Source organism: Novosphingobium fuchskuhlense, assembly GCF_001519075.1.
GTDB classification, from domain to species: Bacteria; Pseudomonadota; Alphaproteobacteria; order Sphingomonadales; family Sphingomonadaceae; genus Novosphingobium; species Novosphingobium fuchskuhlense.
The window spans coordinates 564783-622453 of the sequence record NZ_KQ954244.1; the positions used below are offsets into that span (position 1 = coordinate 564783).

At 66.2% G+C, this 57671-nt stretch carries 43 protein-coding genes (2 of these 43 cut by a window edge); 22 read left to right on the forward strand and 21 right to left on the reverse strand.

The window, feature by feature from the left end; genetic code table 11:
* Positions 1 to 104: the 5' portion of an RrF2 family transcriptional regulator gene (locus AQZ52_RS02515; RefSeq protein WP_067906357.1), read on the reverse strand. Its footprint begins 349 nt before the window's first position; only the first 104 of its 453 coding nucleotides appear in the window; its start codon is at positions 102 to 104; its stop codon lies beyond the left edge, outside the window.
* Between the two features lie 462 nt (positions 105 to 566).
* On the opposite strand from AQZ52_RS02515, the gene AQZ52_RS02520 reads away from it, so the two are divergent.
* The 3 genes from AQZ52_RS02520 (at position 567) to AQZ52_RS02530 (ending at position 5300) form a co-directional block, all read left to right on the forward strand.
* Positions 567 to 1598: a quinone-dependent dihydroorotate dehydrogenase gene (locus tag AQZ52_RS02520; RefSeq protein ID WP_067906358.1), complete on the forward strand. Its 1032-nt coding sequence runs from the start codon at positions 567 to 569 to the stop codon at positions 1596 to 1598.
* 10 nt (positions 1599 to 1608) lie between these two features.
* Entirely contained in the window at positions 1609 to 3363 is a 1755-nt protein-coding gene (gene ggt / locus AQZ52_RS02525; RefSeq protein WP_067906359.1) for a gamma-glutamyltransferase, read from the forward strand.
* A gap of 92 nt (positions 3364 to 3455) precedes the next feature.
* Positions 3456 to 5300, forward strand: a complete 1845-nt coding sequence (locus tag AQZ52_RS02530) for an AMP-dependent synthetase/ligase (RefSeq protein ID WP_067906360.1) — start codon at positions 3456 to 3458, stop codon at positions 5298 to 5300.
* A gap of 33 nt (positions 5301 to 5333) precedes the next feature.
* Here the strand turns inward: AQZ52_RS02530 and AQZ52_RS02535 are convergent, their stop codons facing one another.
* Together AQZ52_RS02535 and AQZ52_RS02540 are read right to left on the reverse strand one after the other, a co-directional pair.
* Positions 5334 to 6971, reverse strand: a complete 1638-nt coding sequence (locus AQZ52_RS02535; protein WP_067906361.1) for a glycoside hydrolase family 13 protein — start codon at positions 6969 to 6971, stop codon at positions 5334 to 5336.
* 91 nt (positions 6972 to 7062) lie between these two features.
* The gene (locus AQZ52_RS02540) at positions 7063 to 9051 is read right to left on the reverse strand and encodes an alkyl/aryl-sulfatase (RefSeq protein WP_067906362.1); all 1989 of its coding nucleotides are present in this window, start codon (positions 9049 to 9051) and stop codon (positions 7063 to 7065) included.
* Positions 9052 to 9257: 206 nt separating this feature from the next.
* On the opposite strand from AQZ52_RS02540, the gene AQZ52_RS02545 reads away from it, so the two are divergent.
* A complete protein-coding gene (locus tag AQZ52_RS02545; RefSeq protein WP_067906363.1) occupies positions 9258 to 10994 on the forward strand; it encodes a DEAD/DEAH box helicase in 1737 nt (578 codons plus the stop codon).
* A 47-nt stretch (positions 10995 to 11041) separates the two neighbouring features.
* Here the strand turns inward: AQZ52_RS02545 and AQZ52_RS02550 are convergent, their stop codons facing one another.
* The 3 genes from AQZ52_RS02550 to AQZ52_RS02560 form a co-directional block, all read right to left on the reverse strand.
* Entirely contained in the window at positions 11042 to 11590 is a 549-nt protein-coding gene (locus AQZ52_RS02550) for a hypothetical protein (RefSeq protein ID WP_067906364.1), read from the reverse strand.
* A gap of 176 nt (positions 11591 to 11766) precedes the next feature.
* Positions 11767 to 12495 (reverse strand): tRNA (guanine(46)-N(7))-methyltransferase TrmB, encoded by a 729-nt coding sequence (trmB, locus tag AQZ52_RS02555; protein WP_067906365.1) that lies wholly within the window; start codon positions 12493 to 12495, stop codon positions 11767 to 11769.
* A gap of 45 nt (positions 12496 to 12540) precedes the next feature.
* Positions 12541 to 14868, reverse strand: a complete 2328-nt coding sequence (locus AQZ52_RS02560; RefSeq protein ID WP_067906366.1) for a TonB-dependent receptor — start codon at positions 14866 to 14868, stop codon at positions 12541 to 12543.
* A 94-nt stretch (positions 14869 to 14962) separates the two neighbouring features.
* Here AQZ52_RS02560 and AQZ52_RS02565 point away from each other — a divergent pair, with 94 nt between their 5' ends.
* A complete protein-coding gene (locus AQZ52_RS02565; protein WP_082697676.1) occupies positions 14963 to 15808 on the forward strand; it encodes a helix-turn-helix domain-containing protein in 846 nt (281 codons plus the stop codon).
* Positions 15809 to 15888: 80 nt separating this feature from the next.
* Here AQZ52_RS02565 and ctrA read toward each other — a convergent pair whose 3' ends face one another.
* Positions 15889 to 16590, reverse strand: a complete 702-nt coding sequence (gene ctrA, locus AQZ52_RS02570) for a response regulator transcription factor CtrA (protein WP_067906367.1) — start codon at positions 16588 to 16590, stop codon at positions 15889 to 15891.
* 265 nt (positions 16591 to 16855) lie between these two features.
* On the reverse strand, positions 16856 to 17905 hold the full coding sequence (locus tag AQZ52_RS02575; RefSeq protein ID WP_067906368.1) for a tetratricopeptide repeat protein: 1050 nt from the start codon (positions 17903 to 17905) through the stop codon (positions 16856 to 16858).
* A 320-nt stretch (positions 17906 to 18225) separates the two neighbouring features.
* Between AQZ52_RS02575 and AQZ52_RS02580 the strand changes: the two genes are divergently transcribed.
* From AQZ52_RS02580 to AQZ52_RS02595, 4 genes are read left to right on the forward strand one after another with little or no spacing between them, the layout of a single operon-like run.
* Positions 18226 to 20754 (forward strand): cyclic nucleotide-binding domain-containing protein, encoded by a 2529-nt coding sequence (locus AQZ52_RS02580; RefSeq protein WP_067909270.1) that lies wholly within the window; start codon positions 18226 to 18228, stop codon positions 20752 to 20754.
* A gap of 3 nt (positions 20755 to 20757) precedes the next feature.
* Complete coding sequence (locus AQZ52_RS02585; RefSeq protein ID WP_067906369.1) at positions 20758 to 21663, forward strand: hypothetical protein; 906 nt, start codon at positions 20758 to 20760, stop codon at positions 21661 to 21663.
* Positions 21664 to 21671: 8 nt separating this feature from the next.
* Positions 21672 to 23567 carry a cytochrome c3 family protein gene (locus AQZ52_RS02590; RefSeq protein WP_067909273.1) on the forward strand — a complete coding sequence of 632 codons (1896 nt, stop codon included), beginning with the start codon at positions 21672 to 21674 and terminating at the stop codon, positions 23565 to 23567.
* Between the two features lie 25 nt (positions 23568 to 23592).
* The gene (locus AQZ52_RS02595) at positions 23593 to 24456 is read left to right on the forward strand and encodes a phosphodiesterase (protein WP_067906370.1); all 864 of its coding nucleotides are present in this window, start codon (positions 23593 to 23595) and stop codon (positions 24454 to 24456) included.
* A gap of 18 nt (positions 24457 to 24474) precedes the next feature.
* Here the strand turns inward: AQZ52_RS02595 and AQZ52_RS02600 are convergent, their stop codons facing one another.
* The 3 genes from AQZ52_RS02600 to lptB all read right to left on the reverse strand — a co-directional run bounded on the left by AQZ52_RS02600 (position 24475) and on the right by lptB (position 28903).
* Entirely contained in the window at positions 24475 to 26499 is a 2025-nt protein-coding gene (locus tag AQZ52_RS02600) for an amidohydrolase family protein (protein ID WP_067906371.1), read from the reverse strand.
* 62 nt (positions 26500 to 26561) lie between these two features.
* Positions 26562 to 28091, reverse strand: coding sequence for an RNA polymerase factor sigma-54 (rpoN, locus tag AQZ52_RS02605; RefSeq protein ID WP_067906372.1), 1530 nt, complete (start codon positions 28089 to 28091; stop codon positions 26562 to 26564).
* Between the two features lie 44 nt (positions 28092 to 28135).
* Positions 28136 to 28903, reverse strand: a complete 768-nt coding sequence (lptB, locus tag AQZ52_RS02610; protein WP_067906373.1) for an LPS export ABC transporter ATP-binding protein — start codon at positions 28901 to 28903, stop codon at positions 28136 to 28138.
* A 205-nt stretch (positions 28904 to 29108) separates the two neighbouring features.
* Here lptB and AQZ52_RS02615 point away from each other — a divergent pair, with 205 nt between their 5' ends.
* Both AQZ52_RS02615 and AQZ52_RS02620 read left to right on the forward strand, forming a co-directional pair.
* A complete protein-coding gene (locus AQZ52_RS02615) occupies positions 29109 to 29492 on the forward strand; it encodes a hypothetical protein (RefSeq protein WP_240481416.1) in 384 nt (127 codons plus the stop codon).
* Between the two features lie 104 nt (positions 29493 to 29596).
* Positions 29597 to 30943 carry a TldD/PmbA family protein gene (locus AQZ52_RS02620; RefSeq protein WP_067906374.1) on the forward strand — a complete coding sequence of 449 codons (1347 nt, stop codon included), beginning with the start codon at positions 29597 to 29599 and terminating at the stop codon, positions 30941 to 30943.
* Between the two features lie 79 nt (positions 30944 to 31022).
* On the opposite strand, the gene ppa is transcribed toward AQZ52_RS02620, so the two are convergent.
* The 3 genes from ppa to AQZ52_RS02635 form a co-directional block, all read right to left on the reverse strand.
* Positions 31023 to 31556 (reverse strand): inorganic diphosphatase, encoded by a 534-nt coding sequence (ppa, locus tag AQZ52_RS02625; RefSeq protein ID WP_067906375.1) that lies wholly within the window; start codon positions 31554 to 31556, stop codon positions 31023 to 31025.
* A gap of 95 nt (positions 31557 to 31651) precedes the next feature.
* Entirely contained in the window at positions 31652 to 32338 is a 687-nt protein-coding gene (locus AQZ52_RS02630) for a DUF1345 domain-containing protein (RefSeq protein ID WP_067906376.1), read from the reverse strand.
* A complete protein-coding gene (locus AQZ52_RS02635) occupies positions 32339 to 34333 on the reverse strand; it encodes a M61 family metallopeptidase (RefSeq protein ID WP_240481417.1) in 1995 nt (664 codons plus the stop codon).
* A gap of 119 nt (positions 34334 to 34452) precedes the next feature.
* Here AQZ52_RS02635 and hisS point away from each other — a divergent pair, with 119 nt between their 5' ends.
* The 6 genes from hisS (at position 34453) to metK (ending at position 41696) form a co-directional block, all read left to right on the forward strand.
* Complete coding sequence (gene hisS, locus AQZ52_RS02640; protein WP_067906377.1) at positions 34453 to 35748, forward strand: histidine--tRNA ligase; 1296 nt, start codon at positions 34453 to 34455, stop codon at positions 35746 to 35748.
* Entirely contained in the window at positions 35749 to 36819 is a 1071-nt protein-coding gene (prfA, locus tag AQZ52_RS02645) for a peptide chain release factor 1 (protein WP_067906378.1), read from the forward strand.
* Between the two features lie 31 nt (positions 36820 to 36850).
* A complete protein-coding gene (gene prmC / locus AQZ52_RS02650) occupies positions 36851 to 37681 on the forward strand; it encodes a peptide chain release factor N(5)-glutamine methyltransferase (protein ID WP_067906379.1) in 831 nt (276 codons plus the stop codon).
* Between the two features lie 288 nt (positions 37682 to 37969).
* Entirely contained in the window at positions 37970 to 38842 is an 873-nt protein-coding gene (locus AQZ52_RS02655; protein WP_240481418.1) for a DUF4167 domain-containing protein, read from the forward strand.
* Between the two features lie 69 nt (positions 38843 to 38911).
* Positions 38912 to 40447 (forward strand): apolipoprotein N-acyltransferase, encoded by a 1536-nt coding sequence (gene lnt, locus AQZ52_RS02660; protein ID WP_067906381.1) that lies wholly within the window; start codon positions 38912 to 38914, stop codon positions 40445 to 40447.
* Between the two features lie 43 nt (positions 40448 to 40490).
* Positions 40491 to 41696 (forward strand): methionine adenosyltransferase, encoded by a 1206-nt coding sequence (gene metK / locus AQZ52_RS02665; RefSeq protein WP_067906382.1) that lies wholly within the window; start codon positions 40491 to 40493, stop codon positions 41694 to 41696.
* An 85-nt stretch (positions 41697 to 41781) separates the two neighbouring features.
* Here the strand turns inward: metK and AQZ52_RS02670 are convergent, their stop codons facing one another.
* Both AQZ52_RS02670 and AQZ52_RS02675 read right to left on the reverse strand, forming a co-directional pair.
* On the reverse strand, positions 41782 to 43083 hold the full coding sequence (locus AQZ52_RS02670) for an acyl-CoA dehydrogenase family protein (RefSeq protein ID WP_067906383.1): 1302 nt from the start codon (positions 43081 to 43083) through the stop codon (positions 41782 to 41784).
* Positions 43080 to 44429, reverse strand: coding sequence for a phosphotransferase (locus tag AQZ52_RS02675; RefSeq protein ID WP_067906384.1), 1350 nt, complete (start codon positions 44427 to 44429; stop codon positions 43080 to 43082). Before AQZ52_RS02675 ends, AQZ52_RS02670 begins: the two co-directional genes overlap by 4 nt.
* A 209-nt stretch (positions 44430 to 44638) precedes the next feature.
* On the opposite strand from AQZ52_RS02675, the gene bla reads away from it, so the two are divergent.
* Complete coding sequence (gene bla / locus AQZ52_RS02680; RefSeq protein WP_067906385.1) at positions 44639 to 45616, forward strand: class A beta-lactamase; 978 nt, start codon at positions 44639 to 44641, stop codon at positions 45614 to 45616.
* Between the two features lie 127 nt (positions 45617 to 45743).
* Here bla and AQZ52_RS02685 read toward each other — a convergent pair whose 3' ends face one another.
* The gene (locus tag AQZ52_RS02685; protein ID WP_067906386.1) at positions 45744 to 45938 is read right to left on the reverse strand and encodes a hypothetical protein; all 195 of its coding nucleotides are present in this window, start codon (positions 45936 to 45938) and stop codon (positions 45744 to 45746) included.
* A gap of 288 nt (positions 45939 to 46226) precedes the next feature.
* Here AQZ52_RS02685 and polA point away from each other — a divergent pair, with 288 nt between their 5' ends.
* Positions 46227 to 49088 carry a DNA polymerase I gene (gene polA / locus AQZ52_RS02690; RefSeq protein ID WP_067906387.1) on the forward strand — a complete coding sequence of 954 codons (2862 nt, stop codon included), beginning with the start codon at positions 46227 to 46229 and terminating at the stop codon, positions 49086 to 49088.
* Here the strand turns inward: polA and AQZ52_RS02695 are convergent.
* A complete protein-coding gene (locus AQZ52_RS02695; protein ID WP_240481419.1) occupies positions 49085 to 49813 on the reverse strand; it encodes a hypothetical protein in 729 nt (242 codons plus the stop codon). The genes polA and AQZ52_RS02695 overlap by 4 nt on opposite strands.
* 156 nt (positions 49814 to 49969) lie before the next feature.
* Between AQZ52_RS02695 and AQZ52_RS02700 the strand changes: the two genes are divergently transcribed.
* Positions 49970 to 51478, forward strand: a complete 1509-nt coding sequence (locus AQZ52_RS02700; RefSeq protein WP_067906388.1) for a YifB family Mg chelatase-like AAA ATPase — start codon at positions 49970 to 49972, stop codon at positions 51476 to 51478.
* A gap of 32 nt (positions 51479 to 51510) precedes the next feature.
* Here AQZ52_RS02700 and AQZ52_RS02705 read toward each other — a convergent pair whose 3' ends face one another.
* The 3 genes from AQZ52_RS02705 to AQZ52_RS02715 all read right to left on the reverse strand — a co-directional run bounded on the left by AQZ52_RS02705 (position 51511) and on the right by AQZ52_RS02715 (position 55903).
* On the reverse strand, positions 51511 to 52239 hold the full coding sequence (locus AQZ52_RS02705; RefSeq protein ID WP_067906389.1) for a LytR/AlgR family response regulator transcription factor: 729 nt from the start codon (positions 52237 to 52239) through the stop codon (positions 51511 to 51513).
* Positions 52240 to 52252: 13 nt separating this feature from the next.
* Positions 52253 to 54181 (reverse strand): histidine kinase, encoded by a 1929-nt coding sequence (locus AQZ52_RS19280; protein WP_420806441.1) that lies wholly within the window; start codon positions 54179 to 54181, stop codon positions 52253 to 52255.
* 198 nt (positions 54182 to 54379) lie between these two features.
* A complete protein-coding gene (locus AQZ52_RS02715) occupies positions 54380 to 55903 on the reverse strand; it encodes a fumarate hydratase (protein ID WP_067906390.1) in 1524 nt (507 codons plus the stop codon).
* A 219-nt stretch (positions 55904 to 56122) separates the two neighbouring features.
* Here AQZ52_RS02715 and AQZ52_RS02720 point away from each other — a divergent pair, with 219 nt between their 5' ends.
* Positions 56123 to 56728 carry a protein-L-isoaspartate O-methyltransferase family protein gene (locus AQZ52_RS02720; RefSeq protein WP_067906391.1) on the forward strand — a complete coding sequence of 202 codons (606 nt, stop codon included), beginning with the start codon at positions 56123 to 56125 and terminating at the stop codon, positions 56726 to 56728.
* 5 nt (positions 56729 to 56733) lie between these two features.
* Positions 56734 to 57671 carry the 5' portion of a TolC family outer membrane protein gene (locus AQZ52_RS02725; protein WP_067909285.1) on the forward strand. 523 nt of this gene lie beyond the right edge of the window, so the window shows 938 of its 1461 coding nt (coding positions 1–938); the start codon lies at positions 56734 to 56736; the stop codon falls past the right edge of the window.

The following is a 57671-nucleotide window of genomic DNA, read 5'->3' on the forward strand; positions in this document are numbered from 1 at the left end:
TGCTGCGCCGAAACCCGTGCGCCGCCAGCACCATGGCGACCGCAATGACGCGCGGCGGCGGTCATGGTCACCACGGCATAGTCGGCCATGCTCGAAAGTCGCATTGCAGCGGGTCCCGGAAAATAGATCCGACATAAAATCGGACTGATCTGTTCCAGTTATCTAGGCGATGGCCGCGATCAGTGCAAGCCGCACGCCTTGCCCCAAAATGCCACAACCTGCCCGAAGCGACGCAGGGTGGTGCCGCAACGCGTGCAACTTCGCGCGCCGCCTGCAAGCAGATAAAAAAAGGCGGCTTGTGCCAGGGCACAAGCCGCCATGAAGTCGAGAACTCGAATGCACTGATGCACCGAGCCCTTCGGGTCGCACGCCTTAGGTACGACACCGCCATGGCTATGAATTGTACGGATTCGACAAAATCGGTGGCACGCTTGCAACAAGCGCGCTAATTCAATGCTTAACAGACGGTTAACCAGCAATTTGGTTGCAATTGGCGCTTGGCGTCGATGCGCGGGGCGGCAATAGAATCACTGACCCGTAAGCGGGCCGGAGGGAAAAGCCCAAGCATGCTCTATTCGATTTGCCGTCCTTTGCTGTTTCGCATTCCCGCCGAATCTGCCCATCGCCTGACCATTGCCGCGCTTGCCCACGCACCGCGCACCGCCCGCACTGCGCCGCAGCCGCTGCTTTGCCAGCGAGTCGCTGGGCTGGTGTTCCCCAATCCCGTTGGCATCGCCGCCGGCTTCGACAAGAACGGCGAAGTGCCCGACGCGCTGCTCGGACTCGGTTTCGGCTTCGTCGAGGCCGGTACCGTCACCCCCCGCCCGCAAGAAGGTAACCCGAAGCCACGGCTGTTCCGCCTCGTCGAGGACAACGCGGTGATCAACCGAATGGGCTTCAACAACGCGGGCGCCGACGTCGTAGCCGCCCGGCTTGCGAATCGCCGCGGCCAGCCCGGCGTGGTCGGCGCGAACATCGGCGCCAACAAGGATTCACTCGACCGGATTGCCGACTACGCGAAGATGACGCGGATCATGGCCCCGCTCGCAAACTACCTCACGGTCAACATCTCGTCGCCCAACACGCCGGGCCTGCGTGCCCTGCAGGACCCGGCGGCGCTGGCGGACCTGCTCGATGCGGTGATCGAGGCGCGCGGCGATCTGCCCACCAAGCTGTTCCTCAAGCTGGCGCCGGACCTGACGTCGACCGACATCGACGCCATCTGCAGGATCGCGCTCGACAAGCGGCTCGACGCACTGATCATCACCAACACCACGATCACCCGCCCTTCTCTGCGCTCGCCGCTTGCAGGCGAGGCCGGGGGCCTTTCGGGCGAACCGCTGCGCCCGTTGGCGCTGAAAGTTCTGCGCGAATTCCGCAGCGCCACCGGCGGGGCCATTCCGCTGATCGGCGTGGGCGGAATTGCCAGCGTAGAGGACGCCTGGGCACGCATCCGCGCCGGGGCGAGCCTGATCCAGATCTACAGTGCGCTGGTCTATGAAGGCCCGGGCCTCGTCCGGCGAATCGTTGATGGCCTTGCCCGGCGTGTTAGCGCCGAAGGCATGAGCAGCATTGCCGAGGCGGTCGGCAGCGAATAACGCTGGCCGCATGGATCTTCGCATCGTCCGCTCGCTCGCGCCCGCCGCGCTCTTCGTAATGGCGCAGGCCTGCGCGCCGCTGCCCAACGCGGCACCGGCCAGCACCCTTGCACCCACGCCCGAAGCCGCGCCGCAGGATCCCGGCGTCGTCACGGCTGCCGACCCGCGCGCAGCGGCCGCCGGCGCGGAAATGCTGCGACTTGGCGGCTCGGCGACCGATGCGGCGATTGCCGTGATGCTCGCGCTGACAGTGGTCGAACCACAAAGCTCCGGCATCGGCGGAGGCGGCTTCCTCGTTACCGCCGATACCACCGGCACGGTCGAGACGTTCGATGGCCGCGAAAAGGCGCCCGCAGCAGCCACGCCCGACTGGTTCAAGGTTGATGGCAAAGTGCTCGATCACGCAGACGCTGTCCCGGGTGGACGCAGCGTTGGCGTGCCCGGCAATGTGCGCCTCGCCGCCATGGCGCACGCCCGCTTCGGCAAGCTGCCGTGGCGCGTGCTGTTCGGCCCGGCGATCCGCCTTGCCGGCGATGGTTTCGCGATCACTCCCCGCCTCGCCGCCACGCTGGCCATGGCGCCCGACATCGCCGGGCTCGACCCCGCCGGCCGCGCGCTATTCTTCGGTGCGGACGGCACCCCGCTTCCGGTCGGCACCGTGGTGCGCAACCCTGCCCTCGCCGCCACGTTCGAGAAGATCGCCGCGCTGGGTGCGGACAGCTTCTATCTGGGCGACAATGCAAAGGCGCTGGCCGCCAAGGTCGGCACTGCACCGCGCAATCCCGCACCGATGAGCACCGCCGATCTCGCCGCCTACCAGGCGAAGCCGCGGGATCCCGTCTGCGGCCGATACCGCGTCTGGCGCGTGTGCAGCATGGGCCCGCCCTCGGCCGGCGGCGTGACGGTCCTGCAAACGCTCGGCGCACTCGAACGCTTCGACCTCAAGGCCATGGGCCCCGCCTCGCCCACCGCATGGCACCTGATCGCCGAGGCCGAGCGGCTCGCCTTTGCCGACCGCGATGCGTATCTCGCCGATCCGGATTTCGCGCCCGTGCCGACTGTCGGCCTTATTGACCCGGGCTATCTCGCCGCACGCTCTGCGCTGATCTCGGAATCCGCGACGATCGGAACGGCAGCCCCAGGCAAGCCCGCCGGCGCAACGGACCGCTTTGCCATGGCCGGCCCGGTCCACGAGAACGGCACGACCCACTTCGCGGCCGTCGATCGCTGGGGCAATGCCGCCAGCTATACCTCCACGGTCGAAAGCGCGTTCGGCTCGGGGCTGATGGTCGGGGGATATTTCCTCAACAATGAACTGACCGACTTCAACCTCGACCCAGAGCGGAACGGCAAGCCGACCGCCAATCGCGTCGAGGCTGGCAAGCGGCCGCGCAGTTCGATGAGTCCGGTGGTGGTTTACGGCCCGGACGGCCATTTGCGCCTCATCGCGGGTGCGGCCGGCGGCTTCACTATTCCGCCGCAGGTGATCCGCGTGATCATCGGCACGCTCGATTGGAACCTCTCCGCGCGCGACGCCATCGCGCAGGGCATTGTGATGCCGGCCCCCGGTGCGCTGGCAGTCGAGGCCGGTACACCGCTGGCCGGCATGGTTCCCGCGCTGCAGGCCCTTGGCCACGACAAGGTCATCGCCGTGCCGATGCGCCTCAAGGCCAATGCCATCGAATGGGTTCCGGGCGAGAACGGCAAGAACCACTGGGTCGGTGCCGCCGATCACAGGAGCGAAGGCGCCACCGCCTCGCCTTGAGGCGCTATCCACAGCCCGCCTTGCCCTTCCGCTACGGCACTCCTAGTTTCCCGGCCAAACAGAACATCGTTGGGTCAGGGGATCATCGCACCGTGCAGCTTTCCGATTTCGCGTCCTATCCGAACCTCGTCGCCATGTTCCTCAACCGGGCCGAGTTCTTCGGGGATCGTCCGTTCCTCTGGGCCAAGCGTGGCGGGGCCTGGACTTCGCTGAGCTGGCGCGAAGCGGCTGCTCAGGTCTGTCTGCTTGCCGAATCCCTGCGCAGCCTCGGCCTTGATCCCGGCGACCGCGTGGTGCTCGTCTCGGAAAACCGCCCCGAATGGTGCATCGCCGATCTGGCCATCATGGCGGCGGGTCTGGTCACCGTGCCGGCCTACGTCACCAACACCGAGCGCGACCACCTCCACGTCCTTGAAAACTCCGGCGCGCGCGCGGTCATCGTCGCCAATGCGAAGCTGGCCCAGCCGCTGCTTGCCGCCTGCCTCAGCGCGCGCGGGGTGGGGCACGTGATCGGGATCGAGCCTTTGCGCCGCATCCAGTCCGACCGGCTGGCCTTTCATGACTGGTCCGCGCTCACCAGCGGCGATGCCGCCTCCGCCCGCCTTTCGGTTGCCGCGCGCATTGCCGCCATCGGGCGGGGCGAGACGGCCTGCATCATCTACACCAGCGGCACCGGCGGCGCCCCCCGCGGCGTGTGCCAGCACCACGGCGCGATCCTGTGCAACGTCGACGGCGCCGCGCATATCCTTGCCGAGGATTTCGGCTGGGACGCGGCTGGCAAGGAAACCGAGGTCTTCCTCTCGTTCCTGCCGCTCAGCCACGCCTACGAACACACCGGCGGTCAGTACCTACCCATCGGCATGGGCGCGCAGATCTACTACGCCGAAGGGCTCGAGAAGCTCGCCAGCAATATCGAAGAGACCCGGCCGACCCTCATGGTCGTCGTGCCCCGCCTGTTCGAGGTGCTGCGTGCGCGGATCATGAAGCAGGTCGAAAAGCAGGGCAAACTGCCGAACTATCTGATGGCCCGCGCTCTCGCGATCGGCGCGCGCAAGGCGGATGGCAGCGCCAGCAATATCCGCCGCATCATCGACGCACCGATGGATTTCTTCATCGAGCGCACCCTGCGGCCCAAGATTCGTCAGCGCTTCGGCGGACGATTGAAGGCCCTCGTTTCGGGCGGCGCGCCGCTCAATCCCGATGTCGGCCTGTTCTTCGATGCCATGGGTCTCACCATGCTGCAGGGCTACGGCCAGACCGAAAGCGGCCCGGTGATCAGCTGCAACCGCCCAAGTGTCGGCCTTGCGATGGACACTGTCGGCCCGCCGCTGCGCGGGGTCGAGGTCAAGATTGCCGACGACGGCGAGATACTCGTCCGCGGCGAACTCGTCATGCACGGCTACTGGCAGAATGATGCCGAAACGCGGCGCGCCATCCCGCGGGACGGGCCGCAGGCGGGCTGGCTCCACACCGGCGACATCGGCTACATCGACGAGAAGGGCCGGATCAAGATCACTGACCGCAAGAAGGACATGATCGTCAACGACAAGGGCGACAATGTCTCCCCCCAGCGGATCGAGGGCATGCTCACGCTCCAGTCCGAGATCGCGCAGGCGATGGTCTCGGGCGACAAGCGGCCCTACATCGTCGGCCTGATTGTCCCCGATGCCGAATGGGCGATGGAATGGTCCCGCGCGCAGGGCGAGAAGTTCGACATGGCGGCGCTGTCCGATCTCCCCGCCTTCCGCACCGCGGTCCGCGCTGCGGTCGACCGGGTCAACAAGGACCTCTCGGTGATCGAAAAGGTGCGCCAGATCGCTCTGGCGGACGAGCCTTTCACTATCGACAACGAGGAAATGACCCCCTCGATGAAGATCCGCCGCCACAAGATCAAGGAACGCTACGGCACCCGGATCGACGCGCTTTACAAGGGGTGAGGTCCGCTGCGAGGCGCGGCGAGGTAGCCGTCTTCAGTGGCCCTGCAACACCGCAAACGCGGCAAACGGCGCAAGCGTGTTGCCCGGCCGGGTCGAAACCGGCCGCCCTGTCAGCAGATCACGGCCCTCGACTGCTGGCATGGCGTCTACGGGTATAGCCATTTCCTGCGCCGCCATGTTGACGACGACGAGCAGGCACTCGCCGTCCAGTCTCCGCTCGTAGACAAACAGGCTGGCATGGTCCGGTTGCAGGAGCCGGAAATCGCCGTGGCGGATGATGGCGTGGTCGCGCCGCAGCGCGATCAGCCGGCGATAGTGCTGGAACACGCCATCCGGATCGGCGCGGTCGCTTTCGGCGTTGAGGCGGGGGAAGTTCGCGTTGACGGCGATCCAGGGTGTGCCTGCGCTAAACCCGGCTTGCGGCGCTGCAGACCACTGCATCGGCGTGCGCGCATTGTCACGGCTGTTGGCGCGCGCGCCGGCCAGGAAATCCGCTTCAACGATGCCTTCGGCCAGCTGGATGCGATGGAAGTTGAGCGTCTCGACATCGCGGTACTGGTCGATGCTGGCAAAGCCGGCATTGGTCATGCCGATTTCCTCGCCCTGATAGACATAGGGCGTGCCCTCCATCAGATGCAGCGCGGAGGCGAGCGCCTTGGCCGATGCAACACGGTGTTCGCCCTCATCACCATAACGGGATACAGCACGGGGCAGGTCGTGGTTGCCCCAAAACAGCGAATTCCAGCCCTTGCCGTGCAGCGCGTTCTGCCAGGTGGCGAACGTTGCTTTCAATGCGGGCCAGTCGATGGCCTTGGGTTTCCACTTGCCGAGCTTCTGGTCCCAAAACCGGGTGACGTGGCCAAACTGGAACACCATGGACACTTCACGCCGCTCTGGCGCGCTGTAGAGCGGCGCGTTGTCCGGCGTCGCGCTCCACGCTTCACCCACTGTCACCACATCGCGCCCGGCGTGCGTCGCCTCGTGCATTTCACGCAAGTAGTGATGAAGCATGGGACCATCGGCGACGATCCCCGCCTCGGGCTGCTTGCCGATCAGGTCGATCACATCCATGCGAAAGCCCGCGACGCCCTTGTCCAGCCACCAGTTCATCATGGCATGGACTTCGGCGCGCAGCGCGGGGTTTGCCCAGTTGAGGTCAGGCTGCTCCGGTGCGAAGAGGTGGAAGTACCAGTCACCACTCTGCGCATCGCGGCTCCACGCCGATCCGCCGAACGAGGCCTCGATATCGGCCGGAGAGCCCTTGGCGGGCGGTGCGTCACGCCAGATGTAGTAGTCGCGATAAGGAGACCGGCGATCAGCACGGGCAGCGCGGAACCACGGATGCTGGTCGGAGGTGTGGTTGACGACCAGATCCATCACGATCCCGATCCTGCGCGCCCGTGCCTCGGCAATCAGGCGGTCCATATCGGCCATAGTGCCGAAGACGGGATTGATCGCACGGTAGTCGGCGATGTCATACCCGTTGTCGACCATCGGCGAGGCATAGACCGGCGAAAGCCAGATGAATCCGATGCCGAGGTCGGCGAGGTAATCCAGCTTGCCAATGATGCCCGGAATATCCCCGATGCCATCGCCGTTGCTATCAGCGAAGCTGGCCGGATAGATCTGGTATCCCGTCGCGGATTGCCACCAGGACGTATCGGACTTCATATGTCCCTCACCTCTTACCCATCTTCAACAATCGATTGCATGACACAGCCAGCGCCGTTTCCAAGCGGAATTGCTATGCGCGCCCGCGCCCTCAGGGCTCTGCGATGTTGAACGCCCCCGGCATCGGATCGAGCGCGTCGAGCCACGCTTCCACCGCCGCACGGTCGCCATCGACCTTGAGCCCGGCCATTTCCAGCTTCGCCAGCGGCATTTTCAGAAACAGCAGGCCCAGCAGGAGGCGGCGCGGCGCGGTGAGCGTCGCGGTGGCGCCCGGTGCCGCATTCATCCGCGCCAGCATCGCGGTGCCGGTGAGTTCGATGCCCGCCGTCTCGCCGCGCTCGGGCATCACGAGGTTGATCGCCGTCTGCCGCCCCGCCAGCTTTGCCGGATCGATCCGCGTCGCCACGGCATCCAGCAGCAGCTGGGTGGGCACGGCCGCGATCATGTCCTGGCTCTGGCTCGATGTGGCGGAGCCGACCCGTCCATGCCTGAGCTCGCTCGCCGCGGCGAGGAACTGGTTGCGCCAGATCGCACTTTCCGCCTGATAGCCCTGCTGCTCATAGCTGTCCGCCAGTGCGGCGCGCGCCGCCTTGTTCGCCGGATCGGCAAAGACCGCCGCGCTGAGCAGCTCGGACGCCCAGCGATAATCCCCCGCCTTCATCGCGGCGCGCCCCTGCGCGATCACTTTGGCCGGCCCGCCAATCGCCCCGACCAGTCGCTTTGCGCGCTCCACCGGCGGCCACGGGTTGAGGTTTGCCGGCACCGCATCGTACCAGCCGAGGTAGAACTGGTAGACCGCTTTGGCGTTGTGGCTGTAGGTCCCGTAATAACCGTGGTTGAACCAGTCAGCCGCCAGCGCGGCGGGTTGCACCAGTGCTTCGGCGATCTCCGCCGGGGTCTCGCCCCGGTTCATCAGCCGCAGCGTCTGATCGTGGAGCACGCGGTAGTTGTCGCGCTGGCTCGCCAGCATCCGGCTCACTTCGGCCTGCCCGAAGCGCGGCCAGCAGTGGCTGGAAATCACCGCCTCGCTGCGCCCGCCGTAAAGCTGCAGCGCCTCGTCGAGATAGCCCGCCCAGGCGCGCGCATCCCGCACCTTCGCTCCGCGCGGGGTGAGGATGTTGTGGAGCGAGCAGGTGCTCATCTCCGCTGAGAGCAGGACCTTGGGCCCCGGCAGATAGACGTTGAGCTCGCTCGGTGCCTCGCTGCCCGATACGATCTGGAACTCCAGTGGCACGCCATCGACGACCCGCGTCTCGCCGGTCTTGCTGACGGTATCGGTCGGCGCGATCAGTGTGATCGTGCCGGAGGACACGCCGAGACCGATACCGCTGCCCATCTGCCCCTGCGCCCCCGGCGCCAGGCCCCCGCCAAACTGGTACTGCGCCCGCCGCCCCATTGCGGAGCCGGCGAGGATGTTCTCGCTCCCCGCCTCTTCCACGAAATGCGCCGGCGCGATGACCGGCACCCTGCCCGCCGTCACCTCCGCCTCGGCGACCACTCCGCGCACGCCGCCGAAGTGGTCGGCATGGCTGTGGCTGTAGATCACCGCGGAGACGGGCCTTGTCCCCAGCTGGGCGTTGACCAGCGCCAGCGCCGCCGCCGCCGTTTCGCTCGTCGTCAGCGGATCAACCAGCACCCAGCCGGTCATGCCGCGGATCACGGTCATGTTCGACACGTCGAAGCCGCGCACCTGCCAAACGCCATCCGCCACCCGGAACAGACCATGCTTTTTCAGCAGCCCCACTTCGCGCCATAGCGAAGGGTTGACGCTCGCCGGAGTAGCACCGTCGACCCAGTCATAGGCCCCAAGGTTCCACACGACCTTTCCGGCAGCATCGCGGATCAGCGGATCGGATGCGCTGGCGACAAATCCGCGCGCGGCAAACCCGGCGTCACGTCCGTCTTCCTGCGGCAGCGCCGCCGCCACGGCCTGCTGCGCCGCGGCGGTTGCCGCGCTCGCCGGCTTGGGCGCCAGCGCCGGATCCGCCGCCGGTGCGCTCTGCGCCAGAGCGGGCGCAGTCCATACCGCAACGGCCGCCAGAACCAGCCGGCTGACCCGACCTCGCATCATGGGGCGCATGTTTGTCCTCTCCTGTTTTTGTCTTCTGCGCCCAGCTTGTCCGCCTGCGCGCCACCTGACAAGAGGCGGGAAATCGCGAGGCCCCTGCAAACAACACAAGCCAAACCGCTCGAATTGCTCTATGGGACCCGCTTCTCCCGGCGTGGAGGCGGCGCGTTCCGCCCGCCACCGCGTGCCCGGCCAGCCGTTCTTCCCCCGAAAGCCCTATGCCCTTTTCCCAGCTCCCCCCCGCCCTCGGCTCCGCCGTGGCAGCTCGCGGCTATGCCGCGCCCACTCCGGTCCAGGCCGCCGTCCTCGAAGCGGAAGCACATGGCCGCGATCTCGTGGTCTCGGCCCAGACAGGCTCGGGCAAGACGGTCGCCTTCGGCCTTGCCATGGCCGCCGAACTCCTTGCCGGTGAAGACCGCATGGGCCCCGCCGGTGCGCCGCTCGCGCTGGTCATCGCCCCCACCCGCGAACTCGCGCTGCAGGTCAGCCGCGAGCTGGAATGGCTCTACGAACAGACCGGCGCGCGCATCGCCACCTGCGTCGGCGGCATGGATGCCTCGCGCGAACGCCGTGCGCTCGGCTACGGCACGCATATCGTTGTCGGCACCCCCGGGCGCCTGCGTGATCACCTCGAACGCGGCGCGCTCCAGCTCTCCGCACTGCGCGTCGCCGTGCTCGACGAGGCCGACGAAATGCTCGACATGGGCTTTCGCGAAGACCTTGAGGCCATTCTCGACGCAACGCCGGACGAGCGCCGCACGATGCTGTTCTCGGCAACGATGCCTGCGCCGATCGTCGCGCTGGCCCGCCGTTACCAGAACAACGCTCTGCGTATCTCGACCGTTTCCGAAGAGCGCGGCCACGGCGATATCGACTATCAGGCGATGGCTGTCGCGCCCGCCGATATCGAGCACGCCGTCGTCAACCTTCTGCGCTTCCACGAGGCGGAGACAGCGATGCTGTTCTGCGCCACGCGCGACAATGTGCGCCGCCTCCACGCCAGCCTGACCGAGCGCGGGTTTGCGGTTGTCGCCCTGTCAGGCGAACACAGCCAGAGCGAGCGCAACCATGCGCTGCAGGCCCTGCGCGATCGCCGTGCGCGGGTGTGCGTTGCCACCGACGTCGCCGCGCGCGGAATCGACCTGCCTTCCTTAAGCCTTGTCGTCCACGTTGAGATTCCGCGCGATGCCGAAACGCTGCAGCACCGTTCGGGCCGCACCGGGCGCGCGGGCAAGAAAGGCACAGCCGTGCTGATTGTGCCCTATCCGCGCCGCAAGCGCGTCGAGGCCATGCTACGCGGCGCGCGCATCCCGGCGCAGTGGGTGCCGGCACCGTCCGCGGCCGATATCCGCGCCGCCGACAATGACCGGATGATGGCGGCACTCCTCGCGCCTGTCGAAGCAAGCGAGGAAGACCGCGCGCTCGCCGCCCGGCTGCTGGCCGAACGCAGCCCCGAGGACATTGCTGCTGCGCTCGTGCAGGTCCACCGCGCCCGACTGCCCGAACCCGAAGATCTGCTGAGCGGTAACGATGCCGGCCCGCCCGCGCAGCGCGAGCCACGCGCCGGGTTTGAGCAGAGCACCTGGATGCGGCTCAACTTCGGGCGCAATCAGAACGCCGATCCGCGCTGGATCCTGCCGCTGCTGTGCCGCCGGGGCCATGTCAGCCGCAGCGAGATCGGCGCGATCCGCATCACGGCGCAGGAAACGCTGTTCGAAGTGCCCACCGCGATTGCGGCGCGCTTCATGGATGCCGTGCGCCGCACCGCCGAGGAAGCCGACGAGTTCGAGATCATGCCGATGGATGGTGCCGCGCGTGATGACGCACGCCGGCATCGCCGCGAAGGCAAGCCGAACCACGCGCCCAAGCCCTATCGTCAGACCGGGCGGCCGGAAGCGCCGAAGAAGCCGCACCGCAAGGGAACGTGGCGGGCCAAGCCGGACCGCGCGAAGTAGGGAACAGGACGAGCCATGGGACAGGGCGCCGAACGGCGCGCGGTCCCTCAGGCCGCGTCTTCAAGCTCAACGTATTCCGGGAAGAACCGCGGCGCGCGCATCGACCAGCCCGGCGCGGTAGCAGCGGCTTCGCTGATCGACTGCAGCAGTTCCTTGCGCCGTTCCGGGCGGATGTGCGGCAGCGCCGCCGCACCGCAGAACGCACCGGGCAGCCACGGGCGCACTTCGGCGCCGAGCAGGCGCTCATAAAGAAAGCGGTAGGCCGAGAAACTTTCGAGGCGCCCTTGCGCCAGATCGAACGTGGTAACCCGCAGCAGCGGACCCATCACTGTCTCGAGATCGTCGAGACCGGCGCGATCGACGCAGTCGGATTCATTCTTCAGCAGGCCGCGCAGCAGCTTCATGTCCTGATAGATCACGTACTGGGTGCGGATCGAGGCAGCTTCGTGTGGGCCCCGCGCCCAGCGGCGAAAGGCGTCATGGCGACCAAGGCCGACATCAAGACTGCGCCGGATATAACGCTGCTCGCATGGCGAAAAACCCGCAAACTCCCGCATCTCGGAAAAAATGGTCTGCGCCGTCTCGGTCGTGGCCATGGGCCCATGCTCCGCTCATCGTGCCGGACGACCCTGTTCCCGTCCGGCGGTCAGGCAGACGCTACGCCCGCTTGGTTAGGAAGAGGTTAACTGGTTAATGCGCAGCGGGGCGGGCGGCCCCGGCAAGGCATTGCAAAGCATGATCCGGCAGTGGCCGAGGCCTGGGGGCGTTGCCCTCAGCGGCGGCGATAACGGAAGTACCAGACCTCGTGCCCCTGCGCGCGGGCCTTGGCTTCGTAGCGCGTCTCGGGCCAGCCGCCCGGACGCTTCTGGAAATCGAGCGGCTTGTGCGCGAGCCATTCGAACTGATCGGCATGACGGCGCATGATCATCAGCGCGTGGCGCAGATAGACCGGATGGTCGGTGCCGAAGCGGAATTCGCCGCCGGGCTTCAACTTGCGCGCAATGAGATCGACCGGCCCGTCGTTCATCATCCGGCGCTTGGCGTGGCGCGCCTTGGGCCAGGGATCGGGATGCAGGAGATAGACAAACGACAGCGCGCCGTCCGGCACGCGGGCAAGAACCTCCAGCGCATCGCCGTGGTGGATGCGCACGTTGCGGATCGGCATGCCGGTGGCGCTGCCATCCGAACCCCGCCCGCCGTCGACATGGACAAGCGCCTGCGCCACGCCGTTGAGGAACGGTTCCGCACCGATGAAACCGTGATCGGGCAGCATGTCCGCGCGGCCCGCCATATGCTCGCCGCCACCGAAGCCGATCTCGAAGTGCAGTGCGCACGTCCGCCCGAACAGCGCCTCGGCCGTAACGGGGCCTTCTTCCGGCACTGCGATCTGCGGCAGCAGCGTATCGATCAGCGCCTGCTGGCCGGCACGCAGCGGCTTGCCCTTGGCACGGCCATAGAGACGGTTGATGGTGAGCGGATCGCCCGGCTTGTGCGCGGTCATGGTGCGGGCCTGTGGCAGCGTGCTCCTGCCGGGTCAACCGGGCAGTCAGAACCCGCGCTTGATCCCGATGGTCCAGCGGCGCGGCGCGCCCGGGCCCAGAAAGCGCGGCGACGCAGCACCCGGCGCCTCGGCCAGCGGCACACCCCCGATCTCGCCAAATGTGCCGAAGGTCGCGTATGCATGGCCAAGCAGGTTGCGCACTTCGGCGAACAGCACGAAATCGCGCACCAGTTCGATCCCTCCGCGCAGATCGATCAGCAGATAGCCCGGCAGAGGTGCCGCGCGGTTGGTATCGTCTCCCGCCAGCAACTGGCTCGACCGCGCTGAAAGCGTGATGCCAAGGCTGAACCGCCGCTTCGTGCCCGCATTTCCGGCATAGTCGATATTGAGGTTGGCGCTGTGCCGGGGCACGCCGGGCAACCGGTCGCTGGGGTGCACCGTGATCGCCCCATCCCCGTCAGCCGCCGGATTGCCCGGGCTGGCGATGCGCACCAGCGAACGGTTGGTCGCATCGGTGAAGGCGTAGGTGGCGCCCACAGACAGGCCGCCGCGATCGGCGGTCAACGAAAGCTCCACCCCCTGCCGCCGCGCATTGCCGAGGTTCTGAAAATAGGCCCGGCCCCGCACGCCCGAAGCGACGCGGCGGATTTCGTCCTGGCTCTCCGCGCGGTAGGCCGACGCGAGCCACGAAACCCGCCAGCCGTGCGCGCTCAGGTGTCCCGCCGCCCCCAGTTCCCAGGTCCGCGCGATGACCTGTCGCAAAGGCGGATCGGCGACGAAGAAGTTGGCAAGGCTGCATGGCGCTTCCGGATCGGCGCAGGACAGTTCGGCCGGGGTGGGCGCGCGGTTGGTCTCGGCGTAGCCGGCGCGGAGCGAGAGGCCAGGTGTGGCATTCCAATCGAGCTCCAGCCCGGGATTGAGCCGGGTGAAGAAATGCCGCCCGGTGAGCGCGGTGCCCAGCCGGTCGTCGAGCCGGATCGCGGCATAATTGTAGCGCATCCCCGCCTCAAGCTGCAGGTGCGGTCCCAGCGGCAGTGTTTCCGCCGCGAAAAATCCGGCGTAAAGATTGCGCGCGACGACCGAGGCTGGGGCGATGGCCTTGTCTGTTTGCGCGATGACCGGCCCGGCAGCCTGCACACCGCGCGTATCATCCAGCGTGCCAAGCGCGGTCGTGGCAACAAAGGAGCTGCGCCCGTAATCCAGGCTGGTGCCGAGCGTGAGCACATTGCCGCCGCCCAGCAACGGGCGTCGGTCCGTGATTTGTGCAAGCAGCCCGAACGCGCGCGACCGGAGCTCGCCGCGATTGAGCACGGCGTAGATCGGATCGCCCGTCAGTGCGTGGATCGGGCGGCCCAGTCGGTCGGTAAGGGCCTCGGCACGCTTCTCGCCTTCGCTGTCCGCTTCGAGGCAGAGCTGGCCGGGTTCGTCCTCGCAACGTTCAATATCGGCAGCATCGCCGTTGAGCATGCGGCTCGACTGCCACAGCGCATAGAACACCGCCTGGAACCGCGTGGTCGGGGCGAGATCGGCCCAGGGGTGAAGGCTCAGGCGCGCGAACCGATTTTCGGTGCGGTCGGGATGGGTGAACACCGCCGCGCGGCGAACCGCCAGCAGGTCCTCTGGCGCGGCGCCATTGCCGCTAAGCCCCGTGCTCGCCAGAATGAGCTTGGCGTGAAGCCCGGCCGCAGCCCCGTCATAGCCAAGGTCCGCATAGCCGCTGGCTAGGCGCGAGCTGCTGAAATCGCGCCAACCTGCCTCGCCGCGCGATTGCAAGGCAACGAATCCGCTAAAGTGGCCCGCCGTGCCGCCTGCCGCAAGGCTGGCGTCATGCGCACCGTAGGCGCCGAGCGATGCGCTGCCGGCCACGCCCGGCGCGCTGCGCCCGGTCGCGGTTTCGAGCACGAGCGCGCCGCCCAGCGCATTGAGGCCATAGACCGGGCTCGAATCGACGAGTTCCACCGAGCGGAGTGCCGCATCGGGCAGGAGATCGAGCGAGACGGTATCGCCGAACGGCAGATTGAATCGGGCGCCGTCAAGGTAGGCGGCAAGGCCCTGCGATTGCCCCTGCGCACCGGAGGCGGTCTGACCGCGATAGACCAGCACCGGCTGCCAGGGGTTGCCCTGCGCATCCTGCAGGGTGACCCCGGGAAGCTGGCGGGTCAGCGCGCCAATCAGATCAGGCCGGCCGTTGCGAGCAAGGTCTTCGCGCGAAAGACCCAGCGCATCATCGCTGTCCACCCCGGCGCCGGGGGCCGTTACGAGGATGGTCTGCTCCGGTGCCTCCGCGCGCGCGGCATGCGGCACACTGCCGGCCAGCACGGCAGCGAGAGCCATGCAGCCGCCGGAAACAGGCAGGGCGATAGGTCCTTTCATCGGTGAGGTCCGGTATTCACTCAAGGCACGCCGGACAAGAAATTTGGGATGGACGCCCGTCAGCCCTTGTGGTCACTGCGTGGCCATGTCGGCGATGGAACGTCTGAGCGGTGCAGCAGAGCAGGGGGCCGGTCCGCTTGCGGACACGCTGACCGTGCGCGAACTCGAAGTGCTGCAGCTGCTGGCCGAGGGGCATACGATCAAATCGATCGCGGCTCAGCTCGGCAGGACCGAGGCCTCAATCAACGAGCGGCTGCGCGATGCCCGGCGCAAGACCGGCGTGGGCAGCAGCCGCGAACTGGCGCGGCAGGTGGGTGCCCAGAAAATCTGGGACAACAATCCTGATCTGGCAATGCCTTCCTCCGCAGCAGAGGGACCGGTCCAGCCCGCACGGAGCGGGCTGCGAGGATCGAAAGGAAAGATTGCCATGCTGATCGCCATGCCCCTCATCGCCGCAGGTTCGCTGCTCATGTCGGTGGACGTGCCCTTCCATGCGGCGCGTCCGCAAGCCGCCCCAACCGCCACGGGCACGGCACGCGCCTCGCCGCTGGTCGGCCGCTGGGCACTGGACGTCGCCGGCGTGCCGCCTGCGGAGCGGCCGAAGAGCGTCACCATTGCTTTCAGCATCGCGCCCGATCAGCGCTGGACGACCAAGGTCGAGATCGTGAACCCGGATGGTGCCGCTCTGCACGCGGAATCGACGGCGGCGCTCGATGCCGCACCGGTTGCGGTCACCGGCAACTTGGCCTTCATCGACAGTGGCTCGCTGCGCCAGCCCGCACCGGGGACGCTGGTGATGACGCTCGGCAAGGACGGCCAGCCTGTCTCGACCCGCGTCTATACGGTCTCGCGCGATCGCAAATCCATGACCGAAACGATCATCTGGGCCGGTACCGCGATGCCCAAACTGGAAACGAATACGTTCCGCAGGATCGGCTGAGGCCCCCCAACGCAGACGGCCCGCCATTGCTGACGGGCCGCTGCGCACGGAGGCCGAGGACCGGGGGGATTGTCGGCCGATCAGGCCGCTTCGACGTCCAGCTTGTCATCCGGATCGCGCAGGACATAGCCGCGGCCCCAGACGGTTTCGATGTAGTTCTCGCCGTCGCAGGCATGCGCCAGCTTCTTGCGCAGCTTGCAGATGAACACGTCGATGATCTTGAGTTCGGGTTCGTCCATCCCGCCATAGAGATGGTTGAGGAACATTTCCTTGGTCAGCGTGGTGCCCTTGCGCAGCGAAAGCAGCTCGAGCATCGCGTATTCCTTGCCCGTCAGATGAACGCGGGCGCTGTCGACCTCGACCGTCTTGGCATCGAGATTGACCGAAAGTTTACCGGTGCGGATGACCGATTGCGAATGTCCCTTCGAACGGCGCACGACGGCGTGGATACGGGCGATGAGCTCTTCGCGGTGGAACGGCTTGGTGACGTAGTCGTCGGCACCGAAGCCGAACGAACGCACCTTGGAGTCCATCTCGGCAATGCCGGAGAGGATCAGCACCGGCGTCTGCACCTTGGCGACGCGCAGCTTCTTCAGCACGTCGTACCCGTGCATGTCGGGCAGGTTGAGGTCGAGCAGGATGATGTCGTAATCATACAGCTTGCCGAGATCGAGGCCTTCTTCCCCGAGATCGGTCCCATAGACATTGAAGCCTTCGGTCGTGAGCATAAGCTCAATCGCCTTGGCCGTGGTCGGCTCGTCCTCGATCAGCAGCACGCGCATGGATTAGCCCCTTGTTGCCATTCCCCGGTGGCGGTCCGGCCCCACTCATCAGGGCCTTCACCGTCATTAACCATATGACCAATGAACATGAAAGGTTAATTTATCGTAAGCGCAATCACCCGTAACGTGCATAGCCGGTGCGACTGCCGATCATCTGCATCGCGCCAGATTCTCTCTTCGAATCAGTGTTTAAAACCACTAACAAGCGATAACCATGATGCCCGGGAGCGTAGCTGCGCGAGAATTCTTTTTTAAGAGACGGGCCCTATCGCGCCGCTGAAGCACCCGGAACACCGATCGCGCTTGCCGCTTCCCGCAGCTTGCGCGTGGCCGAAAGATCGTTGCGGAAGGCCTTAAGCCCCCCTTCAAGCGCCTTGGCCGCCTTGCCCGGCTCGCCAAGTTGCATGCGGCTGCGCATCAGCATGATCCAGCCATCGGCGTTGCCAGGGTCCTTCGCGAGCTTGGCCTCCAGCCCGTCGACCATGCCGCGGATCATCGCTTCCTGCTGGCCTTTGGGCAGCGAAGTGGCGGCCTTGATCTCGGCCGAGGAGGGGCCGGGAATGGCACCTGCTGCCACGGCAGCACCATTCGTCGCCATGCCGCCGGCAGGAGGCGCGAACTGCGCGGCGGCGAGACGGTCCGCGTAGGGGACCTTGTAGCGATCACCCACGTTCCTGATAACCGTGCGGATATCCTCGGCATAGGGTGCGTCGGACGGCGTATCCTTGAGGAGCGCGAACCAGGCGTCGATCGCCTTGCGATGCTTGCCCGCCAGATCCATCGCGACCGCCCGGAAATAGCGCGCGCGCGCGTCCTTGGGATCGAGCTTCAGGGCCTTGCTGAAGGCAGCCTGCGCATCGACCGGAATCCGCCCCTCGGTCTTGCTGGCCAGCACCAGGGATTCGCCAAGGAACGAAAACGTCTCGGCATGGCTCGGATCGAGTTTGGTCGCTTCCTTGAGCGCGGTCGCCGCTTCGGCATAGCGCTGGGTCTGGAAATAGGACCAGCCAAGCATGCGCCAACCGTCGGCATCCTCGGGCTTTGCCTTGAGCCGGGCTTCCAGTTTGGCGATCACGTCGTCAACCGAAGGCGCCTGGCTCTCGGTGGGCGCGGGCGGCCGGGCGATGATCTCGGCATCGCGCTGGCCGCGCCAGACCGCAATGGCGCCGGCGGTAAGTGCCACGACGGCAGCCAGGACCAGCACCACCCGGCCACCCCGGCCAGAGGTGGATGAGCCGTTGGAACCGGCTGCAGAGGGCGGGACCTGAGACGGCCGTGCAGGGTCTGTGCTCGGCGTAGGTTCGGCCTCGGTCATCACATGCTCCCCGGCGCGCCGCGATCGGTGCTGCCACTCGGGGGGGCATATCCTCTGCCCCGGGTACCTTGCAAGCGGCGGCGCGATAGCGGGAGACCGTGCGCCAGGCGCACCAAAGCGGCACGACCCACAGCGCTGACCCCGCCAAATTGCGGCTGGCAAAGCACGGCGGTTCAGCTAAACTCGTTATCAAACGAGGTCGCAAATCGGAAAAACAAGGCGCAGGGCCTGCGGACAAGGGCTCACGCCAAGCATCGCGGGGGCATGCACCGGTGAGCGAAATCTATCAGGTTGCAGTCATCGGATCGGGCCCGGCGGGAATGAGCGCGGCGAGCCGGGCGGCAGAACTGAAGCTCGCCCACGTGCTGCTCGAGAAGACCGACCACCTCTCCGACACGATCTACAAGTACCAGAAGGGCAAGCACGTGATGGCAACGCCGTCACAGCTGGTCCTTCGATCTGATCAGGAGTTCGACGCAGGCAAGAAGGAAGACATCCTCGGCCGCTGGAACCGCCGCACGGCCGACCTCGGCGTCAACGTCAAGTACAACGCCGAGGTGAAGTCTATCAAAGGCACCGGCCCGGCGATTGAAGGTTCGATCCAGAAGATCGTCACCCGCGCGCGCGACGGATCGACCACCTCAACCGAACTCCAGCGCCATGCCCCGCCATATGCGATCACGCTGACCAGCGGCGAGGTCATCATGGCCGAGACGGTCGTGCTCGCCATCGGCACGCAGGGCAACCCGAACCTGATGCGCTGCCCGGGTGCGGACCTGCCGCACGTGACGTACCAGCTCGACGATCCCTATGCGGTGCTCGATGAGCATATCGTGGTGGTGGGCACCGGCGACGCTGGGATCGAGAACGCCCGCGGTCTTGCCGAGGATCCGGCACAGGGCAACGTCGTCACCGTGCTCAATCGCTCGCCCAAATCGGCAAACGTGCGTGAGAGCTTCGCCACCGCCAAGGAGCCCAACGCCAAGGCGCTGGTGGAAGACGACGCGGCCGGCAAGCTGACAATCCGCTACGAGACCGAGACCAAGGCGATCGAGCCTGGCTGGATCACGCTCAATACCCGCGACGGCGAGGAACGCATCCGCTGCGACCGCATCATCGCGCGCATCGGTTCGGCCCCGCCGCGCGGCTTCGTCGAAAGCTGCGGGATCGAGTTTGCGTCAGGCGACCGGCTCGCGTTCCCGACGCTGTCGCCGCAGTTCGAATCGACCGCGCCAGGCATTTTCGTGATCGGTGCACTGGCGGGCTATCCGCTGATCAAGCACTGCATGAACCAGGGCTACGACGTCATCGAGTTCATCAACGGCAACACCGCGCTGAAGCCCGCAGACGAGCCGCTGCTGGAAGCCAAGTTCGCCGGTCTGCCGGGGCGGCGCAGCGTGGCGGAATGGCTCGAATTGCTGCGCACCCATATCGCGATCCTGAATGGCATGACGACGCTGCAGCTGCGCGAGTTCATGCTCGATTCCGATGCGCGCTTCTACAAGGCGGGGGAGACGATCTTCGAGAAGAACGATCCGGGCTCCTCGCTGTTCGCGATTGCCGATGGCTCGGTCGCTGTGCGGATCGACGCCAACGATCCGAGCAAGGTGGTCACCATCCCCAGAGGCTCGATCTTCGGCGAAGTGGGCCTGATCTCCGGACGGCGGCGCGGTGCCACCGTTGTGGCGGGCAGTGACTGCATTTGTGTTGAGATCAGCCGCAATGCCGCGCTCAAGCTGCAGAGCCAGGTGCCGAGCGCACGCCGCGCGATCGAGCGCATCGGAATCGAGCGGCAATTGCTGCAGATGTTCGGATCGGGCCTCACCCCCGAGGATGTGCGCGAAGTGGTCGACACCGCAAAGATCATGCCCGTCCGTGCGGGAGAGGCGATCATCACCGAAGGCGCGGACGACAAGGACATCTATGTCATCCGCGTCGGCTCGATGATTGTCGAGAAAGTCGTCGGTGGGAAGCCGGTGTTCCTTTCTTACCTCCCGGCCGGTTCCTATGTCGGCGAGATGGCGCTGATCGACGGCGGCCAGCGTACAGCGACCGTGCGCGCGGCGATCAAATCCGAAGTCATCAAGATTGATGGCGAGGCGTTTGCACGTGTGCTGGAGGCCAAGCCCGCGCTGCTTGCCCGCGCGCGCAAGGACATGGAAGCGCGCCGCGCCACCAACGCCTTCGTCGAATCGAAGAAGGACGGCTTCTCCGGCGTCGTCGATCTCTATTCCGAGCAGGCCAAGTTCCTTGTCAGCCAGGGGCTCGGCGAGGCGACCGACGTGCTGCTGATCGACGAGCGGCTTTGCGTGGGCTGCGACAATTGCGAGAAAGCCTGCGCCGACAGCCATGATGGCCTCTCCCGGCTAGACCGCGAGGCGGGAAAGAGCTTTGCGCACCTCCACGTGCCGACCTCGTGCCGCCACTGCGAACATCCACATTGCATGGCCGATTGCCCGCCTAACGCGATCCACCGCGGACCGGATGGCGAGGTCTTCATCAACGACACCTGCATCGGCTGCGGCAATTGCCAGCGCAACTGCCCCTATGGCGTGATCCGCATGGACAAGGTGCCGCCCAGGAAGCCCTCGCTGCTCTCATGGCTGCTGTTCGGCAGCGGGCCGGGGCCGGGCGAGCCGCCCAGCAAGTGGTCCAAGAAGAACACCAGGTACACCGGCGACCCTGCCATCGACGAGGCGCTGGACCGCAAAAAGGCAATCAAGTGCGACATGTGCGCGGGGATCGAGGGCGGCCCCAGCTGCGTGCGGGCCTGCCCGACGGGCGCTGCCATCCGCGTCTCGCCCGACGAGTTCCTGACCGTCGCGCGGCTCGAAAACGAGGGGGCTTGAGCCATGGCGACAACCCCTGCTCCAGCACCCCGCCGCCGCACCGGCGCGACCCGCGAACGGCAGAGCACGCATGAGGGCTTTCTCGTCCACAAGAACGGCAAGTGGATCAAGATTTCCGCCGCCCTCGCCGCCGCGCTGATCCTGCTCTACATGGTCGTGCCCTTGCCCCCGCACCACTTCGGCTCGAGCTGGCTGGGCTATACCCTCGGCACAGTCGGCGCATTGCTGATCCTGTGGCTGACGGCTCTGGGCATGCGCAAGCGCGCGATCACGCCGGGGCGCTGGTCGCTGAAGGCGTGGACTTCGGCTCACGTCTGGCTCGGCGTGCTGCTGATCGTGATCGGCACACTGCATTCAGGCTTTGCATTCGGCTGGAACGTGCACACGCTGGCCTGGGCACTGATGATGATCGTGATCATCTCGGGCATCTTCGGGGTGACCGCCTATGCCACGCTGCCCCGCGCGCTTTCGGCAAACCGCTATGACGCGGAAGGCGCGATCACCGAGAAGCAGATGGTCGAGGCGCTGCGCTCGCTCGACCGGCAGCTCCACGATGCGGCGCAGCCGCTCGACCCGGAATGCGCCATGCTGGTGGGCCGCAGCCTCGAACAGGACCCTTTCACCGGCTCGATCATGAACCGCCTCACCGGGCGCTACCCCCGCGATGCGACGCGCGAGGCAGCGGGGGAACTGCGGCGCCTGCGCGCCCACCGGCCGCGTATCGCCGATGATCCGCTGGACAAGGTGGACGCGCAGCTCACCCGCAAGGAAGCCATGCTGGCGCGGCTGAGGCGCCATCTCAGGATCAAGGGCTGGCTGCAGGCCTGGCTCTACGTCCACGTCCCCATGACTTTTGCGCTGATCGCCGCGCTCTCGGCGCATATCGTCAGCGTGTTCTTCTACTGGTGAGCGCCATCATGAGCTTTGTCGTCCGCCAGATCGCGCTCAAATCCAGCGGGGAGCAAATCGTCCGCCGCTCGGTGGTCGAGAGCGACGTCCTCGTCATCGGCCGTGACGGGTCCTCGGGCATCCACCTGCCCGACCTCGCCGTCGATCCTCGCCATGCCCGCATCCGCGCGATCGATGCCGCTACACTGCTGATTGAATCGATCGGCGAGCAGCCTTTCACGGTCAACGGCCGCTCGGCCACCTCGAGCGAACTCGACATCGCGACCGGCGCCGAACTCGCTTTCGGCGGCCACCGCATCACCCTCGCGCGCGAAGCGGAAAGCGGTCTCCCGGCCTTCACCGTGCGCCGGGTCGAGGCCGTGTCGGAAAGCGCCGAGGCCATCGACATCGGCAGCGCCTACACGCTGCAGAAGCTGCTGCCGGGCAAACGCCTTTCGGCCTGGGGCTTTGCCGCGCTGATGCTGCTGGCGTTCCTGGCGGTGCCGATCTGGTCGTGGGCAACCTACCAGCCGCTCGCGCTGCACAAGGAGGCGCGGCGGCCGGCGGGCCTCCATGGCGACCTTGCCTGGTCGTCGGGCAATCTGAGCCTGGCGCACAAGAACCTTGGCGGCGATTGCCAGGCCTGCCATGTTCAGCCCTTCGTGGCGGTGCGCGACAATGCCTGCATGACCTGCCACAAGGAGGATGCGCACCAGCATATTGCCGACGGCGCGCGGCTGCTAAAGGCGCGCGGGGAGCCAGCGGGGTTCGCAGGTTTCCAGCGCGCGGTGGCAAATGCCTTCAACAAACCCGCCGGCAGGTGTGTCGATTGTCACACCGAGCACGAGGGCGCGGGTGCTATGCCTGCGACTCGGCAGCAGTTCTGCACCACCTGCCACGATGGATTGAAGACGCGCTTGACCGACACGAAGATCGCCGATGCCGCCGATTTCGGGACGGCCCATCCCCAGTTCCGGCCGATGCTCCTGGCCGGGATCGGCGGGGACGGAAAGCCGCTGTTCCAGCGCGCCGTCTGGCAGGATGGCATGAAGGAGAACACGGGGCTCAAGTTCACCCATGCCCAGCACCTCTCAAAGGCCAACGGCATCGCGCAGATGGTGCGCCGCCGTCCGGGCGAGTTCGCCGCCGCCGATTCGCTGAGCTGCAAGGACTGCCACCAGACCGACAGCGGCGGCGCGCGGTTCAAACCGGTCGAGATGGAGAAGGCCTGCCAATCGTGCCACTCGCTGACCTTCGACGAGATCGGCGGCACATTCCGCACCTTGCGCCATGGCCAGCCTGAACAGGTCGTTGCCGATCTGCGCGCGGCGTTCCGGGGCGGCATGCCCCCGCGCCCTGCCAGCCTTTCGGGCCTCGCGCGGCGCATTCCGGGCGCAGCGGCACAGCAATCGACCGCGGCAGACTTTGCCCGCGCGGTGCACTTCCGCCCCGTGCAGGCCGACGAGGCGGTGACGCAAGTCTTCAGCAAGGGCGGCATGTGCTATGATTGCCATGTGATCGGGCGCAGCGGCAGCGCGACGACGGCCGGCTTCAGCGTGCAAAAGCCTGCGCAGAACGGGCGCTACTACAACAAGGGCTGGTTCGATCATAAGGATCACACGAAGTCCGAATGCGTGACCTGCCACGTCAAGGCGACCACATCGAACGATGCGGATGCCGTGCTGGTTCCCGGGATCGACGGTGCCGGGGGCTGCCGTTCCTGCCACGTCGGCGAAGGCGGCGCGAAGCTCGCCAGCGCGCATGTGAAGGAACCGGTCGCATCGGGCTGCGCGATGTGTCACGAGTATCACATGGACAATGGCGCGCCCTGGAAACCGGCCGACAAGCGCAAGGGCCCTGCGCTGCTCACCGCAGCCTGGGGCACCGGTCGAGATTGGCCACGCCACCCGTCGGCACCGCGCTGACGCAGGAAGGCTCGGGAACCGCCGGATGCTGATCGCGCAGATCACCGATATCCATCTGGGCTTCGAGCCCGACAGCCCCGGCGAATTCAACCGCCAGCGGCTCGACCGGGTGGTGGCGGAACTGGCGAGCATGGTTCCGCAGCCGGACATGCTGCTGGCTACGGGCGACCTCATCGACCGGGGTGATCGCGCCAGCTACGAACGGCTGGACGAAGCGCTCTCGGGCCTCCCCTTTCCGGTCTACTATGCGCTCGGCAATCACGACGAGCGCGCCAATTTCGCCGGCGTTTTTCCGAAGGCCGAATTCAATGGCGGCTTCCTGCAATATGCGATCGAAACCCCGGCGATGCGCATCCTCGTGCTCGATACGCTGGAAGAAGGTCGCCACGGCGGCGCCTTCTGCGAAGAACGGGCGGCGTGGCTCACCGCGCAGCTCGATGCACAGCCCGCGCGCAAGACGCTGATCGTCCAGCATCATCCGCCGATCGAGGTGGGCATCGCATGGATGAATACCGATCCCGCCGAGCCATGGGTCGCGCGTCTTGCAGGCTGCCTGCGCGGGCGGAACAACGTGATCGGCCTTGTCTGCGGCCACATCCACCGCGCGGTGACAGCACATTGGGAAGACCTTGTCGTCGCCACCTGCCCTTCGACCGCCCCGCAGATCGCGCTCGATTTGCGGCCCATCGATCCGGCCCATCCCGACCAGCGCCCGCTGATCGTCGCCGATCCCCCCGCCTATGCCCTGCACTGGTGGAACGGCCGCGAACTCGTCACGCACTGGCAGACCGCAGAGGAGCACAGCGTGCTCGCGCGCTACGACGCTGGCCTGCAGGACATGATCCAGCACATGCTGGCAGAGCGGCCGGGCGCCACCGGCGAACGGTGACGGCCCGGGCCGGCGCGGTCAGTCCGCCTGCTTGACCGCGGGCGGTGCGGCGAACGGCTTGATCCCCAGCTTGGTGTAGATCTCCGCCGGATAGTAGAAGGTGCCGTCCTTCACCACCATCGCGATGGACTTGATCGCCTTGAGGTTCTGGACCGGATCGCCGGGCACGAGGAAGAAGTCGGCCAGCTTACCCCGCTCAACCGAGCCGAGTTGCTGATCCTGATGCAGATAGGCGGCCATTTCCAGCGTCGCGCGCGAGAGCACCTGCGCCGGAGTCAGCCCCAGCCTGGTAAAGAGTTCCAGTTCGCGGTGATAGGTGAAGGCACCGCCGAGATCGGTGCCGGGTATCAGGAGGATACCCTTGCGGTTCATCTCGGTCAGCGTTTCGAGCACCTTGGCATAGGCGGCGACATATTCTGCGCGCTGCTGCGGGGTGTCGGTGCCGAACAAGGCCTGCTTGAGCTGCCGCTGCTCGGCCGGCGGCATGTGATCGATATAATCGCGCGCGCCCGGATTGGGTTCACCGTCGAGCGCGGTCAGGCCCAGTTCGTGGATGCCGATCGTGGGTTCGTGCGCAACGTGGCGCGCCACCATCGCATCAAGTGTCGCCTGCACTTGCGGCGACGTCACCTCGATCGAGGGGAAGCGACGCATCGCGGTGAAGCGGAACAGCGTGCGGGTATCTTCGCCGGGTTTCAGCACCCAGCCCAGCATCAGCTGGTTGACATGGGTGAGTTCGTCGAAGCCGGCCGCGATCATCGCATCGGCATTGGAGAACGCCGGAATGTGCCCTGCCACGCGCATGCCCAGGCGGTGCGCCTCGGCCGTGATGGCCGGGGCCCATTCAGGCTTCATCGAGTTGTAGAGCTTGACCTGCCAGAATCCGCGCGCCGCATACTTGCGCACCGCGGCCAGCGCCGCATCCTGAGTGGCGACGACAGTGCCGTTGCGCGCCGAATAGGGGCTCTCACCCTCGATGAAACCGGAGCGTACGATGCGCGGCCCCGCTAGTTCGCCCGCCTCGATCCGCGCATTCAGCTGATCGAGGACGTCGTCGCGGTTGCCCATGTCGCGCACCGTCGTGATGCCCGCGAGCACGTTGAGCAGCGCGTCCTGCTGCGCGAGGTGCGCATGCATTTCGAACATGCCAGGCACGAGCGTACCGCCGGCGCCGTCGATAGTGGTCTCGCCCGGAACAGCGGGGCTGCCTGCGGGGACCACTTCGCTGATGCGCTTGCCGAAGACGACGACATCGCGCGGCTCGGTGAGCGCCTTGGCGGCCGGATCGAACAGCCGGACATTGCGGATGCGCACGGGTCCGGCATAGTGCTTCGCGTAATCCTTCTGCAGCGCGGTGAAGCGCTCCGCGCCCAGCCGCTCTGCCTCTACGCGCAAGGGCTCTACCGCAGTCGCCTCGTAGCCCTTGCGGACCAGCACCTGATCGGCAGCAGATACGGCAAACAGGTCGCCGGAGGCATCGAGCGCGATGTAGGCGGGATCAAGCGCAAGCCCACTCAGTTCATAAGTCGTCACGTCCAGACGGCCATCGGGTCCGTCGAACACGTGACGGCCCTTCTCGGTCAGCTTCGCAATGCCGGACGGCGCCACAGCCATCGCCATGCAGGGCGCCGAGCGAAGGGCCTTGGCCATGAGCGCGATGTCGCTCACCGAGCCGTTCTGTGTTGCATAGTAGCGCGGGGCATCTGCCCCCTTGATCAGGCCGGGCCCTGCCAGATCCTTCCATTTCGCGCCCGCAGCCGTGCGCGAGAAGCTCTCGTTGACCGGGTTGCCGAAGGTGGTGCGGCCCGTGATCGTCCAGGTCATCGGCGTACCATCCGCCGCGAGTACGATCTTCTCCTTGATCGTCGGCCCGCGCCCGTTCTGCTTGATATCAAAGTCGACCGTGATCGTGCGTCCGTCCTGATCGGCGATATAGTGTCCGATGTCAGCCTTGTCCGAGATCATGCGGTATTCGATCGGACGCGCAGCGAGCGGCGAGGCGGCGCAGCACAGCAAGGCCGCAAGCATCAGTCGGGATTTCATCGCATCTGTCTCCGATCCTAATTGGCCCGGGCCAGCAGCGCCTGCCCGGTGCATTTCCCTTGTCATCGCACCCCTGCGAGCGCCTTCTGACGCCGCCGCTGCACCGAACTGCCCAGCCCGATCGCCTCGCGGTATTTGGCAACGGTCCGCCGCGCAAGGTCGAAGCCACGCTGATTGAGCAGGTCCACCAAGGCATCGTCCGAAAGCACGGCCTTGGGATCCTCGGCATCGATCAACTGGCGGATCGCCGCCTTGACCGCTTCCGCCGAAACCGCGCCGTCCCCATCCGCCGACGCGACGCCAGACGTGAAGAAGTACTTGAGCTCGAAGGTGCCGCGCGCGCAATGGAGGTACTTGTTCGAGGTGACCCGGCTGACAGTCGATTCATGCATCGTGATCGCCTCCGCCACCGTGCGCAGGGTCAGCGGCTTCAGGTGGGCGACGCCTAGCCGGAAGAAACCCTCCTGCTGCTTCACGATCTCGGCGGCCACCTTGAGGATGGTCTTCTGCCGCTGGTCGAGCGCCTTCAGCAGCCAGTTTGCATCGGCCAGCCGCTCGCCCAGCCAGGCCTTGGCATCCTTCGCAACGCAGGCATGGCGCATCTCCACATAGTAGCGACGATTGACGACAAGGCGCGGCAGGGTGGCGGGATTGAGAGCGATATCCCAGCCGGGAGCCCCATCCTCGCCAACGACGGCCTCGACAAGGATATCGGGCACCACCGCTTCCGCCGGCCCGCTGCCAAAGCGCAGGCCGGGCTTGGGATCATAGCCGCGCAGTTCGCGCAGCATGTCGGCAAAGTCTTCGTCGTCGACCTGACAAAGGCGCTTGAGCCGCGCGATCTCGCCGCGCGCAAGCAAGTCGAGGTTGTCGATCAGCCGCGCCATGCACGGATCGTAGCGGTCCGCCTCGCGCGCCTGCAGCGCAATACATTCGGAAAGATTGCGCGCGCCGACCCCAGTGGGGTCGAGCGACTGCACAAGGCCGAGCGCCTGCTCCATCGCCGCCGGCGAGAGGCCGAGAGCCTCGCGCGCGTCTTCCAGCGTTGTAGTGAGATAGCCCGCCTCGTCGATATGATCGATCAGCCAGCGCGCGGCAAACAGCAGTGCCGGTTCGGAGGTCACCGCGCCGATCTGGGCATGGAGGTGCTCGGCCAGCGTCTCGCCCCCGCCGCCGCGCTCGTCGATATCCGGGCCTTCGCCACCCGCCCCGCTGCCGCCGAAATCACCGAGACTGTCAGTGAAATCGCTTCTCGGGCCGTCTCCGGTATCGCGGTCCCGGTCGAGGGCGCTGGCGTCGATATCGAGCGGACGGTCTTCCGCCGCGCGGCCCTCGCTGACCAGCTGATCGACCGGCGAGGTTTCGAGCGTCGTCCTCCGCAGCGCCTCAGGCTCGCCCTCGAAAGCAGAATCGAGCCCGGCATCGGGCGCGCCCTCGCCCATTTCGAGCAGAGGATTGGCATCCAGCGCCTCACCGATGAATGCCTCGATCTCGAGGTTTGACAGCGCCAGCAGCTTGATCGCCTGCTGGAGCTGCGGTGTCATGACCAGTGACTGGCTCTGGCGGAGGTCGAGCCGCGGACCCAACGCCATGTCTGCCTATCCTCCGGGTCGCGGCGGCGTCATACCCTGCAGCATCACAGAGTGAAGCCCTCGCCCAGATAGAGCCGGCGCACGTTGGGATCGGCGACCAGCGCCTCCGGGCTGCCTGCGAACAGCACTTGCCCGCCGTAGATGATGCAGGCGCGGTCGACGATATCGAGCGTCTCGCGCACGTTGTGATCGGTGATGAGCACGCCGATTCCGCGATTTTTGAGATCGATCACGAGATGCCGGATATCGCTGATCGAGAGCGGATCGATGCCCGCGAACGGCTCATCGAGCAGGATGATCGACGGATTTGCCGCCAGCGCCCGCGCGATCTCGCAGCGGCGCCGCTCGCCACCCGAAAGCGCCATCGCAGGCGATGCTCGCAGGCGGGTGAGGCCGAATTCGCCCAGCAGCCGGTCGAGAGCGGCTGCGCGGGTTGCCTTGTCGGGTTCGACCAGTTCGAGCACCGTGAGGATGTTCTGCTCGACCGTCATGCCCCGGAAGATCGAGGTTTCCTGCGGCAGATAGCCAAGGCCGAGGATCGCGCGGCGGTACATGGGAAGGCGCGTGATATCGACCCCATCGAGCAGGATTCGCCCCGAATCCGGCCGCACCAGCCCCATGATCGAATAAAAGCAGGTCGTCTTGCCCGCACCGTTGGGCCCCAGCAGGCCGAGCACTTCGCCCTTGCCGACCGAAAGCGAGATATCAGTGAGCACGGCGCGCTTGTCGTAGCTCTTGGCGATCGAAACCACTTCCAGCCCGCCCTTCTCGAGGGTGGCTAGGTTGGTCGCACTGGCGGGCATCTCGTCCATAAGCGATTAGGCTCATAGCCCGGTCCGCGGCGCGGGCAAAGCCCGTCTGCACGGCTTTGGCAGGATTTATGCATGTCTGGCCGCATGGTAGCGTGCGGCAGACCACCGGTATTACCAGCAGGCGGTAATATTGCAGTGCTTGAAACATCGCCGCAGGCGTGTTCTACTCCCCAGTGGAGAGTGAGCAGATACAGGGGCACATGTGATGCGCAAGGGCATTGCCGCAAAGGCGGGAAGCGAAGGTGCAGCCATGCAGGGTCATGCACTCGATTGGCGCAAGCGGATGAGCGACACCGTCGCTTACAGCCTCTTGGTCTATACCAGCCTCCAAATCTTCGTGACTTTGCGCACCCTCGAAGGCGAAGGCGGCTCAATGCTGCCGATGATTGCGCTGATCATCCTCGTCGCAGGGGTGATACCGATGTTCCGCCATTTTGAGCGCCGCTGGGAAGCGCTCAGTGATCTCGAAGCTGCCGATCTCACGCTGCAAGGCGATTTCCGGCGTGACCAGCTGGCGACGTGGGCGGTCGCGATCGGCTTGCCTTTCCTGCTCGCCGCGGTGTTCCGGGTTCTCGTCACGAACTTCTGAGCAGCAGTCCAGATTGCGGGAAACGCTGCGGCGGTCTAGATCGCGCGGCGTTGGCTTCCCATGTCGGAGCCTGTCAAACTTCCGCGTGAAAGGCCCCTGCCAAGATGCTTTCCCCCAAAGAGGCCCAGGAGCGCTGCCACGCCCTGATCGAGCGCGCCATCAAGGCTGGTGCCGAGGCCGGTGACGCCGTCTATATTGCCGACTCGTCTGAGTCTGTCTCGGTGCGGCTGGGCGCGCTCGAGGATGTCGAGCGGTCTGAATCCGAACATATCGGTCTGCGTGTGTTCGTTGGCGGTGCCTCGGCCTCGATCGGATCGACCGACCTTGGCGACGAGGCTCTCGACGAACTCGCCAGCCGCGCGGTCGACATGGCCCGCGCTGCTCCGGCCGACAGGTTTGCCGGGCTTGCCCCGGAAGAGTTGCTGCTGCGCGCCGCGCCGCCCGAACTCGACCTCGTCGATGCCGAAGAGCCCGATCCGCTGACGTTGCGGCGCTGGGCGGAGGAAGCCGAAGATGCCGCGCGCGCGGTACCCGGCGTCACTAACAGCGAAGGCGGCAGCGCCAGCGCGGGCCGCGGCGTCGTCGCGCTGGCCACCAGCCACGGCTTCAGCGGAGCCTATGGCGCCACCAGTCACGGTCGCTCGGCCAGCGTGCTGGCCGGCACCGCGAACGGCATGCAGCGTGACTATGCCTGGCGCAGTGCACGCCACGCCGCGGACCTGCCCTCGCCTGCCGCTATCGGCCGCGAAGCCGGTGAGCGCACCGTTGCCCGCGTCGATCCGGGCCGGGTAAAGAGCGGGACCTATCCGGTCGTGTTCGATCCGCGCGTCGGCAGTTCGCTGGTCGGCCATCTGCTCGGCGCCATGTCGGGCGCGGCGATCGCGCGCCGTGCCAGCTTCCTGCTCGACAAGGATGGTCAGAAAATCTTCGATTCATCGATCACCATCAGCGAAGACCCGCTGCGCCCGCGCGGCCCTCGTTCGCGCCCTTTCGATGGCGAGGGGCTGCCCACTGGCGCGCGCAACCTCGTCGAGAACGGGCACCTTACCGGCTGGCTGATGGATGCCGCCGCCGCGCGCCAGCTGGGCGCGGTGCCCACCGGCCACGCCTCGCGCGGGGGATCCGGCGCGCCGCACGTGACGGCCGGCAATCTCGTGCTTCAGGCGGGCACCGTCAGCCGCGCCGCGCTCCTCGCCGACATCGCTGATGGCATCTATGTGACCGAGTTGATCGGCCACGGGGTCAACGGCGTGACAGGCGACTATAGCCGAGGCGCTTCGGGCTTCCGCGTCGTCAACGGTGAGATCGCCGGACCGATTGCGGAATTCACCGTGGCCGGCAATCTGATCGATATGTTTGCCCGGTTGGTCGCGGCTGACGATCTGGAACTGTGGCGCGGCATCGACGTACCGACGCTCAGGATAGACGGCATGAGCGTCGCAGGGGATTGAGCTTCGAAAAACGGTTCAATGCCCCGCTCACCCTGAGCTTGTAGAAGCATGCTCAGGGTGAGCGGAATTGTGAAAGACCTTACTTTGCAGTCTTGGCGCGCTCGATCGCCTCGACCGTGATGCGCTTGGCGTCGTCGGCCCCGCCCCACTTGCCGACACGGACCCACTTTTCCTTTTCGAGGTCCTTGTAGTGGGTGAAGAAGTGCTCGATCTGCTGGAGCACGATCTCGGGCAGGTCGCTCTTCTCGGCGACATCGCGGTAGTAGGGGAAAGTCTTGTCATCGGGCACGCAGACGAGCTTCTCGTCGCCGCCATGCTCGTCCTCAAGGTTCAGCACCGCGATTGGGCGCACGCGCACGACCGAGCCGGGCACGAACGGCGAGCGCGCGATCACCAGCGCATCGAGCGGGTCGCCATCGGGCGAAAGGGTGTGCGGCACGAAGCCGTAGTTGGCCGGATAGCGCATCGGCGTGTGCAGGATGCGGTCCACGAAGAGCGCGCCGGAAGCCTTGTCGAATTCGTACTTCACCGGCTCGCCACCAACCGGGACCTCGATGATCACGTTGAGCGTTTCGGGCGGATTTTCGCCGATGGGGATCATGTCGATGCGCATGGGATGCCTTCGCTGGGCCCGGGGGCCGGTGAACTTCGCGAGGGTCTCTAGCGCCGCACCTTGTGCACTGCAACATTCACGTAGGGTGAGGGTCTTCAGATCCCGCCAATACCGTTGATGGTGAACGCGATCACCCCGATGTTGAACACGAAGGCAGCGAAGGAATGCAGCGTCACAATCCGGCGAATTTCGCGCGAGGAAATTTCGACATCAGAAGTCTGGAACGTCATCCCGAGCGTGAGTGAGAAATAGGCGAAGTCGAGATAGTCCGGATGCCCGCTGCCGGGAAATTCGAGGCCACCTGCATCCTCACCGGGAACCGCACTCGCCCGGTAATACTCGTGGGCGTAGTGCAGCGCATAGACCACGTTGGCAAAGAGCCAGGTCAGCAGCAGCGTGACAATCAGCCGCAGCAGCGCGCCCGGCTCGCCATGCTTGGCCGCAGGCAGTTCGCCCGCGATCGCGGCCAGGACCACCAGCGTGATCAGCGTGCTGACAGCAAGCACGATCAGGCGGTTGGCATCGTTTTCCTCCGAATGTCGCCGCATGGTTTCCATATCACAGGCGCGCAGCAGCGGTATCAGCGAGAGGAGGAAACCGGCGACCGCAAAATCGAACCCCACCACGAGAATATCGGCGATATCGCCAAAACCTGTTATCCAGCCGCGGATGATGGCCCCGGCAATCAGCAGGACCAGAAACAGCACGAAGCGGGGCGGCGCGAAGCGCTGACCGAACCGCCGGCGGGTCTGGTCAGCACCGGTGCCGCCGCCGCTTTCCATTTACTTCGCGGCCAGCTTCTTCGCGGCAGGTGCGCGGGGCGCGAGCAGCTTGTCGAGCCCGGTGGGCGCGGTCCCCGGCACGGCACGCTCCAGCCACGGCCAGCGAAGCCCATCATGGTAGGATAGCTGGACCGTCCGCACCACATCGTCACGCTTGACGATCAGCTCGATCGGCGCGGTGTTCCCCTTGGCCGCCGTGATCGCCGCCCTGATCGTGTCCTGATCATACGTCTTGCCGTTCACCGAGAGGATCTGCATTCCCGTCACGATCCCGGCCGCGAAGCCCGGCCCGTTCCAGAGGCTGGCGGTCACCTTGCCGTCGCTGTCGATGGCGAGGCCGATCGAGTGGTAGAGCGAGATGTATTTGGCGGCAGCCATCCGCGCCTTGTCGTAAGGATTGGGCTCTTCCTTCCACACCAGCCGGTATCCGCCGCGCTCGATCCCGCCGAGCGGCGAAGGCTGGCCTGCGGTCTGGATGCGGGTCTTGATGAAGCCCGCCCAATCGTAAGGGTAGACGGCGTTCAGCGTCTGCACCACCTCGGGGAGCTCGTAGGTCAGCACGCCCCAATCGCCGTCCTTCATGCCGAAGAAGGCCTTGGCGAAATCGTCCATGCCCTTCCTGCCGCCGGTACCTTCGCGGATGATCGCCTCGGCCTCGAGCCAGATGAGCGCGCCTTCGGTGTAGTACTCTTCGTTGCGGGCGAGCGAGGAGAACGGCTTGGGCTTGCGGTTGGCGATGATCGGATCGTGGGTCGTATCTTCGACCGAGCGCCACTCGCGCCCCGGATACTGCGTGAACACCCCCGCGTAGTTGGCAAACTGGCCGAGCACCTGCTCCTTGCTCTGCACGCCCGAACGCGCGGCGAGGACCAGGCCCCAGAACTGGTTCTGCCCTTCGTAGACCCACAGCAGGTTGTCCTGCATCGGCACGCGGTAGTCCGGCGTCCACAGCCTGGCCGGGCGGCGGTACTTGCCATCCCACGAATGCGAGAATTCGTGGGCGATGACGTTGCGATCCCAGTCGCCCGCCGCCCAATCGACCAGCGTGCGCGGCTCGTACTGGTTTTCGCTGGAGCGGTGGTGCTCGAGACCAATGCCGCCCATGCGGTCGGTCAGCGCCAGCAGCAGGTCATAATGGTCGAAGTGTTTCGCGCCGTAGGCCAGCAGCGCCTCGTCCACCAGATTGCGATAGGTGGCGAGGTTTTCGGGCGCGATCTTGAGGAGTTCGGGCTTGTCGGCCACGATATCGAGGAAAACGCCCTTTCCGAGGTCGTGCCGGTCGGCATAGGCACCGGCAAAGATCGGCGAATCCACAAGGGTTTCATAGTCCGTCACGGCCCAAGTCACGACGCTTCCAGTGGCAGCCTTGCCATCGAGCGCCGTGAACACCTGCCAGCCCGCCGGGAAGGTCACCGTCGGCTGGACCTTGATCTGCCGCACATAGTATCCGGCGGGATAGAGGCTCATCTTTTCCCATTGCAGATTGAGCATCTCGCGCGTCATCGTCACGCGCCCCTCACTTGTGCGCAGCGGCGAAGTGTGGATCAGCCGGGCGGTGATCTCGGACGTGCCCGCGGGTAGGTCGACATGGAACGCATAGACGTCGACCGGATCGCGGCTCCAGGTCAGAGGCTTGCCGCCCGCATAGAAGCGCACATCGACCAGTTCGGCGATCGGGCCCTCGGGGCCATGGTTGCCGGGCAGCCACTTGGGATAAAGCAGCGTGAGCCTCGACTGGCCGGCGGGGACCGGGATCGTCTCGGTCACACGAAAGGCACCCGTGGTGGTGTCGCTGGCATCGATCGCCAGCTGGATCGTGCCGGGGAAAGGCTTGTCCTCGGCATCAGGGATCGACTGCGTAATCGGCACGGCCATCGGACGGGTGTTCGTCGGCGGCTGGACCTGCGCCCGGATCGGGCCAGCAGTGGACAGCAGGGCTGCTGCGAGAGTCAGCAGGGCGGCAGGGCGCGTGGAACGCATCGGGGTCGTGAACATAGGCGTCTCATGGCGCGAAGCGCTGAGGACTGCAACTGGCCCCGCCCTTTGGGCAGTTCCGGCAAACTGGCCGCGCCCCTTTCCCCATGGCAACATTCCCGCTAATCGCGCGCCTAGGTATGAGCAGCGACAAGAACCCATCCGCCCCGAAATCGGGAACCCCGACCCCGCAGGCCATCCGCGGCACGCAGGATATCTTCGGCCCTGATGCCGAGGCTTTCGCCTTCGTGGTGGAGACTTTCGAGCGTGTGCGCCGCCTCTATCGCTTCCGCCGCGCAGAGTTGCCGGTGTTCGAGAAGACCACCGTTTTCAGCCGCAGCCTGGGGGAGACGACCGATGTCGTTTCCAAGGAAATGTACAGCTTCGAGGACCGCGGCGGCGAATCGCTGACACTGCGCCCCGAATTCACCGCCGGGATCGCGCGCGCCTACCTCACCAACGGCTGGCAGCAGCACGCACCGCTGAAACTGGCGACGCACGGGCCCCTGTTCCGCTACGAGCGCCCGCAGAAGGGCCGCTACCGCCAGTTCCACCAGATCGACGCGGAGATTCTCGGCGCTGCCGAACCGCAGGCGGATGTCGAGCTTCTGGTGATGGCGGATCAGATCCTCAAGGAACTCGGCATTGCCGATGGCGTCACGCTCCAGCTCAATACGCTGGGCGATGCCCCCAGCCGCGAAGCCTGGCGCGCCGCGCTGGTGGACTACTTCCGCGCTGTGAAGGACGACCTTTCCCAGGATTCGCAGGAGCGGCTCGAGAAGAACCCGCTGCGCATCCTCGACAGCAAGGACCCGCGCGACAAGGTTTTCACGGCAGACGCGCCGATGATTGACCAGTTCCTCTCGGACGAGGCGCAGGACTTCTTCGCCAAGGTCACGGCGGGGCTGGATGCCGCCGGCGTCGCCTGGACCCGCGCCCCGGCACTGGTGCGCGGGCTGGACTATTACCGCCACACGGCGTTCGAGTTCGTGACCGACCGGCTGGGCGCGCAGGGCACCGTGCTCGGCGGAGGGCGCTACGACGGGCTGATCGAAGCGCTGGGCGGACCGCATACGCCAGCGGTCGGCTGGGCCGCGGGGATCGAGCGGCTGGCGATGCTGGTGGGGGATGCGGGGAATCTGAAGCAAGATGGCTTCATTGCGGTAGTTGCGGAAAACAGCGCTCGCGAGGATCTGGCCGCACGTGTGGTCAACAGCTTGCGGAAATCGGGAGTAGCTGCCGAGCTATTTGCCACGGGTTCTCCTCGGAAGCGCTTTGATCGAGCAATCAAGGCCAACCCTGCGGTTGCAATCTCAATGGATGTTCGCGACGGGGTACCAAGCGTAGGCATGCGGCTTTTGAACGGAGATGGGGTCGCTCTCGACAAGGTCCAAGCTGTTTATGATCGGATCGGGCTTGATCCCGAATTGTCCTGAATGACCGTCTCCGACACCCGCCTCGCCCAGATCGCGTCCCGATTCGCCGAACTCGAAGCCCGGCTTGCATCGGGTACGCTGGAAGGCCCCGCCTTTGTTGCTGCAAGCCGGGACTATGCCGAGCTTGAGCCTGTCGCCCGCGCTGCCGCCCATGTCAGCACGATGCGGGGCGAACTGGCAGCGCTCAGCGCCAGCAGCGATCCCGATCCCGAGATGCGCGCCCTTGCCGAAGAGGAAATCGCGCACCTGCGCAGCGCGCTGCCCGAAGCCGAACGCGCCCTCGCCATTGCCATGCTGCCGCGCGACAGCGCTGACAGCCGCCCCGCCATGCTGGAAATCCGCGCCGGGACCGGGGGCGACGAAGCGGCGCTCTTCGCCGCTGATCTCTACCGCATGTACGAGCGCTTTGCCGCCGAACAGGGCTGGCGGGTCGAGATGGTATCAGCCAACGCGAACGAGATCGGCGGTTTCAAGGAAGTCGTCGCCAATGTGGCAGGGCAGGGCGTGTTCGCACGGCTCAAGTACGAAAGCGGCGTGCACCGCGTGCAGCGCGTGCCCGTGACCGAAAGCGGCGGGCGCATCCACACCAGCGCCGCGACAGTCGCCGTGCTGCCCGAACCCGACGAAGTCGATGTCGCGATCGAGGACAAGGACCTCAAGATCGACATCTACCGCGCGTCCGGCGCGGGCGGGCAGCATGTGAACACCACCGATTCTGCGGTGCGCATCACCCACCTGCCCTCCGGCATTGTCGTCACCTGCCAGGATGAGCGCAGCCAGCACAAGAACAAGGCCAAGGCGATGCAGGTCCTGCGCGCGCGGCTTTACGAGAAGATGCGGGATGAAGCGCAGGGCGCGGAAGCCGAGGCGCGCAAGGCGATGGTCGGCAGCGGCGATCGCTCGGAGCGCATCCGCACCTACAACTTCCCGCAAGGCCGGGTAACCGACCACCGCATCAACCTCACGCTTCACCGCCTGCCCGAGATCCTCGAAGGCCCGGGCCTTGGCGAACTGATCGATGCGCTGGCCGCCGAGGATCAGGTCAAGCGCCTCGCGGCGCTCGATGCCTGAAGCGGATGCCGCAAGCGGATGCCGGACACAGATGACTGACCTGCGAACCGCGCTGCGCGAAGCGGCCGAGCGGCTTGCGGCGACAAGCGACACGGCCCGGCTCGACGCAGAATTGCTGCTGGCTCATGCGCTCGGCGTGTCTCGCAATGATCTGCTGCTGGGCCGGGCCCAAGGCGAAGTGCCCACGCAGTTCGAAGCCCTGATCCGGCGGAGAATCGATCACGAACCGATCGCCTATATCCTCGGCACACAGCCGTTCTGCGACCTCGACCTCGCTGTCAGCCCCGCCGTCCTGATCCCCCGCGGGGATAGCGAAACGTTGATCGAAGTGGCCCGCGCGGCGCGTGAAGGCCGTCCTCCAGCCTGCATCCTCGATCTCGGCACAGGCTCGGGCGCGCTGCTGCTCGCCGCGCTTTCGCTCTGGCCCGAGGCGGAAGGGATCGGCCTCGAACGTTCGGCTGACGCTCGGGCCATCGCTTCCCGCAATGCGACTGCACACGGCCTGGCCGCGCGTGCCCGCATCATCGCGGGTGACTGGACGTCCGCGGGCTGGACGGATGGGCTGGGACGGTTCGACCTCATCCTCGCCAACCCGCCCTATGTCGAAGACAATGCCGAGCTGGCCCCCTCGGTGCGCGCGCACGAGCCCGCCGAGGCGCTGTTCGCCGGGCCGCAGGGCCTTGACGATTACCGCCGCCTGATCCCTGCCATACCGAGCCTGCTCGCACCCGGCGGCACCGCACTTTTCGAGATCGGCCACAGGCAAAGCGCAGCCGTCGCGGCGCTGGCCGAGACGGCCGGCTTGACAGTGAAGGTGCATCAGGACCTCGCAGGCAGGCCACGCTGCGTCGAATTGGCATAAGCGGGGCAAACATTTCGCTTGGCAAGGCGGCAGCGCCTCACTAATCAGAGCCGCAGGCACGGCGACGGATGAAGGCTTCCCGTCTCGGCTTACTCCACCATTTGCAGCGATGGCCGGCAGGGCAGGCTGGCAGCGCGCAGATGCTGGGAACCACGAACACACCATATCGTGGTTGAATATGCGCGGCGGCGGGTTTGGCCGGACTCGACCCGGGAGCCACGCCACGTCGGGCCCAAGTTGAACGCAGAGTTTAACAAACTTGGGTCAAGGTTGCACCGAAACAGGAAAGTGCCTCACTTGAACAACAATCGTGGGAACAACCGCCGGCGCGGTCGCGGGAACAACAACCGCCCGCAGGGTGGCGGCCAGCAGCTCAACCGGATCGACAGCCGGGCGCGGGGCAATGCCCCCCAGATGCTCGAGAAGTATCGCAAGCTGGCCCAGGACGCGCACCTCAATGGCGACCGTGTCCAGGCAGAATACTACCTGCAGTTTGCGGACCATTATTTCCGCGTGATCGCCGACAGCCGTTCGCGCACCGACGAGCAGCGCCAGCGCCAGTCGGGGGAACGCTGGAACGAGCCCGAAGCCGAGGACGAGGGTTCCGACTTCTCGATGGACAGCGACTTCCCCGCCTTTGATCGCCCGCAAAGCCGCCGCGACGAGAGCCGCGAGTTCCAGCAACGGGAAGGCCGCGAGCCGCGCGAAAACCGGGATCAGCGCGAGCCGCGTGAACAGCGAGACAATCGCGAACCGCGTGAAAGCCGCGAGCCCCGCGAGAACCGCGAGCCCCGGGAGAACCGTGAGCCGCGCGAGAATCCGCGCCCTCGCTTCGAAGCAGCGGTCGTGCCGGAAAGCATGGAGCGTGCAGACGAAGGGGAGCCCGTTGGAGAGACCAGCGACAATCCCTTCGTGCGCGAGAGCCGTTCGCAGCGTGGCCTGCGTCCGCGTACCGATCGCCGCCCCCGCCGCGAGGCCGAGGACGCCCCCGCAGCAGCGCTCGATCCGCTGAGCCTGCCGCCGGCGATCGGCGTCCGCGCAGCGCCGGAGACCGCTGAGGAAACCGCAGTCGCTGCTGAAGCGCAGGCTTCCGAAGCAGTGGCACCCAAGCGCCGCGGTCGTCCCCGCAAGAACCCGCTACCCGAGGCGGCCGAAGGCTGATCGCGGTCGTTCGTCACGCCTGACCGGGGCCGCCGCGTGCACAGACTCGCGAAACGTGACGCACCGCACATGCTGATCGCGGCCGGGTTGCTGGCCGCGACAGGCTTTCAGCCGCTGGGTTTCTGGCCGCTGACACTGGCAGCGCTGGCTTTCCTGATCGACCGGATCGGACATGCCCGTTCGGCTGCCCGCGCGGCATTGGCGGGATGGCTGTTCGGGCTCGGTTACTTCTCGCTCGGCAACAACTGGATCGCGACGGCATTCACCTACCAGGCCGCCATGCCGGCGTGGCTCGGCTGGATCGCGGTGGTCCTGCTTGCTGTCTATCTCGCGGTCTATCCCGCACTGGCGGCGTACTTCGCGGCCTGGCTGGCCCGCCGCTTCAAGGCCGCGCTCGTCCCGGCCCTAGCCGGTGCCTGGATCATCACCGAATATCTGCGTGCCACGCTCTTCACCGGATTTGCCTGGAATCCGCTTGCGATGGTCGCGCTCGGCAGCTTCGCCCGCCCGGGGCTTGCAATGATCGCGCCGTGGACGGGAACCTACGCCCTGTCCGGGCTGGTGGTGCTTCTCTCCGGCGTCTGGCTGCTCGCCGGGCAGATGGCGCGGGCCGGCCGTCTGCACGCTGCCGCGATGACGGCGGCGCTGCCCGCCGGGCTCATGCTGCTACCGCTCCACGGCGCGGGCGCCGAAGGCCGGCTTGGCTACACGCTCGTCCAGCCGAACATCGGGCAGGACACGATCAACGACCCGAGCCTCTACGAGGGGCAGTTCCAGGGCATTGCGCGCCTTTCACTCCCGCGTGTACCGGGCGCGAGGCGCATCGTGCTGTGGCCTGAAGGCGGTCTTCCCGATTATCTGCGCCCCGGCTATCCGCAGTACTTCTACAACGCCACGACCTTCGGTGCCGACCCGGCCCTCGCCCGCGCGCGAATCGGTCGGGTGATAGGCCCCGGCTCCCTATTGCTCACAGGCGCGACGGACCTTGTGGTGCAGGGAGACACCGTCACCGCGGCGCGCAATGTCGTGACCGCGCTCGGCCCCGATGGCGCGATCCGCAGCAGTTATGCCAAGGCGCACCTCGTGCCCTATGGCGAGTATCTGCCGCTGCGCGCGTGGCTTGCACCACTCGGCCTCTCCCGGCTGGTTTCGGGCTCGCTTGATTTCATCCCCGGCCCCGGCCCTCGCACGCTCGACCTGGGACCGCACGGCAAGGCCGGCCTGCAGATCTGCTACGAGATCATCTTCTCGGGCGAGGTGGCAGACCGGGCGCACCGCCCCGATTACATCTTCAATCCCTCCAATGACGGCTGGTTTGGCGCATGGGGTCCGCCCCAGCATCTCGCGCAGGCCCGGATGCGCGCCATCGAGGAAGGTCTCCCCGTGCTGCGGGCCACGACGACCGGGATCAGCGCGGTGATCGATGCCGACGGCGTGGTGCGCCAGTTCGTGCCGCGCCTTGCCGCCGGGCGGGTCGACGGCATGGTGCCTCCGGCCCATGCACCCACCCCGTTTGCCCGGCTGGGGAACCGGCTGGCGCTGGCATGGGCGCTGTTGCTGCTCGGCACGTCGCTCGTTGTTGCAAGACGGCGCGGAGACCGCTAGGGAGACGACATAAAGGAATCTTTATATCATACGGGAACACCACATGCGCACTGATTATCTGTTCACGTCCGAAAGCGTTTCCGAAGGCCATCCGGACAAGGTTGCCGACCAGATCAGCGACGGCATCGTGGACCTGTTCCTGTCCAAGGACCCCGAGGCCCGCATTGCCTGCGAGACGCTGACGACCACGCAGCTTGTGGTGCTGGCCGGCGAAATCCGCTGCAAGGGCGTCTACGAAGATGGCGAATGGGCCCCGGGCGCGCAGGCCGAAATCGAGGCAACCGTGCGTGAGACGGTGAAGCGCATCGGCTATGAGCAGGACGGCTTCCACTGGGAGAAGTTCGAGTTCATCAACCGCCTCCACGGCCAGTCCGCACACATCGCGCAGGGCGTCGACGCGGCAGACAACAAGGACGAAGGTGCGGGCGATCAGGGCATCATGTTCGGTTATGCGACCGACGAGACGCCCGACCTGATGCCCGCTACGCTTTACTACAGCCACAAGATTCTCGAGCGCATGGCCGCCGACCGGCATTCGGGTGCTGCCCCGTTCCTCGAACCTGACGCCAAGAGCCAGGTGACCCTGCGCTACGAAGGCTCGCTGCCCGTCGCCGCGACCGCAGTCGTCGTCTCGACCCAGCACGCGCCTGGCTACGACAAGGGCGAGAAGGAAGCCGAACTCCACGCCTATGTGAAGCGCGTGATCGCCGAAGTGATCCCGCCGGTACTGCTGCGCGAGACCAAGTACTACATCAACCCGACCGGCTCGTTCGAGATCGGCGGCCCTGACGGCGATGCGGGCCTCACCGGCCGCAAGATCATCGTCGACACCTATGGCGGCGCGGCCCCGCATGGCGGCGGCGCGTTCTCGGGCAAGGACCCGACCAAGGTCGATCGCTCGGCCGCCTATATCACGCGCTATCTCGCCAAGAACGTGGTCGCCGCTGGGCTTGCCACGCGCTGCACGATCCAGATCGCCTATGCGATCGGCGTTTCGGAGCCGCTTTCGCTCTACGTCGATACGCACGACACCAGCACGGTGGGCGACGACAAGATCGAGCAGGCGATCCTGGCGATCACGCGCCTCGGCGGCCTGACCCCGCGCGCGATCCGCACCCACCTCGGCCTCAACAAGCCGATCTACCAGCCGACCGCGGCCTACGGCCACTTCGGGCGCAAAGCGGACGGCGACTTCTTCCCGTGGGAACGCCTCGACCTCGTCGACGATCTCAAGGCGGCGTTCGCCTGAACAAGACAAAGGGCCCGGGCACCATAGCACCCGGACCCCTGAGATGCATGAGGCGCAGGAGCTTTCGGCTCCTGCGCCTTTTTCCTTAGCCGAACATGCCCTTGCGCGGCCCGAGATAGCCGAACAGGTACGCGCCCACCTTGCGCATCTGGATTTCCTCCGCGCCTTCGGTGATGCGGTAGCGGCGGTGGTGGCGGTAGATGTGCTCGAACGGCTTGTGCCGTGAATAGCCGATGCCGCCGTGGACCTGCATCGCTCGGTCAGCCGCTTCGCAAACCAGCCGGTTCGCCCAGTAGTTGCACATCGAGACCTTGTCAGACAGCTCGCGCTCGATGCGTTTGTGGCCGCCCTCCTCCGCTTCGAGCCGGTCCATTTCCCATGCCGTCTTGCGGATCAGCAGGCGCAGCATCTCGCACTGGGTGGCAAGCTCCACGAGCGGGAACTGGATGGCCTGGTTGCGCGCCAGCTCCTCGCCGAAAGGCTTACGTTCCCGGGCGTAGCGCACCGATTCCTCGATGCAGAACGTTGCCGCACCGAGCGACGAGGCGGCCTGCCGGATACGGTTCTGGTGCACGAAGCTCTGCGCGATGGCGAGGCCGCCGCCTTCGGGCCCGAGCATCGCGCTCTCCGGTACCCATACATTGGTGAGCGAAAGGCGCGGGTGGTCCGTCGGCATATTGAACGTCCACATGTATTCCTCGATCACCAGCCCCTCGGTGGGGTTGGGCACGAGGAGGCAGGTGATCCCGCGCGCGTCACCGGGCTCGCCCGCGGTCCGCGCAAAGACCGCGCAGTGGCTGGCGACATGCATACCAGTGATCCACATCTTCTCGCCGTCGATCCGCCAGCCGGGGACGCCATCACGGGTTTCGCGCACGGCGCGGGTTTCCATGTGCGTCGCATCCGACCCATGGCGCGCTTCGGTGAGGCCGAAGGACACGCGCCGCGTCCGCGCGAAGCCGCCGAGAATGAATTCCTCCTGCTGCTCCGGCGTGCCGAAGTGCTCGAACATGTTCACGAACGGGAAGTTCCCGACGATCGAATGCTCGTTCTGCAGATCGTTATGGAGGCCGAGGCCCTTCTGCGTGAAGTGATCGCGGATCACCGCCATCCAGAGATTCTTGCCATCCTTGCCGCCGTACTTCTTGGGCGCAGAAAAGCGCCAGTGCCCCGCGGCATCGGCACGGCGGGTGGCCTCGATCAGAAGAGCTTCCCATTCGTGACGCGGAAGCCCGTCATTCTCGAAATCGGTGCGGGCCCATTCGCGCCGATGGTCGAAGAAGCGGATGTTGTCGTCCGCCTGTTCGAGCGGCTTGATCTCGGCATCGATGAAAGCATCGAGTTCGGCGAGGTAGTCTATCAGCTCCTGCGGCAGATCGAAGTTCATGTCTGGCTCTCCCAAAGGCGGCGCGCTTCGCTGAGCGCGGGGTATTTCGGCATGTCGGCAGCGAGCGTATCCAGCACGCGGCGGCGCAGGTCTGCGAGCAGGCCGGGCTGGGCCAGTGTGGTCTGCCCGGCAAGGATGGCCTCGCACAGCGCCTTGTCATGCGGGTTCGGACGGCCGGCGAGTTCGCGCCGGACGATGCCCAGCGCGTTCTGCGCAACGGCCAGTTCGAAGCGTTCGCGCGAGGTTGCCATGTGCGGCTTCACCGTGGCGGCAAGCCATTCGGATACGGCAGTGAGCACTTCAGCGGCACTGGGCTCACCTTCGCCCTGTGCCGGCGGGGGCGGCGATGACGGCAAAGCGCGAGCGCGCTCGACTGCAGGCGCATCGGTCTCAAGCAACAGGAGCAGGTCCAGATCCTGCTCCGCCGCACGCCGCGCCACCACGACCCGTTCCAGCGAGCGGTCTGCGCCGCTGCGCCAGCCCTTGCCCATCGAAAGCGCGGAGAGCGCCCACCACACAGTGCGATAGACCAGCCAAAAGCGGAAGCGGGTGGGATCGAACGTGGTCCCGCCCGCAGCCTCATAAGCGCAGGCAAGGTCTTCGATACTGCCGAGGCCGAAGCCGCGCTTGCCCAGTCGCCCGAAGCGCCAGACGGTCATGCAGCCGAAGGCAAGGTCCTCGTGGGGATCGCCGAGATGGGCGAGTTCCCAATCGAGCACCGCCGAGAGGTGCCCCCTATCGACCATGATATTGCCGATGCGCAGATCGCCGTGGAGCACCGTGAGCGGCGCGGGCGACGGAAGGTTGGCGCGCAGCCAGGCAAGGCCCAGCGCAATGGGCGGTCGGTCTCCCCCGCTCTCAACGAACTGTGCTGCCAACGCTTCGACTCCGGCAGCCGGTTCGAGCACGGGCAGGAACCGCAGCATTGCCGGATCGAGCGCGTGGACACGCGCCATGGCATCGGCGATCTCGTCTAGCAGTTTTGGCGGTGAGGACAGCGCATTTTCCGGATCGGGCGAGCCCGACGCACAGCGCATGATGAAACCGAGGCCGATACCATCTTCCGGTGCCAGTTCGGCGATGACTTCGGGTGCGGGCACGCCGCCGGCGCGCGCAGCCCGAATCACAGCGGCTTCCTTCGCCATATCGAGCGCGCGACCGGCAACCCACTCCGCAGAAGGCGCTCGGCGAAGCACGAAGGCTTCTCCGCCAAGTTCGAAGCGCCAGCTTTGCATGTTGGCACCGCCGGACAGGCGCAACAACCCGCCGACCGGCCCATGCCGCCCGGCCCGAGCCATGGCATGCCCGAGGCCTTCGGCCAGGGTTTGCTGCGCCTCTGCCGTCATCCGCTCCTCTTGCCCGCTTTTGCCCGGGCTATGCGCTTTGTCTGTTACCGCGCCACTATCATTAATCGCGCGGTTAATGTCCAGCGCCGGGTTTGGCGCGCCAGACCGCGCCAGACGAGCGACCACTTGCCCGTCGCGCCACTTGCTATTGAATCACAAGTATTTACGCTACTAATGAATCCTAAACGGATTGAGTGCTAGGGGGGGATATGGCTTCCGGCGGAAACAGGATGGGCAATTGGCTGGCGGCAGCGCTGTGGTGCGCCGTGCCGTTGCTGCTTGTTGCTGCTCCGGCAGAGGCGCGGTCCGGCAACAGCCTGCAGAGCGCGCGCGATGCGGCAATCGAACAACAGGTGGCCGCCATCGTCGCGCAAGGGCGTGGCCGGGTCGGCGTTGCCGCGGTGGATCTCGACGGCGGCGGGCAGATCATGATCAATGGCGACATGCCATTTCCGATGGCCAGCACAGCCAAGATTGCCATCGCCGCCACCTATCTGGCCGGTGTGGAACAGGGCCGCCTGCGGCTCGACCAACAGTTTCCGATGATGGTTCCGGTTGCGGAATCAGCCGAATCGCGCGGCACGGTCGCGGCGGTCCGTCCTGGCGAGGTGATGACGGCGCAGAGCCTCATGGAGCTTTCCATCACCCGCAGCGACAACCACGCCACCGATGGCCTGATTGCAGCAGTCGGCGGGATCGGCGCGGTCAACACGTGGCTCAGCCGCATCGGCGTTTCCGGGCAGCATCTCGATCACACGATGGCGACGCTTGTGCGCGACGATGGACGGGTGAACCCGGTGACCACGATCGACACCCGCACGAGCAGCACGCCGAGGGCGATGGCCCAGTTGCTGACCGCGATCGATCGCGGCGGCGCGCTGAGTCCGGAGAGCCGCGCAGTGCTGCTCGATACCATGACCCGCACAAGCACCGGCCGAAACCGCATTCGCAGCGGTCTGCCCGAAGGCGTGGTCTTCGCCCACAAGACAGGCACGCTGGCCGGGGTGACCGACGATGTGGGGATCGTGCGCCTGCCCGATGGCCGGCATCTCGCCATCGCCATTTTCGTGACCGGCCCGGAGGGGCACACCGCGCATGCCAGCATGATCGCCCAGATCGCCCGCGTGCTCTATGACGGCTACAGCCAGCCCCTGCTTCCCAGCGGGATGGAAACCGCGCGCCGCTGATCACCCGATAGCGAGAAAGGTCTGCCGCGCAGCCCGCGCGCTTCTTTCTGCCGCCCCCAAAAGAGAAAGGGCGCGGTCACTGCAGTGACCACGCCCCTCTATCTTTATCAAACCCTTGCGGGGTTGATTACATCTTCGGAGCTTCGCTCGAAGCGTCAGCAGCCGGAGCCGAAGCGTCCGAAGCGTCAGCAGCCGGAGCCGAAGCGTCCGTTGCGTCGGTCGATTCCACGGCTTCGGTCGGAGCGGCTTCAGGAGCCTTTTCCGAGCAACCGGCGAGAGCGAAGGCAGTGCCGGCGACAGCGGCGAGGAGGAGCTTGCGCATGCGTTACAATCCCTGGATTGAAGTGGACCGCGCCGGGCCCGCAGCCCGCCGCAAAGCCTACTCTGGCGGTAGACTTCTCGCCCCAATTAATCGGCAATTCACCTGCTTGCAAGTCTTAGGAGCAGTAAAGCCGTCATAGAGCGGTTATATTATTGAATAATCGTCTTTTTTGCAGCCCGATCACAGGCCTGTCAGGCCGATTCCATGCCCTTGAATCGCCCATTCATGCTGCACCGCCGCAACGCGAAGCGCTTCCGCTGGTGCGCCCCAGGCGCTACCACGGCATGCATGGACACCATCTCACAGCCCGCCCCGTCGCAGTCGGCGTCGCCCGAAACGGCCAAGCGCCACCTCTATCTGATCGACGGTTCGGCCTATATCTTCAGAGCCTATCACCGCCTTCCACCACTGACCAATCCAGCGGGTGTCCCGGTGGGTGCCGTCTATGGCTATACCACGATGCTGTGGAAACTGGCCGAGGACCTGCACAAGGCGGACGGGCCAACCCATCTCGCGGTGATCCTCGACAAGGGCTCGATCACCTTTCGCAACGCGCTCTACGACCAGTACAAGGCCAACCGTCCGCCCCCACCCGAGGACCTTGTCCCGCAGTTTCCGCTGATCCGCGATGCAACGCGCGCGTTCAGCCTGGCCTGTATCGAGGAGGAGGGGCTGGAAGCCGACGACCTGATCGCCTCCTATTCGCTCGCCGCGGCGGAGCGTGGCTGGAACGTCACCGTCGTCTCGTCCGACAAGGACCTGATGCAGCTTGTCGGTCGGCCCTACCCGGGTGGTGGCTATATCGACATGCTCGACACGATGAAGAACCAGCGCATCGACCTGCCCGAGGTGATGGAGAAGTTCGGTGTGGAGCCGGAGCGGGTCGGCGACGTTCTGGCGCTGATGGGCGATGCGGTGGACAACGTGCCGGGTATTCGCGGCATCGGCCCAAAGACCGCGACAAAGCTGATCCAGGAGCACGGTACGCTCGAAGGCGCGCTGGCCGCCGCGCCGGCGATGAAGGCCGGAAAGCTGCGCGATAGCCTGATCGAGCAGGCCGACATGGCGCGGCTTTCGCGTCAGCTCGTCCAGCTGAAGGAAGATTGCCCCCTGCCGCTGCCACTTGATTCGTTCGAATTGACCGCGATCCCGCCCGATCCGCTTGCCGCGTTCCTTGCCGAGCATGGCTTCACCAGCCTGCTGCGCAAGCTGGGCACCGCGCCGGTCGAAGCGCCAGCGGCATCCGGTGCGCCAGCAGCACCCGGCGGCGCGGCAGAGACGCGCCAGAACCTTCCCGAATGGCCGGCTATCGACACCGGCGGCTATCGCTGCCTGCAGACGCTGGAGGATATCGCCGCATGGGCCGCGCGGGCGCAGGCTGCGCGCGTCGTGGCGGTCGATACGGAAACCAGCGCGCTCGATGCCATGCAGGCTGACCTTGTCGGCGTGAGTCTCGCGCTTGGCCCGGGCGATGCCTGCTACATCCCGCTCGGACACCGCGGCAGCGACATGTTTGCCGAAGCACCCGTGCAGGCCCCGCGCGAGGCAGCGCTGGCGCTGCTGAAACCGCTGCTGGAAAGCGACGCGGTCCTCAAGATCGGACAGAACATCAAGTACGATCTCAACGTACTCGCCCGGTACGGGATCACCGTCGGCCCCATCGACGATACCATGGTGATGAGCTTCTGCCTCGATGCCGGACGCAGCGAAGCCGGTGTGGGCGGGCATGGCATGGACGAACTCGCGGAGCGCCTGCTCGGCCACACCACGATTGCCTTCAAGGATGTCTGCGGCACCGGCAAGAAGGCGATTTCCTTCGCCGAAGTGCCGCTCGCAGATGCGACCCGCTATGCCGCCGAGGATGCCGAAGTCACCTGGCGGCTGCACCGGCTGCTCAGCCCACGGCTTGCCGAGGAGGGCGGCACGCGCATCTACGAACGGGTCGACCGGCCGCTGGTGCCAGTGGTCGCGGGCATGGAGCGTGCCGGCATCCGCGTCGACCGCGAACGGCTGGCGGCGCTGTCATCGCAGTTTGCCGAAACCATCGCACGGCTGGAAACGGTGATCCATGAGAAGGCCGGACAGCCCTTCACCATTGGCAGCCCCAAGCAGCTGGGCGAGATCCTGTTCGACAAGCTGGGCTACAAGGGCGGGAAGAAGGGCAAGACCGGGCAGTACTCCACCGACCAGTCGGTGCTTGAAGGGCTTGCTGCGCAAGGGGCCGAAGTGGCGACCCTGGTGCTCGAATGGCGCCAGCTCTCGAAGCTCAAATCGACCTATACCGATGCGCTGCAAGCCGCGATCAACCCGGCGACGGGCCGCGTCCACACCAGCTACAGCCTGGTCGGCGCGCAGACGGGGCGGCTTTCCTCCAATGATCCCAACCTCCAGAACATCCCCATCCGCACCGAGATCGGCCGACAGATCCGCGAGGCTTTCGTTGCCGAGCCGGGAAATGTCCTGCTGGCGGCAGACTATAGCCAGATCGAGCTGCGCCTTGCCGCGCACATGGCCGATGTCCCCGCACTGAAAGAGGCTTTCGCAGCCGGCGAGGACATTCACGCGCGCACCGCGCGCGAACTGTTCGGCACGGTGGACCGCGATACGCGCGGGCGGGCCAAGACGATCAACTTCGCCATCCTCTATGGCATCAGCCGCTGGGGCCTTGCCGGCCGGCTCGGCGTGACGGCGGAAGAGGCGCAGGCCATGATCGACCGCTACTTCGAACGCTTCCCCGGCATCCAGCGCTATATCCACGAGACGCTCGAAAGCGTCCGCGCGCATGGCTATTCGGAAACGCTGTTCGGCCGCAAGACGTGGTTCCCCAGGATCAATTCGAAAAACCAAGCCGAGCGGCAGGGCAGCGAGCGCGCCGCGATCAACGCCCCGATCCAAGGCACCAGCGCCGACATCATCAAGCGCGCGATGGCGCGAATGGGCCCCGCGCTTGCCGAGGCCGGCCTAGGTCACGTGCGGATGCTGTTGCAGGTTCACGACGAACTGGTGTTTGAACTGCCCGAGGCCGATATCGCGTCGGCGCGGCCGGTGATCGAAGCGGTAATGGCCCAAGCGGCCGAGCCGGCTGTGAAGCTCACAGTTCCGCTCGGTGTCGAAATCGGGACCGGCTCAAGCTGGGGAGCGGCACACTAAGGCTGCGGCTGCTCCAACGCCACAAAGGGGACGATGTCCTTGGTGTGCAGCCAGAGCATTTTCTCGTTCGGTACCGAATTGGACAGGGTGTAGAGCCCTTCTGCCTCCACGGCGCTGAGCCCCATCTCGCGGTAGTAATCGAGGTAGGCCTTGTTGGCAGGCGCATCGGGCGCGAAATCGCTCGGTTGATGGCCGTCCTCGTCCTTCCAGGCATGGACACCGAACTGTGCGTCGGGCGCGGCGTAACGGGTCGTCCCCGCAAGGAATATCTCCAACCCGCCCGAGCGCACCGACCCGACAGACGGCACTTCGGTGGCGAGGCCCTGCGAGCGGATCAGGCGCCCCACCTTGAGGTTCGCACCGTCGTCAACCGTGCCGGGACATTCGATCAGTTCGAGCTTGCGGATGCCGGGATGGGCCTTGAGCATGGCGATGAACGCAGCGGGAGAGTCCGCATCGATTTCGCCAACGAGCGCCGCGACCGACGAATCGATCACGGCAAAAGGACCGAAGCGAGGCAGGCCGGCAATCGCATTGGCGACACGCTCGCTCAGCGGCTCTTCCACCACGGTCTGGGTTGTGGTGACTTCGGTCCAGGTGGTGCCGTGAGAATCGACAATCGTCCGCGTCACCACTTGTTGCGGGCTGGCCTGCGCGACAGCTGGCTCGGTAACCGAGGCCGCACTGGCGAGGCTTAGCAGCAGGAGCCAGATGATTCGCTTCATGGTAAAACCATAATCGCCGTTTGATTTCCGCTTTTCCAGTGAAACGCGGTAAATCGAGTTTTACGCCTTTCTCCTCCAAATTGGCGAGATCGGCGGACAGCCCCTATGCTGTATTTATACGGAGCCTTAGGCTAGGTTGTCTATCTGGGGTCTGACATGGTCGCGCTGGTATCCACGGTTGCCTATCTGGGACTGGAGGCACGGGCCGTGGAAGTGCAGTGCCAGATCGCGCCAGGGCTGCCCGCCTTTCGCGTCGTCGGCCTGCCCGACAAGGCCGTGGGCGAAAGCCGCGAACGCGTGCATTCCGCTCTCGCCGCGCTGGGATTGGCACTGCCACCCAAGCGCATCACGGTGAACCTCTCGCCGGCAGACCTGCCGAAGGAGGGCTCGCATTATGACCTGCCGATCGCCCTGGCGTTGCTGGCGGCGATGGGCGTGGTCGATCTCGAAGCGATTGCCGAATTCGTGGCGGTTGGCGAGCTGGCTCTGGATGGCCGCGTGATCGCAAGCCCGGGCGTGCTACTGGCCGCGCTTCATGCCAGCGGGATCGAGAAGGGGCTGATCTGCCCCGCCGGGCAGGGCGCGGAAGCGCGCTGGGCCAGCGGGGTGGAGATCGTCGCCGCACCCGATCTGATCAGCCTGCTCAATCACCTGAAAGGCACGCTGCGACTGCCCGTGCCAGACCCTGGCGAAGTGGCTCCGCCCGAGCGGAGAGCGGACCTCAGGCAGGTCAAGGGCCAGGAAACCGCCAAGCGCGCACTCGAGATCGCGGCGGCCGGTGGCCACAACCTGCTGATGATCGGCCCGCCCGGCGCGGGCAAATCGCTGATGGCTTCATGTCTGCCCGGGATTCTGCCGGAGTTGACGCCCGCCGAAGCGCTCGAAACCTCGCTCGTGGCATCGGTGGCCGGTCTGCTTGAGGAAGGGCGGATCAGCCGGGCGCGGCCGTTTCGCAGCCCACACCATTCCGCCTCGATGGCGGCGCTGACCGGTGGCGGTCTGAAAGTGCGGCCCGGCGAGGTGAGCCTGGCGCATCTGGGCGTTCTGTTCCTTGACGAGTTGCCCGAGTTCCAGCGCGCGGTGCTTGATTCGTTGCGGCAGCCGCTGGAGACGGGCGAAGTGACGGTTGCACGCGCCAATGCGCATGTGACCTTCCCGGCGCGGGTGCAGCTGATCGCGGCCATGAACCCGTGCCGCTGCGGGCATCTGGGTGATCCCGCATTAGGCTGCAGCCGCGCGCCGCGCTGTGCGGGGGATTATCAATCCAAGGTTTCGGGCCCGCTGCTCGACCGCATCGATCTCCATGTCGAAGTCGATCCCGTCTCCGCGGCAGACCTAGCCCTGCCGCCGCCCGCCGAAGGCTCGGACGCAGTCGCCGCGCGCGTGGCGGCGGCGCGGCGAGTGCAGACGGCAAGGCTGGACGGCAGCGGGCGGCGCACCAATGCGGAACTTGAGGGCGACCTCCTCGAACGCCACGCCACGCCGGACGAGCCGGGACGCAAGCTGCTGGCCCAGGCGGCGGAGGCGATGCGGCTCTCCGCGCGCGGCTATACCCGCATGCTGCGCGTGGCGCGCACGATTGCCGATCTGGCAGGCGCGGAGACAGTGGGGCGGGTTCATGTCGCTGAAGCGCTGAGCTATCGGCGGATCGCGCCGCGAGCCTGAAGGCGCGCCCGAAAACGCGCCTGAAAGCGAAGCTAGCGCCCCGCCATGGCCTTGGCTTTGGCGAGATAGGTCCGCCCGATCCGCAGCAGTTCGCCATCCGCCAGCTGCGCCGACCACACCCCGAGGCCGTCGTGCTTCAGCCCCGCGATACGGTCCCGCCGGATGATCGTGGAGCGATGCAGGCGGATGAAGCGTTCGGGGTCCAGCCGGTCTTCGAGGCGCTGGATGGTGTGGAGGAGGAGGTAGCTGCGGGCTCCCACATGGAGCCGCACATAGTCGCGCTCGGCGTCAATGCGGTCGATGTCGCCTGCGGCGATGCGGATCAGTTCGCTGCGGTGGGGGACCCAGAATTCCTCGATCCACGGGCTTTCGGCAGGCGCGGCTTCTGCGGGGGCGGCCGTGTCACGACGCACCAGAGCCCGGTCTACCGCGCGCTCGAGGCGGTCCTGTGCCACAGGCTTGAGGACATAGTCCACCGCATCGAGGTCGAACGCCTCGACCGCGAAGTGATCGTGCGCGGTCACGAAGATCACCCCGGGACGCGGCGACATCCGTGAAAGGCCACGCGCGACCCCGAGGCCATCGACTTCGGGCATCGTCATATCAAGCAGCACGAGTTCGGGCGACAGCGCCTCGCACAGGCGCAACGCGGCTGCGCCATCGCTAGCGGTGCCGACGACATGGAGCGCCGGAATGCGTGCGCAAAGGATCTGCATGCGCTCTACTGCGAGGGGTTCATCATCGACGATCAAAGTGCGCATTTGCCCTCCAGTCCTAATCGCAGCCCGACCGCACCAGCGGGATCGTGAGCACCGTGGCATAGCCACCTGCCGGCAGGCTGGCGCTTTCCACCCGAGCCTCGTCGCCGAAGCGGGCGGCAAGGCGATTGCGAACGTTTTCGAGGCCGATCCCGGTTCCGCCATTGGCACTGGTCTTGCCCGGGCCATCATCGGCGACGGTAAGCACGAGTTTGCCGCCGGCTTCCTGCGCGGCGATGCGGATGGTGACGGGCCGGGTGCTCGCCGAGACGCCGTACTTGATCGAGTTTTCCACCAGCGGCTGCAGGATCATGCCCGGCACGCAGGCGTTTTCCAGCCCTTCAGGCACATCGAACTCGCAGGCGAGCCGCTCCGGAAACCGCACCGCCTCGATTTCCAGATAATGCCGCTGCAGCGCGATCTCGTCTGCCAGCGCGACATCGGCAGTGGGATCGCCGGCAAGGCTGTGGCGATAGAAGGTGGATATCGTCTGGATCATCTTTTCCGCCTGCTCGGTGCGACCGACCATCACCAGAGCGGAGAGCGAGTTCAGCGTGTTGAACAGGAAGTGCGGATTGACCTGATAGCGCAAGCTCCGAAGCTCGGCCGCCTTGGCCGCACGCCTGTATTCTCCCTCGCGCCGTTCGGAGGCACGCGCCATCTCGGCATTACCGAGCGCGATATAGAGCCCGGCCCATGCGATCAGCAGGAAATAGCGGCCGAGCGCGACATCAGTGAGCTGCTTCCACAGGCCCTCATCCTCCACCATCTTGCTGATGATCGCACTGTGGAGCTGGCTGTCACTGTCCGTCGCGGCGGGGACCGGGGATGGCGATCCGCTCACCTTCGTTACAAGCGACGGATTGGGCATGGGGGTAGACACGCTCGCAGGCGCACCGCTTACGAAGGGGGCAGTGGCAGGCCGAGGCTGGCGTGGACCCGCCTTGTGGTCCTTTGCGCCGCGCGCGCGGACCTCCTTGACGGCCGCGCCCACCGGGCCGGCGGGCGCGGGCGGGACGTCCTTCTCCGCAATCAGGCCCGCGTCGGCAAGGCCGCGCAGCACGTTCCAGCGGACCGCATCGATCCCCGCAAGGCGCGCCTGCGCCGCAGACTGCTGGGCCTCCTTGCGCGCCCGCTGCATCTCGCGCTGCGCCTCGGCGACTTCCCGCTGCGCTTCGTCCATTTCGTCGGCCAGTTCATCGGCATGGTCGGCGTCGGTGATGATCCGCCGCGCGCCAACTCGCACTTCGGCCGAGCCATCGCTGCGCTTGATGATCGCGACACCGCCAGGCGCGGAAATCACGGCCTCTTCATCGCTGTCGCTGTCGGGATCCTCCGTACCGTCGTCAGGCAGTGCTGACGGGGCCTTGGCCCCGCGCGGCGGGGCAGGAGGGGCGGGCGGCGCTGGCAGCGCTGGCGGGGCGCTCGGCGGTAGCGGGGGGTCCGCCACATCGATCAGCACATTGCCCGAAACGTCATGCCGCACCCGCACAGTCGGCATCGGCGGGTCGGGCGGCATCGCGTCAGGCAAGGCACCCTTGGCATCGCGGATCGCTTTGGCCGCTGCCTCGGCCTGCGCCTGCGCCGCGCGCGCTTCCCGTTCGATCAGCTTCTTCTCGACCGGCGCGAAGCACTGCTGGTTGATGGCCGCGAGCGCCAGCGCGGCCGGCAGCATGATGATCAGCGCCGCAGCAATGCGCACGCCGTTGCCGCGCCCATCGAACCGCCGCAACACGGGCCAGGCCAGCAACGTGACGGCGATGCCCGCGAGCGTGACGACCGCACGGCGCCACAGCAGTTCATTGAACTCGCCCAGATCGACCACGATGCCGCGCAAGGTGATCAGCAGGAAATAGGTGAGCCACAGCGCCGCCGCGGACAGGAACACGGCCCGCGCGGGCACGTGCGGTCTTTCGGCGGCGATGTCGGCAGGAAGCGTGGCCATTGGCATGCTTCTAGGCCCAAAGCGTGCCAACGCGCCAGCCGGACGGTCGACCCCGGTTGGCCGTTGGTCGATTGTTCGCGAAGCACGCGGAAGAGCGCACTTCGAGGCGGCACCAGCCCGCTCCCCCGCCCGGCCACCCATTCAGGGTACTCTCGTGGGTGGCCGGGCGGGGGAGCGTGCTGGTGCCGCAACCAGTCGTCAGGCCGGCAGCAACCCCTCGTCGGCGATTTTCTTCTTCCACACCAGCGGGGCAAGCTGGTGCACGTTCTGCCCGGTCGAATCGACCGCGACCGTCACCGGCATGTCCTCCACAGTGAATTCGTAGATCGCCTCCATGCCGAGATCGGCAAAGCCGACGACCTTCGACTGCTTGATCGCGCGGCTGACGAGATAGGCAGCGCCGCCCACCGCCATGAGATACGCCGACTTGTGCTTGGCGATGGACTCCGTCGCCGCCACGCCGCGCTCCGCCTTGCCGACCGAGGCAAGCAGGCCGAGATTCAGCATCGTATCCGAAAACTTGTCCATGCGCGTCGCGGTAGTGGGACCGGCGGGGCCAACGACTTCTTCGCGCACCGGATCGACCGGGCCGACATAGTAGATCACCCGGCCCTTGAAATCGACCGGCAGCTCCTCGCCCTTGGCGAGCATGTCGGCAATCCGCTTGTGCGCGGCATCGCGGCCGGTGAGCATCCTGCCGTTGAGCAGCAGGCGGTCGCCCTGCTTCCAGCTCTGCACGTCCTCAGCCGTCAGCGTATCGAGGTTGACTCGCTTGGCGGCGACGTCGGGCGTCCAATGCACGTCGGGCCATTCATCGAGCTTTGGCGCTTCAAGGAATGCGGGGCCCGAACCATCGAGCGTGAAGTGCGCGTGGCGGGTAGCAGCGCAATTGGGGATCATCGCCACCGGCTTGCCCGCCGCGTGGCACGGCGCATCCATGATTTTGACATCGAGGATCGTAGAAAGCCCGCCGAGGCCCTGCGCACCGATGCCGAGCGCGTTGACCTTGTCGAAGATCTCGATCCGCAGCGCCTCGATATCGGTCTGCGGCCCGCGCAGCTTCAGCTGGGCCATGTCGATCGGCTCCATCAGCGCCTGCTTGGCGAGCAGCATGCAGTGCTCCGCCGTGCCGCCGATGCCGATGCCGAGCATGCCCGGCGGGCACCAGCCCGCGCCCATCTGCGGCAGCATTTCCAGCACCCAGTCAACGATAGAATCGCTGGGGTTCATCATCTTGAACTTGGACTTGTTCTCGCTGCCGCCGCCCTTGGCCGCGACATCGACCGAGACCTTGCTGCCCTTCACCATCTCGACGTGGAGGACGCAGGGCGTGTTGTCCTTCGTGTTGCGGCGGGTGAAGGCGGGGTCCGCCAGCACCGAGGCGCGCAGCTTGTTATCGGGATCGAGATAGGCCCGGCGTACGCCTTCATCGACGACCTCCTGAAGGCTCTTGTCGCTTTCGAGGCGGCAATCCTGGCCCCACTTCACGAACACGTTGACGATGCCCGTATCCTGGCAGATCGGCCGATGGCCTTCGGCGCACATGCGGCTGTTCGTCAGGATCTGGGCGATGGCGTCTTTTGCCGCCGGGCCCGCTTCCGCCTTATAAGCCTCGCCCAGCGCGCGGATGTAGTCCATGGGGTGGAAGTAGCTGATGTATTGCAGCGCATCGGCCACGCTCTCGATGAGGTCTTCCTCCCGGATCGTTGTCATCTCTGCCATCGCTCGTTCCTTTGCGCTGTCTTTCACCCGCTCTCGTGCAGGTCCCTATCGATGAACTGCCGTTTAGCCATCGACCAGCGTCATGCAAAGCGCTTGGCGGGCCGAACACGATATTCTAAGGCCTTGGCTTGATTTGGTCGCTGAAAACGGTGCGGCCTTCGGTCTAGATTGCAAAGGCTGGCCCGGCGGCGCCGTCCGGCCCCGCAAGTGAGGGATTTCATGACGGTAGTGGAAGAACGCGCGAACATTGCAGATGCCGGCAGCGAGGCTGCACGCCGCGCGATGATCGACAGCCAGCTGCGCGTGAGCGGGATCAACGACCCAGACATTCTTGCCGCCTTCCTGGCCGTGCCGCGTGAAGACTTCCTGCCCGAAGCGCGCCGCGCGGTGGCCTATGCCGATCGCGCCGTGGCACTTGGCGATGGCGCCGTGCTTTCGCCCGCCCTCACGTATGGCCAGATGCTGATCGCAGCTGAACCTGCTGCCGAGGACAGTGTGCTCGTGATCGGGAATCCCGGCGGCTACCTTGCCGCGCTGGCCGCGCAGCTGGCCGCCAAGGTCACGCTGGTGGCAGCATCGGGAGACTGGGCAGGTGCCGGCCAGCACACGCTGGTGCTCGTCGATGGCGCAATCGAGGATATGCCCGCCGCCCTGGCCCATGTGCTGACGGAGGAAGGTCGCCTCGTCACCGGTGTGGTCGAGCGCGGCGTCACCCGCCTTGCCCTTGGCCGCAAGGTCGCCGGCGCGCTGGCGCTGACCGTGCTGGCAGAAGCCGACTTCGCAGCACTTGCCACGTTTGTGGCAAAGCCGAAGTGGAGCTTCTGAGCACCATGATCCGGCTCATTCGCGCTGCGTCTGCGCTCGCTGCGATCGCCGTTGCCACGGCAACCGCACCGGTTCGCGCGGATGATCTGCAAGGTGCGCTGGCCGCAGCCTACGCCACCAATCCCGATCTGGCAGCCGCTCGGGCGAGCCAGCGCGCGACCGACGAAGGCGTGCAGATTGCCCGCGCGCCGGGCCTGCCCAGCCTGAATGGGACAGCGACCTACACGGAGTTCCTCAAGCAGGGGCCCAACTCCTTTCTCGCGCCCCAGCGCCTGCTCACCGTCGATCCCCAGCTCAGCGTGCCGATCTATTCGGGCGGGGCCGTAAAAAATTCGCTCGCTGCCGCCAAAATCCGCGTCGAAGCCGGACAGGCGGGCCTGCGCGGCACCGAAGCCGGCGTGTTCAGCCAGGTCGTCGCCGCCTACATGGACGTGATCCGGGATACCGCTACTGTCGGGCTCAACCGCAACAACGTCCAGGTGCTTGAAGTCAACCTCAAGGCCACGACCGACCGATTCGAGATCGGCGACGTGACACGGACCGATGTCGCGCAGTCCAATTCGCGCCTCGCCCTTGCCCGCGCCGATCTGCGCAGCGCCGAAGCCGCGCTGGTCGCGAGCCGCGAGCGCTATATCCAGATCGTCGGGCAGGTTCCGGCCGATTTACAGCCGCCGCCGCCGCTTGCCGGGCTACCGACCACGCCGGACGAGGCTGTCCAGGTCGCGCTCGACAGCAACCCCGACCTTGAAGCCGCGCGCCAGCGCGCCAAAGCAGCGGGTTACGACGCCAAGGCCGCCGGAGCAGGCCGTCTGCCGACGGTCTCGCTCTACTCCTCGGGCGAGTATTCGACCTACTTCAACTCGCTTGGCGGCGGTGCGGGCAGCGGCAGCTTCGTGCAGAGCCAGACAACGGCACAGGCTGGTGCGCGCATCTCGATCCCGCT

Excerpts from the sequence above, each read along its gene's own strand:
- AQZ52_RS02520 (WP_067906358.1), top strand. The coding sequence starts at position 567 with ATGCTCTATTCGATTTGCCGTCCTTTGCTGTTTCGCATTCCCGCCGAA.
- ggt (WP_067906359.1), top strand. The coding sequence starts at position 1,609 with ATGGATCTTCGCATCGTCCGCTCGCTCGCGCCCGCCGCGCTCTTCGTA.
- AQZ52_RS02535 (WP_067906361.1), bottom strand. The coding sequence starts at position 6,971 with ATGAAGTCCGATACGTCCTGGTGGCAATCCGCGACGGGATACCAGATC.
- AQZ52_RS02540 (WP_067906362.1), bottom strand. The coding sequence starts at position 9,051 with ATGCGCCCCATGATGCGAGGTCGGGTCAGCCGGCTGGTTCTGGCGGCC.
- AQZ52_RS02545 (WP_067906363.1), top strand. The coding sequence starts at position 9,258 with ATGCCCTTTTCCCAGCTCCCCCCCGCCCTCGGCTCCGCCGTGGCAGCT.
- AQZ52_RS02550 (WP_067906364.1), bottom strand. The coding sequence starts at position 11,590 with ATGGCCACGACCGAGACGGCGCAGACCATTTTTTCCGAGATGCGGGAG.
- trmB (WP_067906365.1), bottom strand. The coding sequence starts at position 12,495 with ATGACCGCGCACAAGCCGGGCGATCCGCTCACCATCAACCGTCTCTAT.
- AQZ52_RS02560 (WP_067906366.1), bottom strand. The coding sequence starts at position 14,868 with ATGAAAGGACCTATCGCCCTGCCTGTTTCCGGCGGCTGCATGGCTCTC.
- AQZ52_RS02565 (WP_082697676.1), top strand. The coding sequence starts at position 14,963 with ATGGAACGTCTGAGCGGTGCAGCAGAGCAGGGGGCCGGTCCGCTTGCG.
- ctrA (WP_067906367.1), bottom strand. The coding sequence starts at position 16,590 with ATGCGCGTGCTGCTGATCGAGGACGAGCCGACCACGGCCAAGGCGATT.
- AQZ52_RS02575 (WP_067906368.1), bottom strand. The coding sequence starts at position 17,905 with ATGACCGAGGCCGAACCTACGCCGAGCACAGACCCTGCACGGCCGTCT.
- AQZ52_RS02580 (WP_067909270.1), top strand. The coding sequence starts at position 18,226 with ATGAGCGCGGCGAGCCGGGCGGCAGAACTGAAGCTCGCCCACGTGCTG.
- AQZ52_RS02585 (WP_067906369.1), top strand. The coding sequence starts at position 20,758 with ATGGCGACAACCCCTGCTCCAGCACCCCGCCGCCGCACCGGCGCGACC.
- AQZ52_RS02590 (WP_067909273.1), top strand. The coding sequence starts at position 21,672 with ATGAGCTTTGTCGTCCGCCAGATCGCGCTCAAATCCAGCGGGGAGCAA.
- AQZ52_RS02595 (WP_067906370.1), top strand. The coding sequence starts at position 23,593 with ATGCTGATCGCGCAGATCACCGATATCCATCTGGGCTTCGAGCCCGAC.
- AQZ52_RS02600 (WP_067906371.1), bottom strand. The coding sequence starts at position 26,499 with ATGAAATCCCGACTGATGCTTGCGGCCTTGCTGTGCTGCGCCGCCTCG.
- rpoN (WP_067906372.1), bottom strand. The coding sequence starts at position 28,091 with ATGGCGTTGGGTCCGCGGCTCGACCTCCGCCAGAGCCAGTCACTGGTC.
- lptB (WP_067906373.1), bottom strand. The coding sequence starts at position 28,903 with ATGGACGAGATGCCCGCCAGTGCGACCAACCTAGCCACCCTCGAGAAG.
- AQZ52_RS02615 (WP_240481416.1), top strand. The coding sequence starts at position 29,109 with ATGCGCAAGGGCATTGCCGCAAAGGCGGGAAGCGAAGGTGCAGCCATG.
- AQZ52_RS02620 (WP_067906374.1), top strand. The coding sequence starts at position 29,597 with ATGCTTTCCCCCAAAGAGGCCCAGGAGCGCTGCCACGCCCTGATCGAG.
- ppa (WP_067906375.1), bottom strand. The coding sequence starts at position 31,556 with ATGCGCATCGACATGATCCCCATCGGCGAAAATCCGCCCGAAACGCTC.
- AQZ52_RS02630 (WP_067906376.1), bottom strand. The coding sequence starts at position 32,338 with ATGGAAAGCGGCGGCGGCACCGGTGCTGACCAGACCCGCCGGCGGTTC.
- AQZ52_RS02635 (WP_240481417.1), bottom strand. The coding sequence starts at position 34,333 with ATGTTCACGACCCCGATGCGTTCCACGCGCCCTGCCGCCCTGCTGACT.
- hisS (WP_067906377.1), top strand. The coding sequence starts at position 34,453 with ATGAGCAGCGACAAGAACCCATCCGCCCCGAAATCGGGAACCCCGACC.
- prfA (WP_067906378.1), top strand. The coding sequence starts at position 35,749 with ATGACCGTCTCCGACACCCGCCTCGCCCAGATCGCGTCCCGATTCGCC.
- prmC (WP_067906379.1), top strand. The coding sequence starts at position 36,851 with ATGACTGACCTGCGAACCGCGCTGCGCGAAGCGGCCGAGCGGCTTGCG.
- lnt (WP_067906381.1), top strand. The coding sequence starts at position 38,912 with ATGCTGATCGCGGCCGGGTTGCTGGCCGCGACAGGCTTTCAGCCGCTG.
- metK (WP_067906382.1), top strand. The coding sequence starts at position 40,491 with ATGCGCACTGATTATCTGTTCACGTCCGAAAGCGTTTCCGAAGGCCAT.
- AQZ52_RS02670 (WP_067906383.1), bottom strand. The coding sequence starts at position 43,083 with ATGAACTTCGATCTGCCGCAGGAGCTGATAGACTACCTCGCCGAACTC.
- AQZ52_RS02675 (WP_067906384.1), bottom strand. The coding sequence starts at position 44,429 with ATGACGGCAGAGGCGCAGCAAACCCTGGCCGAAGGCCTCGGGCATGCC.
- bla (WP_067906385.1), top strand. The coding sequence starts at position 44,639 with ATGGCTTCCGGCGGAAACAGGATGGGCAATTGGCTGGCGGCAGCGCTG.
- AQZ52_RS02685 (WP_067906386.1), bottom strand. The coding sequence starts at position 45,938 with ATGCGCAAGCTCCTCCTCGCCGCTGTCGCCGGCACTGCCTTCGCTCTC.
- polA (WP_067906387.1), top strand. The coding sequence starts at position 46,227 with ATGGACACCATCTCACAGCCCGCCCCGTCGCAGTCGGCGTCGCCCGAA.
- AQZ52_RS02695 (WP_240481419.1), bottom strand. The coding sequence starts at position 49,813 with ATGAAGCGAATCATCTGGCTCCTGCTGCTAAGCCTCGCCAGTGCGGCC.
- AQZ52_RS02700 (WP_067906388.1), top strand. The coding sequence starts at position 49,970 with ATGGTCGCGCTGGTATCCACGGTTGCCTATCTGGGACTGGAGGCACGG.
- AQZ52_RS02705 (WP_067906389.1), bottom strand. The coding sequence starts at position 52,239 with ATGCGCACTTTGATCGTCGATGATGAACCCCTCGCAGTAGAGCGCATG.
- AQZ52_RS19280 (WP_420806441.1), bottom strand. The coding sequence starts at position 54,181 with ATGGCCACGCTTCCTGCCGACATCGCCGCCGAAAGACCGCACGTGCCC.
- AQZ52_RS02715 (WP_067906390.1), bottom strand. The coding sequence starts at position 55,903 with ATGGCAGAGATGACAACGATCCGGGAGGAAGACCTCATCGAGAGCGTG.
- AQZ52_RS02720 (WP_067906391.1), top strand. The coding sequence starts at position 56,123 with ATGACGGTAGTGGAAGAACGCGCGAACATTGCAGATGCCGGCAGCGAG.